The sequence below is a fragment of the Sphingobium sp. 3R8 genome (genome assembly GCF_020166615.1).
GTDB lineage: Bacteria > Pseudomonadota > Alphaproteobacteria > Sphingomonadales > Sphingomonadaceae > Sphingobium > Sphingobium bisphenolicum.
This window is the reverse complement of record NZ_JAIQXR010000031.1, coordinates 1-40,696: the sequence shown is the minus strand read 5'-3', so window position 1 is coordinate 40,696 and position 40,696 is coordinate 1. Positions and strand designations below refer to the sequence as shown.

Sequence of the window (40,696 nt, the reverse complement as noted above, 5' to 3'; positions counted from 1 at the left end):
TTCACGGCAGCCAGCCGCTGCGCCCGCCCGTGCAACTGCGAGCACATCCTCGCGCGACATGTAGGCCGGTTTCGATTTCGAAGGCGTAGAGGCGAAAGTGCAATAGTGGCAGACATCGCGGCAAAGCACCGTCAGTGGAATGAAAACCTTGCGCGAATAGGTCACGACCGGCCCGAAGCCAGCAAGCGTCAGGCGCTCCGATCGGGCGATCAGTTCCGACAGCGGACCTTGCGCCAGCGCGCGCACATCCTGTTCGGGCAGAGTATCAAACACGCTTGGCATTCCACTATCCTTAAGATCAGCGCACGCTCAGCTAGCGAGGAGCGTCTTTGCAATCAGAGTCCGCTGGATCTCGTTCGTGCCGCCAAAAATAGACCAGCATCGACCGTAAAGATACTGATGACCCATGAAACTGGCGCGCTGGGCCGCACTAAACTGTCCAAGGGGTGCCAGGTGCAGATCGTGGGGATCATGGGCACCGCCCAATGGCCCTTCGATCTCCAGCGCCAGTTCAGACAGCTGCTGGAGGATCTCCGTGCTGCGGATTTTCAGGACCGACGCTTCGGGTCCGTCGCGCGACGCGCCTTGCGCCCATTTGGAGATATAGTCCTGCTCCATGGCGCACAGCGTCAACAAAGCAATCTCCGCTCCGGCCAGCTTTTCGGCCAGACGATCCCGCGACGGCGATGGCGGCACATCGGACAGCATCGCCTTGATATTCTTCATCAGGCGCAATTTGGGTCCGGTATCGGCAATCGCGACGCGCTCATGCGACAGCAGGAACTTGGCGATGGTCCACCCCTGCCCTTCGTCGCCCACGAGATTGTCGACCGGAACCCTGACATTATCGAGGAATAGCTGGTTCGTATGATGCTGACCGTCGATGGTGACGATCGGCCTGACCTCAATGCCCGGACTGTTCATGTCGATCAGCAGCATGGAAATCCCGCGCTGGGCCTTGACTTCACGATCCGTGCGCACAAGGCAGTGCATCATGTCGGCCCAGTGCGCCTCGGTCGTCCACATCTTCGTGCCATTGACGATATAATGGTCCCCGTCGCGCACCGCGCTGGTTTTCAAGGAGGCAAGGTCGGACCCGGAATTGGGTTCCGAATAGCCCTGGCACCACCAGGTATCGCTCGACAAGATGCCGGGCAGATATTTTTCGCACTGTTCTTGCGTGCCAAATTCCTGCAACACCGGGCCGATCATGTTAACGCCATAGGGAATGATCATCGGTGCATTGTTGAGCGAGGATTCCTGAAGAAAGATCAGCTGCTGGTCAATCGTCCAGCCTGCCCCGCCATGTTCGACCGGCCAGCCGGCAGCGAACCAGCCCATATCATGCAGGATTTTCTGCCAACGGACATAATCCTCCTTGTGGATTTCAAGACCGAGTGCGCCCTTGTTGGCGATATCCGCAGGAAGGTGGGCGCGAACGAACGCGCGAACTTCGGCGCGGAACGGGGTTTCCTGGACGACATTGACGCCCAGACCGGCATAGCGCGCACGGTGCAGGTCCGCGCTTCCCAGTTCGGCCCGGATGGCGGCCAGACGGCGCATATAATGGCTGACGTCGAGTTCATCACTGACACCCATGCCGCCATGCATCTGCACGGCTTCGTGCCCGATCTTGCGCCCGGCCTCATCGACCAGGGCCTTAGCCGCAGATGCCAGCGCAGACCTGTCCGATCGCCCGGCGTCGAACGCGTCGATCGCCAGTTCGGTCAGGACCCGCGCTTCCTCGGCGGTTGCATGCATGTCCGCCGCACGATGCTGCAATGCCTGAAAGGTGCCGAGGGGAACCCCGAATTGCTTTCGCGTCCCCAGATAAGTGTAGGTCGCAGCGTTGAGCGCGACAATAATCCCAGTCGCTTCGGCGGCAAGCGCAATCACGCCCCGCTCGACCGCTTCGACAATCCCGTCGGGACCGCACAGGCGGCGGGCGGCGACATTCGTGAGTTCGATGGTGCCCGCCGATGCGCCGTCGATCATGCGGAAGCTGTCGATGACCATCCCCTCCGCCTTGGCATCGACGAGGAAAGCACCCGCCTCACCGTCCAGCGTCGCGGTGACGACGAACTGATGGGCCAGATCGGCATGGCGGACGGCCAGCTTGCGTCCGGTCAGGCGAATGCCATCAGCGACCGCCACGGCCTTGCTGCCGGGAAGCGCGAAGGGGTCATACCCTTCCTCATGCGCGAAGGCCGTGATCGCTTCACCCGCGATCAGCCCCGACAAATCCTCGCCCGCGCCGTGCAGGATCGCGCCGCACAGCGCGCTGGCCAGCACCGGCTCGACGACCAGCTTGCGTCCGACTTCCTCCATGACCACGGCAATGTCGCGCATACTGCCGCCAAAGCCGCCCGCCTCTTCGGCAACGGTCGCGCCAAGAATACCCTGCTCGGCAAGGTGCGGCCAGAGTGCCAGCCGATCCGGCTCCTCTGCCGAAAGCCGCCGCCGCCGCTCCTCGAAATCATTTTCGACATCGAGAAGCTTGCCCAGCATGTCGCCGAACATCTGCTGCGTTTCTGTTCTAGCGAACGTCATCTCAATCCTTTTCGTCAGGCTTTGTACGCCCGCGCCTCACCCGTCACTCGAACAGCGTTCCATCGGCGAATATGCCGCCGATCGCCCGGACAAACCGCGCAGCATCCGCGCCGTTGATGACGCGATGATCGTAACTCAGCGAAAGCGGCAGGCATTTCCGCCAGATAATAGCGCCGTCATCGCCAGGGGCTGGCCGAAGCTGAATAGCGGTCGCACCCAGGATCGCGACGTCGGGCGCATTGATGATGGGGGTGAACGCCGTACCTCCGATATGTCCGAGCGAGGTCAGCGACATCGAACTGCCCGACATCTCCGCCATCGACAGGCCCTTGGTCCGCGCCTTTTCCGCGATCGCCGCTATGGCGGCGGCGATATCAGCGAGGGTCATCGTGTCGACGCCCCTCAACACCGGCACGAACAAACCGCCCTGCGTATCGACCGCCACGCCGATGTTCACATATTTCTTGAGAATGATCGACTGGCCATCATCGCTCAACGATGCGTTGAACTGCGGGAAATCAGCCAGCACCCGGCCAAGCGCCCTGACCAGCAGGGCAACCGGGCTGACTTTTGCGCCCGGATTTGCCCTGTTCCAGTCTGCACGCCTGGTTTCGGCCTCGGTCACATCCACTTCATCATGATGCGTGACATGCGGTATAGCCAACCAGTTGCGGCCAAGGAACCTCCCCGTCAGTTTCTGAACGGGGGTGAGTTTCTTGACCTCCACTTCCCCGAATTCGGAGAAATCGGCAACCGGCCAGGCCGGGAGCGACGTGATCAGGCTTTCAAGGCTCATGGCTATTCGATTATACCCAGCACTGTCCCAACGTCATAGGTCTCGCCGGGCTGCATGATGATGCGCAAAGTCCCCGACGCGGGTGCCTCGACCTCATTGGTCGACTTGTCGCTCTCCAACGAAAAGAGCGGCTCACCCTCGACGGCCTGGCCGCCATCGGGTACCAGCCATTCGGACAATTGGCCCTCGCTCATCGAAAAACCCAGTTTGGGAAGCAGAATCTCGGTAGCCATTTAACTATCCTTTCCAGTCACGAGTGCGCGAACCGCAGCTTCGATGCCCGCTGCAGAAGGAACGAAGGCGGTTTCGAGCGGCTTAGAATAGGGCACCGGAGCAAATGCGCCGCCAAGACGTCGGACCGGTGCTTTCAACGTGCCGAAGAAACGATCGCTCAGATCCGCAGCGATCTCGGCACCAACGCCAAACTCCTTCACGGCCTCATGGACGATCAGCGCGCGGCCGGTCTTTTCCACCGAAGCGTAAACCGTTTCCTTGTCCCATGGCGCGATCGTCCGCAAATCGACGACCTCGACCGAGACGCCGCTTTCAGCGAGTGCCGCGGCGGCGGCCATCGCCGGTGCAACCATGGTCGCATAGGTGACGATCGTCAGATCGCTGCCCTCCTGCACGACCTTGGCCTTCCCCAGCGGGATGACTTCCTTGGTAAAAGGGCTGCTGTTCCAGTAGGTCGGCAGATTTTCGATGAAGATGACCGGATCCTCATCCTCGATCGCACTGCGTAACAAACCGTATGCGTCGGTCGGATTGGATGGCGCCACCACCTTTATGCCGGGCGTATGGGCGAACCAGGCTTCCAGATAATCGCTGTGCTGACCGCCGTTCGACATGCCAGCGCCCGTCATCGTGCGGATGACGATGGGAACATGCGTCTGTCCGCCTGACATGAAGCGCAATTTGGCAGCATGATTGATGATCATGTCCATTGCAATGGTTGTGAAGTTCATCAGCATGATTTCGGCGACGACGCGATGTCCCCGCAGGGATGCGCCGATTGCCGTGCCGATGATCGCCTGCTCCGAAATCGGGGTGGATTTGACACGATCGTCGCCGAACGCGGTCGACAGGCCCTTGGTCGCACCGGCCACGCCGCCTTCTTCTCGATCGGCGACATCCTCGCCAAGCACTAGCAGCGTCGGATCGGCGGCGAGCGCATCGTAGAGCGCCAGATTGACGGCCGAAATATTGTTCATGTTCTGCGTTGTCATTATCTTGATCCCTCAGGCCAGTTCGTGGGCGAAGACATCGCGCTTCAATTCAGAAACGTCGGGCCATTCGGCCTCGAATGCCGCCTTTACCGCCTCTTCGATGCGGGCCTTGATATCCGCATCGATCGCGTCGAGTGCTTCCTCACTCGCCGCCTCGTCAGTCAGAACTCGCTTGCGCAAGGTGACGAACGGATCATTCTGCTTCGCCGTTGCTATTTCCTCTTTGGGAATATAGCCCGCAGCGTCGCCGATCAGATGGCCGTTGAAGCGGAAGGTCAGCGCCTCGATCAGCGTAGGCCCCTCGCCCACCCGCGCACGATCGACCGCGATCTTCGCCGCGCGATACATCTCGTCCACGTCGTTGCCGTTGACCGTCACGCCCGCCATGCCATAGCCGGCGGCGCGCTTCGACAATTGATCGACAGCCGTCGAATTGGCGAAGCTGGTATGTTCGGCATAGCGATTATTCTGGCAGATGAAGATGACCGGCAGCTTCCATAAGGAGGCCAGGTTCAGCGATTCATGGAACGCGCCGATATTGGCGGCACCATCGCCGAAATTGGCGACGGCCACATGGCCCTTACCCTCAAGCTTGGCGGACCAGCCAAGGCCGGTCGCGATCGGCATCGATGATCCAACGACGCCCGTTGTCACCATGCAGCCACTCTCCGGGTGGGTCAGGTGCATCGTCCCGCCCTTGCCCTTGCAACTGCCGGTGATGCGGCCTGCAAGTTCCGCCCACAGCGGGCCAAGCGGAAAGCCTTTGGCGAGCATGTCATGCGTCCCGCGATAGATTGTGCAAATCGTATCACCGTCGTTGAGATTGACCGAAAGCGCCGAAGGAATGATTTCCTGCCCGGCGGGAGAATAATAGGGCGTCATCAGCAAGCCCGCTTTCATCGCCTTGATGACACGCATGTCATTATAGCGAATGAGCGCGGCCTTCTTGTAGATTTCAAGGAGCGTGCCGGCGTCCAATATTGGTAGGTTTGACATCCTGTCCTCCTGGATTATCGTTTGTTCGCAAACAGATCACGGCCGATTATCTGCTTCATCACTTCAGCAGCGCCGCCGGCGATCCGTGCGATCCGCGCATCGATGAATGCGCGCGCGATGGGATATTCGGTCATATAGCCATAGCCGCCAAAAAATTGCAGGCATTCATTGACCACCTTGTTGTGGAGATCGGTGACAAGCAATTTGGCCTTGGCCGCATCGACCGGGCTGAGTTCGCCCTTGAGATGCGTTTCGATGCACCAATCTGTGAACACGCGCAAGGCAGTGGTTTCCGCCGACAATTGCGCGAGCACGAATTGGGTATTCTGGAAATCGGCGATCGTGTGCCCGAACGCCTTGCGTTCGGCGGTATAGTCGACCGTCCACTGGATCGCTGCCTCGCAGACGCAAATGCTGCGGATGGCCTGGGTCAGCCGCTCCTGCGACAATTTCGTCATCAGCATCGCAAAGCCGCGCCCCTCGTCGCCCAGGCGGTTGGCGACAGGCACGCGCATGTCGGCGAAGAACAGCTCGGACGTGTCCTGCGCTTTCAGACCGATCTTCTCCAGATTGCGCCCGCGTTCAAAACCCGCATTGTCGGCCGGAGACAGGATGATGCTGACGCCTTTTGCGCCCGCTTCGGGATCGGTCTTGCACGCAACCAGCGCAAAATCGCAGTTCTGGCCGTTGGAAATATAGGTCTTCTGTCCATTGATCAGATAGTCATCGCCATCGCGAACGGCGCGGGTGCGGATGGCTTTCAGGTCGCTCCCGGCATTGGGTTCGGTCATGGCCACCGCACCGATCGCCTTGCCCGTCACCATCTTAGGCAACCAGGTCTGCTTCAGCTCTTCCGAGCCCCAGGCCAGAATATAGGGCGCGACCATTTCGGAATGGACCATGAAGCCTGGACCGGACATGCCAGCCTTTGCCAACTCTTCGATCACGACGACATTATAGAGCCAGTCCGCGCCGATCCCGCCATAATTTTCGGGAATGTCGCAACAGAGCATGCCGGCCTCGCCAGCCTTGAGCCAGACGTCGCGCGGGACGCGCTGCTGCTTTTCCCACGCATCGTGGAAGGGCACCATTTCGGTTTCGACGAAGCTCCGCACGGTATCACGGAACATCTCATGGTCGGACGAAAATAATGTGCGCTTCATCAGGCGAGCCCCAGAATGGAAATACAGGCGATGCCCTGATAAGGTACGCCGCCCAGATTATGCGTCAGGCCCATGGAGGGCGATGACAGTTGCCTCTCCCCGGTGCGGCCCAGAAGCTGGCTGTAGACCTCATAGGTCATCCGCAGGCCGGTGGCGCCGATCGGATGGCCGAAGCATTTAAGACCGCCGTCGATCTGACACGGCACCTGGCCGGCGGCGTCGTAGAAGCCATCAAGGATGTCGTTGACCGCCTTGCCTTCCTCCGAAATGAACAGATCCTCCATCGTCACCAGTTCGGTGATCGAAAAACAGTCATGCACCTCGATCAGGTTCAACTGGGTGCGCGGATCGGTGATCCCCGCTTCCTTGTAGGCGCGGGTCGCGGCGCTGCGCGTGTTGCGCACATGGCTGCCGTCCCACGTGTTCATCTGGGATTCGACGCCGGAACTGATCGCCAGCTGGATCGCCTTGATCGTCACCAGATCCTTCTTGCCCAGCGCGCGTGCGATCTCCGGCGTCGTCACGATCGCGCAGGCCGCGCCATCGGACACGCCGCAACAATCGAACAGCCCCAGCGGATCGGAAATCATCGGCGCGTTGATGATCGTTTCCATCGGCACCGCCTTGCGCAGATGCGCCTTGGGGCTGTGCACACCATTCTGGTGGCTCTTCCACGACACATGCGCCATACCGCGCTTCAAATCTTCTTTCGACATGCCATGTTTGGCGCGATAGCCCGCTGCCAACTGGGCGAACCCGGCCGGTGACGATCCCATCGGCATCCACATATCGTTGAAGGTGCCCTTGAAGGGTATGGGTAGTCCGCCATAGCCCGTGTCCTTGAGCTTTTCCGCTCCAATGGCGACGGCGATGTCGACCGCACCCGATGCGACCGCGTAGGCCGCGCCACGCAAAGCCTCCGTCCCGGTCGCGCACATATTCTCAACGCGCGTGAAGGGAATGCCATCAAGGCGCAGTGCCGTGGAGGCGGGAATGGGCGAATTGCCGACATTCACATTGTCCAGTGCGCTACCATACCAGCCTGCCTCGATCTGCGACCGCTCGATCCCGGCGTCGGCCAGCGCCTCGTCGAACGCTTCGCGCATCAAGGCAGATGAATCGGTATCCCAACGCTCGCCGAATTGCGCACAACCCATGCCCAGGATCGCTACTTTGTCCTTGATGCCTGTCGCCATGATTATGCTCCCGCCGCGCCAGTGGGCGCAGCTTTCCAGAAATAGCGGTTGTAGCCGCGAGCGCGGTCACGCTCCTTGATCCGATACGTCAGCTTGAGCGGCGTCCCGACTTCCAGCCCTTCCGGCCCGACATCGACCACCTCCATCAGGATGCGCGCGCCGTTGTTGAACTGCACGAAGCCGACATAGAGTGGCGGGGCAGGATGGAAGGACAGCCAGTCAGCAGTGTAGGTGAACACCTGCGACGGCTCATCGACCAGCGAATAATCCTCGAACTGGCTAGCTGGCGCATTACAGCCTGGATTGACGCAATATTCGAGTTGAGGAAACTGGATCGTGGCGCATTGCCCGCATTTGCCCGCCACCAGCGCGTCGATTTGCCCACCCGAACGATATTGCTCCGTCAGCGCCGTCTTGGCCACCTTTTCCGACCGCATACCCCACTCCAGATCGATGCCGTCGTAGAAGGAGAGCATACGCAAATAACTGTCTGTCGCGATGCCATTAGCGATTGCACCGCTCACGCCGGTACGCGGCTGCGCGCTGCCAATGGCCGCCGTTACCTCAAACACCAGCGCATCAGCACCCTGTCCAAAACCGACCAGGAGAATCCTGTCGCCCGTAGCCGCCGTTTCCAGCACATGGGCCAGCATGAGCAGAGCATGGGCCGCGCCCGCATATCCGACGCCATCTGACAAGCCGTCCACTGGCTTCCCCGCGAAACCGATCTTCTTGGCCACCGCATCGGCAGCACCGCGCTGTAGCGACGGCATGACGAAATGCGTAAGATCATTCGCAGCGATGCCGGCTTTCGACAATGCCTGAGCAATGGCCTGCGGCGCAAGCTTGGCATAGCCTTCGTCACGAACCCAGCGTTCTTCCCAGAAATAGTCATAACGTTCGCGCGCCGCGCGGAAGTGATCGACAAACGGGGCTGTCACGCTGGCCGCGCCCAGCAACCTTGCCACCACATCGTCGCCCGCGCCCAGCAGGAACGCTGCGGCACCCGCGCCATAGCTTAGTTCCTGCGTGCTGGCAGGCTTTGCAACCGGTGCGTCGCTGGCGATAAACAGGGCCTCTTCGCCCATCTTCAACGCTTGCAGCAGCCCGGACGTGCCGGCACGCTGCGAATAGCCTGTATCACTGCTTGCGATGGCCGTCGGCAAGCCAAGCGCGCTCGCCACAAGCGCGCCATGCTGGAGATCCGCATAAGGCAGGCTGGTCGATGCCAGATACACTGCCTCGATCGCATCGGAGGGCCGGCCGTTGAAACAGTCGCGGGCCGCTTCCACCGCCATGGTGACGGCGTCCTCGTCCCAGCTGGTGAAGGCACGCGCGCCTTTGGCCTGACCGCGCAGATTGGGCGCCATCCACTTGTGCGCGTCCGCGATGAGCGACCGGTCGATCCTTAGACGCGGCACATAGCCGCCAAACCGTTTAATGCCAAAATCTGCCATCGGAACTCCACTCGCGTGTTTGCGACCTGTCAATCTTGCGCGCCGGTCTGCACTGCACTCATGTACCCGACGCGGACGGAAATCTTGCTGGTCGCTTTTCGATGAAGGCACGGACGCCTTCTTCAAAGTCGGCGGTGCCGACCGCCTGCACGATCGCATCGCGTTCCGCTTTGAGCTGCGCGGAAACAGATTGCTGGCCGCCGGAACCGAGCAATGCCTTTGCCTGCCGAACCGCCCCAGCGGGTGCGCGTGCGAACCGTTTCGCCTGCGCCTCCCCTTCCGATGCCAGTTCGGCGGCGGCCACGATACGCGACGCCAAGCCAATCCGGAACGCTTCCTCTGCACCGACGCGCGCGGCAGTCAGGATCAGTTCGGCAGCACGCCGCTCACCGACGACACGCGGCAGAAGCAGACTAACCCCACCGTCAGGCGGCAGGCCGACCCGTTGATGCGAGAACAGGAAAGTGACCGTTTCATCGGCGATCAGATAATCCGCGCCCAGCGCAAACATTAGACCCGCGCCCGCGACTGCACCCTGGCAGACGGCAACAATGGGAACCTCGATCGACAGATAAGCCTCGACCATGCCCCGAACGGCATCAAGCCGCGAGGTAAAGTCAGCACGGCGTGCCTCCACCGGCTGCTCGATGGCGCGCGCGAAACTCCGCACGTCGCCACCGGCCGAAAAATGCGCACCCTCCCCCCGCACTAGCAACACCCGAACGGACGGGTCGCCGGAAATCGAGGAAAAGAGTTCGGTCAGGCCCGGCACAGCTTCCTGCGGTATCGCATTGCCATGCGCAGGCCGGTTGAAGCACAGCGTCAGAACGCCGCCCGCCCGCTCGACCAGATAGGGTGCGCTCTCGCTCATTGGGATCAGAAGGGGTCCCAAGTGAAGACATGCGAGGAAATGTCGAGCGGGTAGAAGCTCGGCTTCATCGCAGGCAGCGCGTGGCTGACGATCGTTTCAGGCGTCCACCCGTCGGACGTCTGCGCCGTGCGGATCGGGCGTGGCTGGCTGAACAGGATGGTCTCATTCATGCGCGAGGAGAATATCTGACCACTGACATCAGCCGCGCCGTCGCTGATCAGGCCGACCGCAAGCGGTGCGATCTTATCCGGCGTCATCCGCTTGGCGATTTCGAGGCGCTTGCGATTGGCTTCGTCGTTGGCCGGAATCGTGCCGACCATGCGCGTGAAAGCGAACGGCGCGATGCAGTTGGACCGGACATTGAAACGCTGCATGTCGATAGCGATCGACTTGGACAGACCTGCGACGCCCAGCTTGGCGGCCGAATAATTGGCCTGGCCCATGTTGCCGATGAGACCGCTGGTCGATGTCATATGGACGAACGCGCCGCTGCCCTGCTCCTTGAAATAAGGTGCCGCAGCGCGCGAGACGTAGAAATAGCCGTCGAGATTGACCGCGCGAACCAGGTCCCAATCTTCCTTGGTCATCTTGTGGAAGATGACGTCGCGCAGGATACCGGCATTGTTGACGACAGCGTCGATCTTGCCGAACGCCTTGATCGCGTCCTGGATGATCTCTTCGGCGGATTCCCATGTCGCAATCGAATGGAAGCTCGGCGCGGCGATACCGCCGGCGGCAGTGATTTCATCGACAGTGCGTTGGGCAGGGGTGGTATCCGCTCCGCCACCGGCAGCAGCGCCGCCAAGGTCGTTCACGAGCACGCTGGCACCGCAAGCGGCCGCAAGCTTGGCGATTTCAGCCCCAACGCCATTGCCGGCACCGGTTACGATGACAACCTTGCCTGCAAGAATTCCCGACTGACTCATACTTCATCCCATCTTTCTAATTTATGGTATCGACTACAGCGTTAGCAATTAGTGTCAATATACTAATTCTATGCCACGCCTCCAACCGTTGCGCTTCCGCGATCCAGCACCACCAGATCGCGTTCTACCGAACGGCACCGGAAGCGAACGGCGCCTCCTTCCAGGAAAAATTCAACGCGGATCGTTTCGCCCGGGAAAACCGGCTTGCTGAAACGCACCTCCATCGCCTTCAACCGCGCAGGATCGCCATCGCACAAGCGGCTGATGATCGCGCGCGCGGCCAGCCCCATGGTGCAGAGGCCATGAAGGATCGGTCGATCGAAACCCGCCTTGCGGGCGACCGAAGGGCTGGCATGGATCGGGTTCAGGTCGCCGCTCAAGCGATAGATCAGCGCGATTTGCGGCAAAGTGGAAATGTCCAGCACATCGTCGGGATCGCCATCAGGGATCGCCGCCAGACCGGGGCCAATGTCGCCAAATCCACCCTGCCCACCGTCGCCGCGCAGAAATAATGTCTGCGTGACGGTCGCGCACAACAACTCGCTGTCCCTGTCATAAAGGCGCTTCTGCATCTTCATGATCGCGCCCTTGTCGGCACCTTTATCTTCGATGCTCAGGATCGAATAGTCACCGCGCATGCGGCCCTCGGCGGGAATAGTGGAGTGGATTTCGAACGCCTGTTCAGCGTGCAGCACCTTGACCCAATCGATGCCCAATTCCGGTCGATCTATCCAGAAGCCGGGATGCGCAATCGTATTGCACATGGCCGGCACGGCCTTGAGGCCCTTTTCATAGACGAACGCCAATTGCGTTTCATCTGTAGGGTCGCTTCCGTAACCCAGCCCCAACGCATAGAGGATGGTTTCCGGTGCCGAATAATCGTGATGCTTATCGTCGAGCTTGAAACGTTGTAATATGTCCAAATTCACGATGCCCGGCTCCCCTGAATCGAATAGTGTTGACTCGCTTAGCCCATTTAGGATTTAGGTACAAGAAGGCTGGAAAGTTGCGATCTGTCGGGATGACGGAACGGCACCGACGTTATCATCACGGCCGGATAGGTAGGCGTTGGACATGAGCGATACGGCTTCATCGACTCGGACATAGCCCATAATGCTGGAAATGGATGACCCATGAGCGACGTTATCGACGATAGAAGGATCGAGGAGCGCGCTGCGCAGCATGGGCTGACGTCGCGCGTGGAGTGCGCGCAGGCGATCCGGTCATTGCTCGATAATTTTTCTTGTTCGATGGCTGACGATGCGCAGCTGGATGAGGCGGCCGCACGCATTCGCATGGTATCGGAACTGCTGGCTGGACAACCCAGCCGACCGGCCCATGTGCGCTTCATCGAAGGCATGTTGACCGGCTTGGGCGAACTGAGCGAGCTTGGCCCATTCACCGGCAGGCTTCATCCTCTGCCTCCACCTTTCAAACTAGTCCTCAATGGCGACCGGGCGGAAGCCTATGCCACTTACAGCCACCCGCACCAGGGGCCGCCCGGACTTCTCCAAGGGGGGTTCATTGCGGCCACGTTCGACGAATTGCTGGGTATCGTTCAGGCAGGCGTCCTGAGGATGACGGTCGACCTTCAGATCGCCTATCGAGCGCCAACGCCGCTTTATAAAGAGCTTCGCTATACGACATGGCTAGACCGGATCGACGGACGCAAAGCCTATGCGAAGGGGACATTGCATGATGGTGATCGGCTGTGCGCCGAGGCCAGCGGCGTGTTCGTGGAGCCACGGCAACGACCCTTTTGATAAAAAGAATAGAGATTCAGTCACCAAAGCATGTGACGGTGAGAGGATAAGAGAATGTCGACGCACACAACCTATTGTCGCAACTGTGCCGCTGCTTGCGGCCTGAAGGTCACGCACGAGGACGGCGTCATTCAGGACATCAGGGGTGATCGCGATCATCCGGTCTCGCAAGGCTATTTCTGCATCAAAGGTGCAGCGACCAAGGACTTTCACAATGGCGAAGACCGGTTGCTGGGCAGTCGGCGACGCAATGCGGATGGAACGTTCGAAGACATCGACGCCGAAACGGCGATGGATGAGATTCACGAAAAGTTAAGCGCGATTATTGCCCAATACGGAATTGAGTCCGTCGCGCTTTACTACGGTACCGGGTCCAACTGCAATGTGCTCAGTGTGCCTGCGGCGAAGGCGTGGATGGATGCCATCGGTTCGCCCTATCTTTTCTCCAGCATGACCGTGGACCAGTCAGCCAAATGGGTTACCGCCGGTCGCATGGGGGTGTATCTGGCTGGCAAACATAAATTGCCTGAAGCCGATGTGCTGATGATCGTTGGCACCAATCCGGCAGCGTCGCACGCCTGCTACGGCATGCCTTCGCCTAACCCGATCAAGCATATGCGGGACGCGCGCAAGGCAGGCACCACCTTTATCGTGGTGGACCCGCGCAAAACCGAACTGGCGCGCTCCGCCGATCTCCATCTGCCCGTGCGACCGGGCCAAGACGCAGCGCTGTTTGCCGGATTGATCCGCATCGTTCTGGACGAGGGCCTTGAGGACAAGGCCTTCTGCGCACGTTTCACGACCTCGCTTGAGCGCCTGCGCGCCGCAGTCGCGCCGTTCACGCCTGATCATGTAGCCGCGCGTACCGGCATCGACTCCGACACGCTGTACAAGGCCGCGCGGATTTTCGCTGGCGCGCGCCGCAAGTCGGCGCTGACGGGCACGGGATCGGCCATGGGACTCAACTCCAACCTGGCCGAGCAAATGATAGAGGCGCTCACCGCGATCTGCGGCGGCTATCGTCGGGCGGGAGATATTATCCACAACACCGGCTATTACGGCGGAACGCCAGCGCAGGAAGCAGTGCTGCCGCCGAACCGGACCTGGGAAAATGGCCCCAAGCTGCGTACCGTCGATATCGGTCCGATCGGCGGCGAATATCCGACCTCACGTCTGCCCCAGGAGATAGTGGGCAATGAGAAAGGACGGATTCGTGCGCTGATTCATTTGGGTGGCAATCTGGTCAAGGCGCTGCCAGAGCCGGATCGGACGATCCCGATGATCGAGCAGCTCGATTTGCTCGTCTCGATCGATGTGCGGGACAATGTGACGAGCCGCATGGCGGATTATCTGATCGCGACCAGCGGCCATTATGAACATCATGATTTCAACCTGGCGCTGGAATACATGCTGCCAACTACCTTTGCGCAAATTGCCGAGCCATTCCTGACGAAACCCGCAGGCGTGATTGAAGACTGGGAGTTTTTTCGAGGCATGGCCCATCGCATGGGCAAGACATTGCACATGCGTCGACCATTTTATGGAATGGCACATCGCGACATACCTGGGCCAGAACTGGAAATTACGGACCAGACCACTGGCGAGGACCTCATACGCTGGCTCGCCGACGGCGGTCGCAGCAATTATGATGAACTCAGGGCCAATCCGGGCGGGGTCCATTTCCCGGAGGCTGAGGCGGTTGTCCAAGTCGCGAACGACGACGATAGCGCCCGGCTCGACCTGTGCCCATCCGATGTAGAAGATGAGCTTCGGGGCGTGTATGAGGCGCAGGACGATCTGGCCGACTATCCGTTTCGGGTCATATCGCGTCGGCTTATCGAGGTGATGAACAGCGCCTACACGCAAGCGAGCCAGACCCGTCGCCGCTTCCCGACCAACCCGATCTACATGAATGTGGAGGACATGACCCGACTCGACGTGGCAGAAGGTGGCACAGTCAGGCTAACAGGCCGAACGGGCGGGGTCGTTATAGGTCGCGTTCGCAAGGATACGGGTCTACAACCGGGCGTTATCGCCATGTGTCATGGTTGGGGGAACCCGGAACTGCCTGGTGAGCGGGATCCTGACGTATTTTCCGGTCGGCTCGTGTCACTCGACCAAGATCTTGAATCCATCAATTTCATGCCCAGACAAAGTTCGGTGCCCGTGCAAGCGCAACGGCACGATGCCTAACAAGACCGCAGCAGACACTATTAAGGAGTATTTATGAAGATCGGAATTATCGGCGCCGGCAATATCGGCGCCACCCTTGCCCGCAAACTCGTCGATGCGGGCCATGACGTCAAGATCGCCAATTCCAAGGGGCCGGATACGTTGGCTGACATCGCCAAGGACACTGGCGCTCAGGCGGTGACGAAAGAAGATGCGGTCAAGAATGTCGATACGGTCATCCTGTCCATACCATTTCTCAGCTATCAGACGCTGACCAGCCTGCTCAGCGGCGTCCCGTCCGATGTCATCGTGATCGACACATCCAATTACTATCCTTTCCGCGACGGCGTTCTCGACGGCCTCGATAATGGCACGCCCGAAAGCGTCTGGGTCGGCGAACATATCGGTCGGCCGGTCGTCAAAGCGTGGAATGCCGTCTTGGCGGCCACACTTGCGGAACGGGGCAAGCCGAAAGGTACGGAAGGTCGGATCGCTCTGCCGGTCGCCGGCGACGATGACCGCGCAAAGGCTGTAGCGATGGAATTGGTCGAGGCGACGGGTTTCGATGCCCTGGATGCTGGCTCCCTGGCCGATTCATGGCGGCAGCAACCCGGCACGCCAGCCTATTGCACCGAACTGGCGATCGACGAACTGAAGCCCGCGCTTCTCGCCGCCGACAGGCAGCGAGCGCCTGTAAATCGCGAAACGCTGATAAAGGGCTTTATGGAGAATTACGGTAAACTTTCGCACGATGATACGGTCGCGATGAATCGCGCCGGTACTGCCTGAGAAAAGGCTGCGGATCGACCGGCAAGCCGATCCGCAGCACATGTTCAGCGTGCGTTGCAGTTCCCGGAGGTAGCGGATGAAGTTCGGAATTAGCTGCAGCCAGATTCTTGGCCACACTCCGACTGCCGGTGACATCCTGTCGATGGCCAGAGAAGCCGAAAAGATCGGATATCACTCGATCATGTTGGGCGATCATATCCTGACGCCGAACTGTTTCGATGACTCGAACTATCCGGCCGGCACATTCGACGCCGCAACACCCTGGTATGAACCGTTCGTCCTGCTCTCTGCGCTCGCGGGCGCGACGACAACGATCCGACTGGGCACGGGCATCGCGGTGATCCCTTATCGTCCCCCCATTCAACAGGCACAGGCGATCGCGACGCTCGACTTCATAAGCGAAGGGCGTTTTTACTATGGCGCAGGGATCGGATGGATGCGCGAGGAGTTTGATGCGCTCGGGGTTTCCTTCGACGAACGCGGTCGGCGCAGCGACGAATATCTCGAACTCATCACGCTGCTGCTCTCGGGACGACCCGAAGGATATAAGGGCCAGTTTGTCGATTTTCCCGGAGGGCGTCTCAATCCGCTTCCCCATCAAAAGCCCTACCCGCCCATCATCATCGGCGGAGAATCGCCGCCCGCTATCCGGCGTATCGCGGGATATGGCGACGGATTTTATATCAACTGGAAAAGCCTGCCCGAACTCGACTTGTTCATCACTGCTCTGACCGATCAAATGGAGCGCAACGGGCGCGCCGTTTCAAGCCTCTACAAACAGATCGCGACCACCGATGTCGCCTTCATCCGCGCAGCAAAGGATATGCTGCCCGACTATGCGGCGCGGGGCGTGAACGAGATCATCTTCAGCCCCGTGTGCGATTCTCCCGCTGAAGGGATGGAGGCGATCAAGGCATTCGCCGACGAGTTTTTCTGACCCTAAGGCAAGACATCCACAAGCCTGTCACACACGCAGATGAACGCTCGATCAATATGTGGCGTTCGTGACGCCGCCATCGATCACCAAGCTCTGCCCGGTGATATAGTTCGACTGCTGGCTACAGAACATCGCCGCGATGGCGCCGAAGTCGATCTCCGACCCGAAGCGCCCAACCGGAATGCCGATCGTCTTAATCGCCTCCTCCAACTCTGCCTCCAGGCTGATCCCCTTTTCCGCCGCGCGTTTGCCATAGATTTCGCGGATCCCGTCTGTGTCGTGCATCGCAGGCAGAAGAGAATTGATCGTCACGCCATGCGGGGCGATCACCTTGGCGACCGCCACGGTATAGTTGACCAGCGCGGCCCGCGGCGCGCCGGACAAGATGCGCCAGGGATGAGGAAATTTCACCGCAGCGGTGGCGATATTGACAATGCGGCCCCATCCCCGATCGCACATGCCATCGACGATGGTGCGGATAAACTCAACGGGTGAGATGAAGGTCATGTCCAGGTTCGCACGCCAGTCCGCGTCCGAAATCTGTCGGAAATCCTCGATATAGGGCGGTGGCGAACAGGTGCCGACGAAAATGTCCGGCTCAGGGCAGCGCTCCAATACACGCTCGCGTCCTTACACTGTCGCGTGATCCGCAACGATAGCCCGCACCTGCGCGCCGGTAGTGCTGCGAATTTTCTCGCAGGCTGTTTGCAGCCGTGCCTCATTACGTGCAGAAATGAAAAGGTTAACCCCCTCGCCACCCAAGGCCATGGCGGTGCCAAATCCGAGTCCCGCGCTACCGCCATTGATGATGGCGTTACGCCCCCTGATCCCAAGGTCCATCGTTCCTGATCCTTTCCGCCTGCTAGATTATCTCTGCATCTGCACCCGCTTCCAGTATGACGCCGGTTTGTTCGGTCAGGCCATTTGTAGATGCGTTAGAGTTGCAAGCCACCATCGACGGCCAGCGACTGCCCCGTGATATATTTCCCCTTCTCAGACAGCAGGAAGGTGACGGCGTCCGCGACATCCTGCGCCGTACCGAATGCCTTCATCGGCAGCATCCTGCGAATACCGTCCACCCATTCCTCGATCCCCGGCTTTGAAATCAACTCGCCGCCCAGGCCCGCATTGATGAACCCCGGCGCGACACAGTTGGAGCGGATGCCGAAACGCCCTTCTTCCAAAGCGATGCCCCGGAACAGCATTTCGATAGCCGCCTTGGGCGCTGCCGAACAAATGTCGCGCAGTGGCACTTTTTCAACGGCGGCCGTGATGACGGCCACCAGGGCACCGCCACCACCCGCCTTCAGATGTGGCAGCGTCGCCCAGACGAGATTGAAGGCGGCCTGGACGTCATTGTCGAAAACCTGCTTCCATTCGGCTGGCGCGATCGTGTTCAGGAACTTCATCGGAATGTGCGGGCCGGCGGCGTAGACGACCGAATGCACACGGCCAAATTGCTCGGCGGCGGCGTCGACAAAAGCCTTCATGGCGTCAGCGTCGGTATGATCCACAGACATGGCCATTGCCTGACGCCCCGCAGCCTCAACCTTGGAGACGACTGCATCAGACGCTTCCTTTCGCGACCGATACGTGAAGGCGACATTCGCGCCGGCAATGGCCAGTCCTTCGCAGATCGCAGAGCCAATGCCCCCACTGCCGCCAGCGACGATCGCCACGCCGTCTGTAAACATCCTCTCCATCTACGTTCCTTCTTTTCCTCTTGTAGGCGCAACCCATATGGTGCACCCCTCCAAAATCAGAATTAGTTCGTGCATACTATACTGAGGAAATCAAATGCCCAACCCCGAAATTATCATCACCGAAAGCGAAAGTGTGATTCACGTCGCTTTCAACCGGCCGGAAAAATACAACGCCATCAGCATGGACATGCTCGACGGCCTGCGCGACGCGACGGCGCGGCTGCGCGATCGCGATGACCTACGCGCGATGCTGTTAACGGCCAACGGCAAATATTTCTCTGCCGGCATCGACCTCAACGGCGGCCTCGCGCCCGATGCGTCGATCAAGAGTCCCAAGGCGTTTCGTAGTTGGTATCGGCAGGGTGCCGGCAGCCTGCATGGCCTTGGCGACGAATGGGAAGCGATTGAAAAGCCGATCGTCGTCGCCTTTCAGGGACCGTGCCTCGGCGGCGCGCTGGAATTGTCGCTCTGCGCCGATTTCCGCCTCGCCAGCACCGGCGCTCGCTTCGGCCTACCGGAAATCAGCTTTGGCGCATTGCCCGGATCGGGCGGCACCAGCCGCCTCGTCCGGCTGGCGGGGCCGCATTGGGCGCGCTGGCTGGTACTCGCCAATCGGCAGGTCGATGCGGATCGGGCGCTGGCCATCGGTCTGGTTCACGATGTCATCCCGCAGGAAGAGTTGACCGACAACGCCCTCGCCTTCTGCTGCTCGCTGGCGGCCCTCCCGCCCGAAGCATTCGGCGCGGGCAAGCTGGCGATCGAACTAGCGACCGATCTGGATCGCGCCCAGGCACGCAATGTCGAACGCCTGGCCGTCAGTGGACTGTTCCAGGGGGCCGAACTGCATGATCTGATGCGGGCCATGCAGGAAAAGCTGGCTTCCAAAAGGAGCTGAGGCAGGAACCTCAGAGCTTTTCGATAAAGCTTCGCCACTGCGCGGTCAGGTCAGCGCGGTGGTCGGGCGCAGCAATGGCGATCAACGCGGCGGCACGCTCTGAATGGGTGCCGCCGCGCAGGTCTGCCAGTCCAAATTCGGTCACTACGATATCGACATCCATCCGGCCCAGCGACACCGGCCCCGCCCCGGCATTGGGCGCGACGATCCGGCTGATGGTGCCCTTGGCGGCGGTGGCTGCCAGCGCAACGATCCGCAGCCCGTCGGCCAGTTTAGCACCCCGCGCGAAATCGCTCGCGCCGCCCGGACCCGACATGAAACCCTTCGGCCCGACTTCGGCGTATACCTGGCCGAACAGGTCCACTTCAGTCGCCGAATTGATGGCAATGAAATCGCGAATGGCCCTGATGGCCAAGCCATCATGCGTGAGTGCTACAGGTGCGAACCGGTAAGCCGGACCGGTGATCGCCTGATAGAGCCGCTCTGAACCGATTGCGACGCCGGCCATCACCGCCGCGCCGGGCGCAAGCGCCCCCGCCTCCTCCAGATCGACCACGGCATCGCCGATCAAACCGGAATGCACGCGCAGATTGCGCCGCCCCGTCAAGGCGCGAAATACAGCGCCCGGCACCTTTCCCAACCCGGTCTGCAACGTCGCACCATCGGGAACCAGCGGCGCTATATATCCTGCAATCGCGTCGGAAACGGCATCGCTGCCGCTGTCGGGCATACCCAGAAGCGGCTGTGGCGACTCGACCATCGCCGTGATGCTCGTCAGCGGAATGCGCGCCTCGCCGCGCGTGCGCGGCATCAGTGGATTGATATGCGCCAGACGCACGGGGATCGATGGCCAGAGTTCCGCCAGGAAATCAACGGTCGAGCCGAAGCTGCAGATCCCGTCCTCGTCAGGCGGCGAGAGCATCATCAAAGCCGCGTCGGGGGGAGCATATCGCAACCGCTGCCGAATATCGGCATAGCAAAGCGGGAGAAATGTTACCGCGTCCCTCGCCGCCTTGAGTTCCGGCGTGAGGAAAAACGTCTCCGTCTTACAGGACAGATTGGCCAGATAGGTTCGGCGATTGAGGGCGGGAACGAAGATGCCGGTGAACGTCATGGCACCCAGCGCTTCGCCGGCGCGATCCAGCGCATCTGCGAACAGCAACGACTCGGCCGAGCAGCCTGACACAATCGTTCGTCCGCCGACGGGAAGGCGCGCTACGAGAGCATCGGCATCTGCTTCGATCGACATAATTGGCAAGCCCCCTCCCCGCAGTCGCGACCGGAACTGCAATTGGAATATTTACAAGCGGGCCGGTTGCTGTCAATCAGCATCTAGTATGTAGAGCCTAGAGGATATCCGAGAGAATGGCGGGTTTGTATTTCGACCAGTTCACGGTCGGCCAGACATTTCAGCACGAGATACGTCGGACGGTGACGGACATGGACAATATGCTGTTCTCGTCACTGACCTATAATCCCGCGCCCATTCATATCGATCACGCCTATGCGGCGGGAACCGAGTTCGGCAAGCCTTTGATGAACTCCATATTCACGCTGGGCCTCGTGATCGGTCTGTCCATACAGGAAACAACGCTCGGCACGACCGTCGGCAATCTGGGCATGAGCGAAACCAAATTTCCAAATCCCGTTTTCTCCGGCGATACCATCCGCGCGGAAACGCGCGTCGATGCCCTGCGACCGAGCGCATCCCGACCCGGCCAGGGCATCGTCACGTTTGAGCATATCGGTTTCAACCAGCGCGACGAGATCGTCTGCTCGACCAAGCGCAACGCGCTCATGATGGGAAGCCCGGCATGAGGTTGCGTTCCATGCTTTTTGTGCCCGGCGACAGTGAACGAAAGTTCGCCAAGGGATCGTCTGCGGGTGCCGATGCGCTGATCCTGGATCTGGAGGACGCAGTCGCTCCGTCGATGAAGGACGCTGCGCGCGCGCATGTGGCTTCCCTGCTGGATGATCGCGCCGAACGATCCTGGCGCTTTTTCGTGCGCGTCAATCCATTCGATACCGACATGACATTTGATGACATGGCGGCAGTCGTTAAGCCTGGGCTGGACGGGTTGCTGATCCCCAAGGCAAATTCCGCGCAAGATCTCGTGCGGATCGGTACCGAGCTGGATCGGCTGGAAAGCCAGACCGGCATGGCAGCAGGAACGGTCAAACTGGCCGTCGTCGCAACGGAAACCGCGCAGGCCATGTTCAATCTTGGCAGCTATGCGCCCGCTCATCCGCGCCTGGTCGCCATGACATGGGGGGCGGAAGATCTGGCGGCGGCCATCGGCGCGACTGACAATAAGGAAGAGGATGGCAGCTGGACCTTCCCGTACCAGGTTGCGCGCGCCCAATGCCTGTTCGCGGCCACCGCAGCGGAGGTGCTGCCCCTCGACACGCTCTATGCTGGTTTTCGCGATCCGCAGGGGCTGGAAAAAGACTGTCGCCGCGCCCGCCGCGACGGTTTCGTCGGGCGTATAGCCATCCATCCTGATCAGGTGGACGTCATCAACCGGGCCTTTTCGCCCTCGCCTGAACAGATCGCCGAAGCGCAGGCGATCGTCGATGCCTTTGCTGCGTCTCCGGACGCTGGCACGCTAGGCATCAACGGAAAAATGTACGACATCCCTCATCTCAAGGCCGCACGCCGAACGCTGGCAGGAGTAAAATAATGTCCTCACCCCGCCCCCTCCCCACCCAGGAAGAACGCGATGTCATCCGCGAAGGCGTGCGCGCCGTCGTGACGCGGTTTGACGATGAATATTGGCTCGCCCGCGACGAGGACGGTGTCTTTCCGTTCGAGTTCCACAAGGCGATGGCCGATGGCGGATGGCTGGGCATAACCATGCCCGAAGAATTTGGCGGGGCGGGGCTGGGCGTTACCGAAGCAGCCGTGATGATGAACGAAGTGGCCAATCATGGCGGCGGGATGACCGCGGCATCGGCCATCCATGTCAATCTGTTCGGTCCCCATCCCATTGTCGTGAAGGGGACACCGGAACAGAAAGCCCGTTGGGTCCCGCGTTTGATTTCGGGTGAGGATCAGGTCGCGTTCGGCGTGACCGAGCCGGACGCGGGCCTCAACACGACGCGGATCAAGACGTTCGCCGAAAAGGTGCCGGGCGGCTATGTCGTGCACGGGCAAAAGGTCTGGACATCGACCGCACAGGTGGCCAGCAAGATATTGTTGCTGACGCGCACCACCAAGTTTGAGGATTGCGCACGGCCCACGGACGGCATCACGATCTTCTACACCGATCTGGACAGGACCAAGGTCGACGTTCACAAAATCCCAAAGATGGGCCGCAAGGCGGTGGATTCCAACGCGATCTTCATCGATGGCCTGTTCATTCCCGAGGAAGACAGGATCGGCGAGGAAGGCAAGGGCTTTTCCTATCTGCTCCACAGTCTGAACCCTGAACGAATCTTGCTGGCGGCAGAAGCGATTGGCCTGGGGCAGGACGCTCTGCGCCGCGCGTCGAAATATGCCCGTGAACGCATCGTGTTCGATCGCCCGATCGGGCAGAATCAGGGGATACAACATCCGCTGGCGGAGCGCTGGATGTACCTCGAAAGCGCATGGCAGATGACGATGAAGGGCGCTGAACTATATGACAGCGGCCTGCCATGTGGTGCAGAGGCCAATAGTGCCAAATTCCTGGGCGCACGCGCCGGCCATGACGCCTGTTGGCAAGCGGTGGCGACGCATGGCGGGTTCGGCTATGCGAAGGAATATCATGTCGAACGGCTCTATCGCGAAGTCGCCATTACGCGCATTGCGCCAATCACCGAGCAGTTGATCATGTGCTTCATCGCGGAGAAGGTGCTGGATCTCCCGAAAAGCTACTGAATCCGCTATTGGATCGAGCGACAAGCAAAAGAGCGCGCGTGGCACGCGGCCCCGGCGCTCTTTTGTTTACCCCGCTACCGTCAGGATTATGAAATTATCTGGGGCGGAAACATGGGAAGAATGGTGCGCTTTTCAAACTGCCAGCCATCCGACGTCCTGACATAGCTGTCTTCATAGCGGATATAATGGCGGACATGGCCACCGCTGCGTGTATTGGCTTCGACCAGCGCGAACACGCCCCCAGTCGCCCGGCTTTCATCCCAATTGAGGATCACGTGGTTCATCATCAGATGCACCACATGCAGCACATCGGCCTTTAGTTCCGCGCCATAGACCGCGATCGCCTCGCGACCGGCGTAGGTGCCCATGCCCGCGGGGCTTTCGTCGAGCACCCCATCCGGGGTGAACAGACCGGCCCATGCGTCGATCTGCCAGAGGTCGATATAATAGGCATATCGGTTGACCAATTCCTGCAAGGCAAACCTGTCATCTGCATTCAGCATATTTGCTCCTCTCGGCATGACGGCATCGTCGATGATGATTCGCCCCCGATGCCTGACTACCCGCGCGTACACTTGACACCACGGAGGAGCATAATATGTAGTATGTCAGTACTAGACCTGTCAAATGGCCATTCCAATGCCGGGAGATATGCGCGATATAGCCAGGTGTTCCGCCAAGCGTTGCCCAGTGAACAGAGATATTCGTTCATGGCGAGCAAGCGGCAGACGAACGGCCGGCGGGTCCGATCAACAGACCGGTTTCTAAGGAGCAGTAGATGCAGAAGTTTAAGAGAGGTCATGCGGAATATCGTGGGATCGTCGATGCGCCAATCGACGACGTCTGGGAACTGCTGACCGACTGGGCCAATTTTGAACGCTGGTGGATAAAGCCCGAAGATGGCGGTCGCCCCGGTCCAAATATCGCCAGCGTCGAACTGCTAGGCGCGCCTGATGAAGTACCCCGGACCCGCATCGTGCGCCACGTCACCGGCTCGGCTGTCGATGAAAAGCTCTGGATGCAGGACGATGCCACCAAGCGTATCGTTTATGACATGGTTTTTCGCCCGAACCCCGGCGGCGCAGAATTGCGCAACGAGTTCAGAAACTATCTGGCCACGACCATGCTCGACAGCCTGCCCACCGGCGAAACCTTGATGACGTTCAAGTCGGAATTCGACGTGATCGAGGAAGCCGACCTGAACCTTATGATCTCGCTGATCGAAAGAACCTATTCGGACGCAATCCTGAACGGGTTCAGGCAATATTTCGCGAGGCAAAAGGCACAGACCGTCCCGGCCTGATTGCGCCGAAACAACGATATGACGCTGCTTGCTGGAAGGCGCGAAAGGCAACGTCCAATAGCGCATGACCTAACATGCAACGGCCCTGACTTTGTCGTCGAAAGCCTGCGCAGCTACTTGGCTCCGTTGGCTTTCGCCTCCCCTCGCCTCCGCCGGACGGGAAGGCAAAGATGCACATTTTTTCGGCATTTGACCGTCAAACCTGTCGATGTGGTCTGCGTCATCGGGGAGGCCGGGTTTGAAACGATCATCAACGGATGTTTCGGCTCCCGCAAGCCGACGGCCGCGACGTTGGCCTGATAGACGTAAGGATTATTCGCATGTCGGTAGATTATGACATTGTCGTCGTTGGGGGAGGTGGCGCAGGTTTGTCGGCCGCCTACCACGCCGCCAGGAACGGTGCCTCTGTGATGCTGGTAGAGGCCGGCCCGACGCTAGGTGGCGCTACCGCACTTGCCGGCGGCGTCGTCTATGCGGCAGGAACGAGCGTCCAGCGGGCGGCTGGCATCGTCGATTCCGCTGAAGATATGTTCCAGTATATGATGACTCTCAACCAATGGTCGATCAAGCCCGCCTTGGCGAAGAGGCTCTGTGACAACGGTACCCATATTATCGATTGGCTGATCGAACTGGGCAATGAATTTCCTCCTGATCTGGTGATTGAATCGGGTGTTGGCGGGCGCCCGCGGGGTCATCAGTCGGTCGATGCAGGGTTCGGCATCGCAAGATCGCTGATAAACGCGATCGGCGCGCAGGGGGTCGAGGTCGCGCTTGGCTCGCGTGTATCCGACCTGTTGGTCGAGGATGGCAGGGTGGTGGGAATCCGGTGCGGCGATATCGACTTACGCGCCCATGCGGTCATCGTCACGACTGGTGGATTTGCCAATAATCCCCAGATGGTCAAGCGGCTCTGGCCGACGGCGGCAGCGCATGGCGGTCGGCTGACCTCCTTCTATGCCGAAGCGCCCTACAATGTTGGCGACGGCATCCTTCTTGCCGAGCGGGCGGGTGCCAACATAATGGGGATCGATAACGGACTGTTGGTCATGTCGCCCAATTTCAAGCCGGACATGTCCTATGCTCTTCCTGAGTGGGCGATGGTGGTTAACCGGGACGGCAAGCGTTTCGTTCCTGAAGATGCCTCATACGCCGTATGCGGCTATCTGGTAAACGAGCAGCCGGAAATGCGCTGCTTTGCCATTTTCGATGAAGAGGCCTTGCTGGACGCCTGTGCCGACGACAGCGTTTTCAAAGTCTATATCAACGATCCGGGTAACGACAGCTGGCGTGTCGACGTGATCCGCGATCAGGTTGCAAAAGGCCGGGTCAAGGTCGCGGACACGATCACCGAACTGGCGAAGATATCCGACATAGATCCGATCACTCTTGAACTGACCGTCAATCGCTACAACGATCTTATGGACCGGGGCAAAGACGTGGATTTCTTCAAGGAGACCGCCAAATATCTGCCCATCCGCACCGGCCCCTTCTATGCTGTCGAAATCCGCGCGACTGCCATGGTTTCGTGCCATGCTGGGATTGAAATAGACGCCGATGGACATGTGCTGGACGGCCATGGCCGCGTGATTCAGGGGCTTTACGCGGGCGGAGAGGTGCTGGGCTGTACGCTGGGTCGTCGCTATATTGGCGGTGGCATCGGCATTGCGAACGCGCTGATTTTCGGTCGCATCGCGGGAGAGACAGCTGCCGCAGAATGCGCGCAGATGCACCAGAACATAAGCTGACGCCTATCTGTTTCACTGGAATGCCCGTCCATCGACCAACCCATGCCGCTTGCCCGTCAGGGCAAGCGGCATAAATGTTACATGAAAAGCACGCGGTTGAGGCTCACCAGGAATTCCGCGCTGGGATCGCGAGCGCCAGTTCCCGTCATGCGCTCGACGACGGCTTCGTAGCCAAGATCGCGGCGCTTGGGCAAACGTTCCTTTACCGCTGAGGCTAGTGCGGCTGGCATTTCCTGCCGCGTCAGATCCGTGCAATAGCAGGGCGACCCCGGCTGCTGCCGCCAGGAGTCGGCCAGTGTGCCAGCATATACCGCGTCAAAACCGCTATCCTCGACCAGCGCCATTCCCACCGTACGGCTGCGATCATCATCGGCAGACACGGGAATGGCAAGACGATCGGGATCGCCCGCGGGCTTGGCTTTGTTGGCGAATGAATCCGACCCTATCGCATTCCACGCCTTCGCGACGGGGCGGCCCAGCTGCTCGACGACCCACAAGCTCTCCACCTGGCCCGCCTCGATAGCATTCATACCGCTGTCGCGAGCCGGATAATAGTTTGACGTGTCGATGACGACCGTTTCAGCGGGCAGCGCCGCGATAAGTGGCGCTACGTCGGCAATCCGCAGCAGCGGGATCGACAGGATCACGACATCGACATCCACCACAGCCTCGGCGGCCTCGACTGCGCGCGCGCCATTGGCCAACATCTCGGCGTCGATCGACTTGGGACCACGCGAGTTCGCTACCTTCACCTCATGTCCCGCCGCGCTGAGTACCAGCACGAGGGTCTTGCCTATGTGGCCGGTGCCAAGAATACCAATTTTCATGAATCATCTCCCAGTTTTGATAAGTGTCCCGGATGTTGACGGACCGGCTACTCTGCGGGAATTGCCAAGGCATCCAGAGTTTGCCGAAGCTCCTCCAAGGCGTCATCACTCAGGTCGCAAGCCGACCTGATCTTGTCGGTGACGCCAATGATTTCGCTATCAAGCGACCGGGCATAGGGCGTCAGGTCCACCAGAACGCGACGCTCATCCTCTGGATCACGCGTACGTGTAACAATGCCCGCCGCACCCAGCCGCTTGAGGATAGGCGTAATCGTCCCCGCATCCATGTCCAGCCGATCGCCGAGCGTTCCCACAGAAGCCGGCGAAGCCTCCAGCAAGGACAACACCACCAGATATTGGGGGAATGTGAGCCCAAGCGGCGTCAGAAAGGGCGTATGCATGCGCACCATTCTGTTGGCCGCCCGATAGAGCGAAAAAGACAATTGCGTACCAAGCGACATAAGATAAACCATTTCTCTTGCCCGCTATTATATAGTGCACTATGTAATATGAGTTTATATGTCAAGCCGTCGGTCTTGAGATTGTGGCGACGATGGCTCACCGGTTGTCGATCGAAAAAATATCGTATATGGGTCCTATAATCTATATGAGAGGAACATCATGCCTGCCATCGGTCTCACCCTTGATCGCACCACACATATGTTGTCCGCTGAAGAGCTTGCAGATTTGGCGTTGAAGATCGAACGGCTCGGCTTCGACAGCGTCTGGCTGCTCGATTCGTTCGGCCGTGATCCTTACATGGCGTGCGCCTATATGTTGTCGAAGACATCGACCCTAAAAGTGGCTACTGGCGTTGCGACTGCCTATAGTCGCGATGCAATGGGCGCCCAGCAGACGCGAGAAGCCTTATCCGAATTCTATCCTGGCCGATTTCTCATGGGTATCGGTGCATCCAATCCAATCGTGATTGCCAAACGCAAGGGCGAGTGGGTTGCCCCACTGCCGAAAATGACGTCCTATCTGGAAGATATGGCAGAAGTCCAGTTGATCAGCCCGAAGCCGGAACAGCTGGCCCCTGTCATTCTTGCAGCCCACGCGCCCGGCCTGCAAAAGCTGGCGGTCAAACATGCGCAAGGCATGGTAACGTGGATGATGCCTGCCGGCATCATCACTGAAGCGAGAGAGCGCGTAGGCCCCAACTTCAATATCACCGCGCAGATATTATGTGTGCTGACCACCGATGCTGAAAAGGCGCGCGCCGTCGCCCGCGCCTATCTGGCCATGTATATCGCCCTGCCCTATTACCAAGCGGCCTTCGCCAAATGCGGATTCGAGGAATCCGACTGGAGCAACGGCAACAGCGACCGGTTGATCGACGCCCTGACTGCTTGGGGTAGCAATGACCAAATCCTCGCCCGCGTTGAGGAATTTGCCGGCGCGGGTGCCGACCGTGTCGTGCTCAATGTGATACGTGAAGACGAAACCCAGCGCGCCGACGGAAAGCCACCGGTCATTATCGGTGACTGGGTGGGTATTGAAGACCTGGCCGCCATTCTTGCCACCAACTAGGGCTTTTGCAGCCTAGACGGAGGCCATGCTGGCAGCAACGTAATGACCTGTGAGAAAGGAGGCGCAGCAAAGCCGCCGCTGCAGCCTTCGATTGGGAGAAATAATGCCGCATTCCCGTCTCTTCGACACGCTTCCTATGGCGCGTGGCCCGGCCCTGAAGAACCGCCTGATGCTGGCTCCGCTCACCAACCAGCAGAGCCACATCGACGGCAGTCTGTCCGAGGAAGAGGTCCGCTGGCTCGCGATGCGTGCAAAGGGCGGCTTCGCGCTGGTAATGACTGCTGCCGCCCCGGTTCAGCCTGTCGGACAGGGCTATCCCGGCCAACTTGGCGTCTTCGCTGACGGACATATCGAAGGGCTGACCCGCTTTGCGGCCTCCGTCAGAGACAATGGAGCCGTTTCGGCCGTACAATTATACCATGGAGGCGAACGCGCTGATCCTGACTTGGTGGGAACGCCTGTTGCTGCGTCCGACAGCAAGCGCAACGGGGCCAGGGGTCTTAGCCTTGTCGAAGTCGAAGCCTTGCGGGACGACTTCATAAGTGCGGCCTTACGCGCCGACGCTGCCGGCTGTGACGGCGTACAGATACACGGAGCGCATGGTTATATTCTCGCGCAGTTCTTTTCACCTACGATCAATCAAAGGGACGATCGCTATGGTGGTAGCTTCGAAAACCGCGCCCGTCTCCTCCTGGAAGTCATAGACGGGATCCGCCGCCAGTGCCGTCCCGACTTCCAGATCGGACTTCGCCTTTCACCCGAACGTTTCGGGATGAGGCTCGCCGAAGTCCGTGAACTTGCAACGAGCATCATGCAGGCGGGACAGATCGATTATCTCGACATGTCACTATGGGATGTTGCGAAGGAGCCTCATGAGGAGGAATTTCAGGGCCGCAGCCTGCTGAGCTATTTCACCGAGTTGCCGCGTGGAAATGTACGCCTCGGCGCGGCCGGCAAGATCATGGATGCAGCGACCGCTGTGAACCTGATCGATGCCGGTTGCGATTTCGTGACGATCGGCCGTGCGGGCATACTGCGCCACGACTTCCCCATGCGCGTACATCAGGATTCGGCATTTCTGTCACCGCCGCAACCCGTCGACGTCGAGCATCTGCGAACGGAAGGGGCGACCGACCCATTCATCGCCTATCTGCGCACGTTCCCGGGATTTGTTGCCGAACAGGAACAGGCGAGCACCTGAACTGCGCTCGTGAACCGGTGCAGCGCCGTTTCGATCACGATAGTAGCCTCATCAAGCAGGAGAGTTAACATGACACAAGAATCGCCATTTACCCGTGACCGCAATCTGTTCGCGGTCCGCTGGACGGTGGATCCGGCGCGCCGCGAGGAGTTTCTTCAGACTTTTGAAAATGTATGCGAACAGGCTAAGCCCTATTATTATCGTGGCTGTGTTTTCGCATTTCAGGGTTGGGCGCGCGATCCGAACGAATTCGTCGTGTTCGCATCGTGGGACGATGACGTCGCGGCGGAATTGCGCCTAGTTCCGGAGTTTCAGGAATTTAACCGCCAGCTTTTGGATTGCTGCAGCGGACCTGTGCTGATGGAACAGTTCAGCGGAATGGACATCGATCGTCATATCTTCGACGATTTCCCGGCCGGAAAATCAACGGCGCACAAATTCGGCGACAAGAACGCTTTCATCGTCCGTTAAATCGGCGCTCGGTGCCGCCGCTTGCGGCGGCACCGATATTATCTCCGCCCTGCGCGCCCGCAAAGAGCGCAACCACCAGCCTTGTTCAGCCCTGCGCGCCCCCATCGGGCGAAGCAAACAGGCTGATCAGTTCGAATTTTTGAATTTTTCCCGATGCCGTGCGTGGAAACTCGCTCACGATCTGCCACAGCTTGGGAACCTTATGTCGCGCGATCCGATCGAGCAGGAACGCGCGAATATCCTCGACCTCGACTGTCACCCCCGGATCGCATCTGATCGCAACCGCGACCTCTTCACCCCAGCGCTCGTGCGGTACGCCGACGACCGCGCATTCGGCGATCCCCGGATAGTCGCCCAGCCGATCTTCGATTTCGCGGGGGTAGATGTTCTCGCCACCGCGAATGATCATCTCCTTGAGCCGCCCGGTTACGCGAACATAGCCCAGATCGTCCAGCGTGCCGAGATCGCCCGTCCGCAGAAAGCCGTCATCGTCGAACGCAGCGGCGGTAGCGGAAGGATTGTCGAAATAGCCGCGCGTCATATAAGGGCTGCGTATCCGGATTTCGCCGATCTCGCCAAGTCCCAGCGTTGCGCCGGTGGCAACATCGGAAATTTTCAGTTCGGTGTAAGGATAAGGCTTTCCAACCGTGCCAGCGATGACTTCGACCGGATCTCCGCGCAAGGATTTGCACATGACGCCGCCCGCTTCGGTCTGGCCGAACATGATCTGGACATCGGCATTGAAGCGCGCGCCCAAACGGCGAACGAATTCGGGTGATATCGTTGTCGCACCCGTCTGGATGACTTCAAGGGATGACAGGTCGGTCTTGTCGAAATCCGGATGCTCCATGATAGCGAGTGCCATAGTTGGAACGCAAGGAAACCAGACAATCCGCTCCTGTTCGATCAGCCGCAACACGTCTCCGGCGTCGAAGGCGCGCAATATGATATGGGTGCTGAGCCGCGATATGCACCCCAGGACAGTGCTCACCGATCCCCCGATGTGGAAGAAAGGCATGACCCCCAACCACGGCAGGCCGTCGTCCAGCAGGTAGAGTTCCGATCCCAGCAACGCATTGTTCACGATACCGCGGTGATGCAACTTCACCGCCTTGGGTAGGCCGGTTGTACCCGACGTATAGAGGATAAGCGCCGTGTCATCAGGCGTGACCTCAACATCGACGCGGACTTCCGGCGCGTCCGCAATCTGGTCCTCCCAGTCGCGCGTTAGCAATATGGTACGCAAATGCGGCAGCGACGATCGAATCCCCTCGATGGCATCGACCAGGGAAAAGCCACGATATTCCGTATCCGCGATCAGACCGACAGCCTGACTCTGTCGAAGCAACGCCTCGACTTCGCCCAGACGCAACGCCGGATTGAGGGTAACGAGCACAAGGCCCGCCTGCGCCGCCGCCATCTGATACACTATCCATGGCCCGCTGTTGGAGCCCCAGATGGCGACATGCTCACGCGGCTTGAAATGGGTGAGGAGCGTTCGCGCTAGCCGCTCGGCATCGGTTTGCAGTTGCTGATATGTCCATGCGCGGTCCCCATCCTTTATGGCAATTCGATCAGGCGCGCTATCGGCCGCGCGCTTTAGAAGTTGCCCAACCGTCCAATCCTGGACCCTCGATCCCTCCTCGACCAGAGAATGTACGTCAGCCATCTGATTTCCTCATCTCACATTCGGCTATCATGCCAATATGCGCCCATCTATGGATACTATATCCTATCACAATCGCCCTTTCAGGCAACCACAAGCTGAAGCTCGCATCCTGCGATCCCTCGCCGTATTGCAATCAGGTGAAAGGTTCGACACCCATTGACACGCCATCAGTAGGTCCTATAACCTATAGCCAGATTTGTGGGGAGGGCCAGAGGCTTTTACGTACGGCTGATCATGCATGGTTCAGCGGGCTGCGTACAGTGCGTTGATCTTCCTCTCGAGCGGCCCCATAAGCTGGACGATGCGATTGGCCGTCGAGTTGATGCACCTTACTCCAAAAGTCTGACACGATAAAATAGGGCATCCGTTCTTGCGGTACGCCGAAACCCGCAACGGAGTTTGATGATGGATTTCGCTTTGAGTGAGCGCGGACAGGAGTGGCTGCTCCGGGTCCAGAATTTTTTGGGGGAGCATGTCTATCCCAACGAGGCTGTCTACGAAGAACAGCTGGGTGACGACACCAATGATCCATGGCGCGTTCCGCCGCTGATGCTGGAATTGCAGCAAAAGGCCCGCGATGCCGGCCTTTGGAACATGCATATGCACGATACGCGCCACGGGCCGGGCCTGAGCAACCTCGACTATGCGCCGATCGCAGAGGCGCTGGGCCGGGTCCACTGGGCATCGGAAGTGTTCAATTGCAACGCGCCAGACAGCGGCAATATGGACGTGCTCTCGCTCTATGGCAGTCCCGAGCAGCAGGAAAAATGGCTAAAGCCCATGCTGGCGGGCGAGATCAAGTCAAGTTTCGCCATGACCGAGCCGGCGGTTGCCTCTTCCGATGCGACGAATGTGGAGACCCGGATCGAGCGCGACGGTGACCATTATGTCATCAACGGTCGCAAATGGTGGATCACCAACGCCTATAATCCGCGCACCAAGATCTTCATCGTCATGGGCAAGACCGATCCCACAGCGCCCCGTCATCTGCAACAGACGCAAATACTTGTCGAGCCAACCACCCCCGGCGTGACGCTCGTCCGGTCGCTGCCCATCTTTGGCTATCACGACCGTCCGCACGGTCACGCCGAAATCCTTTTTGAAAATGTCCGTGTCCCGGCGGAAAATGTGATCTTGGGCGAGGGACGCGGGTTCGAGATCGCACAGGGACGGCTGGGGCCGGGTCGCATTCACCATGCCATGCGCATCATCGGCGTGTCCGAACGCCTGCTGGAAAAATTATGTTTGCGCCTCACCTCGCGCGTCGCCTTCGGCAAGCGCCTGTCGGACGAAAGCGTGTGGAAGGAGCGGATCGCCCGCGCCCGCATCAATATCGAAATGAGCCGCCTGCTCGTTTACAAGACCGCATGGCTGATGGACACGGTCGGCGTGCAGCAGGCCAGGAACGAGATTTCCCAGATCAAGGTGATCGTGCCTGAACTCGCGCAACATTTGTGCGACGTCGTCCAGCAAGCTCATGGCGCGGCGGGCATGTGCGACGATTTCGGCCTGGCTTATACCTTCGCGCGACTGCGCGTCATGCGTATCGGCGATGGCCCCGACGAGGTGCACAACCGCGTCATCGCGCGCAACGAACTAGCAAAATACAAGACCGCCAAACCCAGCGAGGTAGCACATCATGGCTGACCGGCAGGAACTGCTCACCGGAACCGAAGCGCCACCCGAGCATCTGGCGCTCGATCGGCTGAAGCTTGCTGCTCACCTCGCGCCGCGCGTGGATGGGCTGGGTGGCGATTTTGCGATCGAGAAATTCAAGGGCGGTCAGTCGAATCCGACCTACAAGCTGGTGGGGCAGGACAAAAGCTATGTCCTGCGTCGCAAACCGCCCGGCCAGCTATTGGCATCGGCGCACGCGATCGACCGTGAATATCAGGTCACAAAGGCGCTGGCCGACGCGGGCTTTCCCGTCCCTCGCCCTGCGCTCTATTGCGAGGATGAGTCCGTCATCGGTTCGGCCTTCTACATTACCGAATTTATCGACGGACGCGTATTCTGGAACGCTGATTTGCCAGGCGTGGCGAAAGCGGATCGCACCGCCATCTACGATTCGATGAACGCCTATATCGCCGACCTTCACGCGCTCGACTATAAGGCGCTCGGCCTTGAGACGTTCGGCAAGACAACCGGGTTTACCGCCCGCAACCTCAAACGCTGGTGCACAATCTACGAACAGTCCAAACTGGTCGAGGTGCCGGACATAGACTGGCTGATGCAGGCGCTGCACTATCGCCTTCCCGAGCAGGAGCCGACTACGATCCTGCATGGCGACTTCGGCCTGTATAACGCCATGGTGCACCCGACCGAACCGAAGATCTTGTCGGCGCTGGATTGGGAAATGTCGACGCTCGGCAATCCCTATATAGACTTGGCGCACAGCAGCCGCGCCTGGTGGGAACCGCTCGGCTTTGCCGAAGGTAGCGCGACGTCGCTTGTGGGAAAAGATCTCGATGCTTTGGGCATCCCTACGCTGGACGCCTATATCGAAAGCTATTGTCGACGCGTCGGTATCGCCGCGATCCCGCATCTCAGCTTCTATCTGGCGTTCGTGCAATTCCGTTATGCCGTGATGATTCAGGGCATATTGAAACGCGCCAGCACGGGCACGAGCATAAATCAGCGGGTCAGCCACACGCAGGATCGTGTCGCCACGATTGCCGCACTTGCCCGCAAAACCCTCACTGAATCGCTATAGGTCCGGTCATGAAACAATATTTCGATCTCAGCGGCAAGGTCGCGCTGGTGACCGGCGGAAGCCGCGGTCTGGGGGCGGCGATATCGCGCGCCTTTGCCGAACAGGGTGCCGACGTGATCATCGCCAGCCGCAACGCAGAAAATTGCGAACAACTGGCAGCTGAAATTGCAGCCGAGTTCGGCGTCCGCGCCCTTGGCATCGGCGCGCATCTGGGCCGGTGGGACGATATCGACCGGCTGGCCGAGACCGCCTATGCCCATTTCGGCAAGATAGACATATTGGTCAACAATGCCGGCATGTCGCCGCTGTCCGATGGGTCGATCGGTACGCCCGAAGCCTTGTTCGACAAGGTCGTCGGCGTCAATTTCAAGGGACCATTTCGCATGACAGCGCTCGTCGCAAGCCGGATGGTGGAAGGCGATGGCGGCAGCATCATCAATATTTCCTCGATCGGGTCGATACGGCCTCAACCCGAATATGCGCCCTATTCCGGCGCCAAGGCCGCTTTGAACGCCATCACGACCGCGCACGCATTTGAATATGCGCCCAAGGTCCGGGTCAACGCGATCCTGCCGGGCAGCTTCCGCACCGACATTGCCAAGGCCTGGTCGCCCGACAAGGAAAAGAACATCAAGTCGGCGATCAAACGCTATGGCGAACCTGAGGAAATCATATCGACGGTACTCTACCTCGCGTCCGATCATTCAAGCTTCACGACCGGCGCGCTCATTCAGGTCGACGGAGGCCGCCCCTGAGCTGATCGGAGGCTGACCTGACCGAAGGCAGAGGCACATGGCCGCGCGCCATGATCCTCTGCCGGTCATCTATCGGTCTCTGGCCTGGATGTCCGCTTCCGCGCGCGCCTTTGCCGTCTCCAGATAGGCCATGACCTTTTCCCGCGGTACGGAAGGTCGGAATATCGACAGGCCCCCATCCACTGCCAAATGGGTGCCGGTCACAAAGGCGGATTCATCGGACCCCAGATAGGTCGATGCGTAAGCGATATCGACCGGCTTGCCCGCCCTTGGCAGTGGCTGGGATCCCGACGCCATTTCGTCCAGATAGGCTGGCATCAGATCCGCGACATCCTTGCTGGCACCGATCAACTGGCCCCACATAGGCGTGGCGTAAAATCCCGGAACGATGGCATTCACCCGTATATTGTCGGCGGCGAGTTCAAAAGCCGCCCAACGTGTCAGGTAGAGCACGGCCCCTTTGCACACAACATAGACCATGCTGGCGGCCGGCGAAAAATTTTCAGACGCCGCTGAAGCAAGCAGGACGATGGAGCCGCCGCCGCGCCTGTTCATGGGACCTATGGCATGTTTGATGCCCAGGACATGGCTGCGCAGCAAAGTCGATTGACCGTCATCCCAGGCTTCGCTCGTAAGATCGACGAATTTCGCCTTATGATCCACCGACGCGGCTGCATGGACGAGGATGTCGAGACCGCCGAACCTTTCTTCGGCCATAGCCATCGTTGCGGCAATGGCATCCTCGCTGCGAATGTCGCACCGGCTGAACGCGACCGATTCGGGGAACTGCGCCTCCAGAACAGCCCCTTTATCCACCTGGATGTCCGCGACGACGACCTTTGCCCCCTCGGCAACATAAAAGTCGACGATTCCGCGTGCGATGCCCGATACGCCGCCCGTGATGACAGCCACTTTCCCAGATAGTCGTCCCATCCCACACCCCTTCCCTTCTCGCATACTCATCTTTAGGCGGTAGTCACTTGGACCGCCAGCCACCATCTACCCGCAGGGTGGTTCCCGTAATGAAACTGGCCGCGTCGGACGCAAGGAAGAGGACCGGCCCGGCGATCTCCTCCGGTTCTGCAAACCGCCCCATCGGGGTTACGGACCGCACGAAGTCGTCAACCTCCGAGGCACCACCCATCACATCGAAGATGTTGGTCCGAACGCCGCCCGGTGCCACCGCATTGACGCGAATGCCGCGCTGTGCGACTTCGCAGGCGAGCTGGTTGACCAGTCCGGCCACCCCATATTTCGATGCGGTATAGGCAACGCCCCCCGCCAGGCCGCCCATGCTGGCGACCGAGGACGTCAGGACAATATTGCCCCGAGTCCGGGCAAGATGGGGGATGGCAGCGCGCGCGCCAAAGAAGCTGCCCGACAGATTGACCTCGATATTGCGGTGCCACAAGCTGTCGGACATTTCGTCGCAGGCTGTACCCGCATCGATGACGGCGGCGTTCCCGAAATAGACGTCTAGCCGACCGAACAAGGATATCGCCTGGTCGACCATGGTATCGACTTCCGCCCGGACACTCACATCAACTTGCCAGGCCTCCGCCGTCGCCCCCGATGCACGGATGAGATCGACCGTCTCCTGCGCTTTATCGCCGACGACGTCGGCAACCAGAACCGCAGCGCCCTCGCGGGCGAAGGCCGATGCTGTGGCCCGTCCGATGCCCGATCCCGCGCCGGTGACAATGACGACCTTATCGATGAAACGACGATCCGACATGGCTTGGCACTCCTTCACATTGGCCCCAAAACAATAAACTGATATGGTCTGTTTGCGTCTCAACGCTGGCTAGTGCGCCAGAGGGATGCCACACCACAACTGGCTGCTTCAGGGCATAGCATCGATGGAACGCCAGACCATGGCTAAGGCGATAGGTGCACCTATCTTGGCCAAACCTGCGATCTCAAATCCTCTCGTATTCATTTTAGTATACAGTATCTATCGACTACACTTTGCTCAGCGGGTTCGCAAGGACAGGATGGGCAGCGTAGGGAGATGAGGCATGTTGCAGGCAGCCGACATTTCGGACCGCACCCGCCAGCTTGCTCACTCCGGGCGTGCGGCATTCATCGACATAAATCAGTATATAGTGCCTAAGGATTTGAAGTTGTCTCTGTCACCATGTATGAGATGGAATATGGCCCGCCGCGATGCCGTTGCCCTGGCCGAACGGATAAGCTGGGCGGTCGTGGGATCGGATTCGCCCGTCTGGGCGATGGAACATGCATTGGCGACGATCTCTCGTCCGGTTGCGCGCGCGTTATGATGGTGAAGGAATAAATATGAACGCATATATAGTTTCAGCCGTGCGAACCGCAGGTGGCAGGCGTAATGGGCGCTTGTCGGGGCGTCACCCTGTCGAACTGGCAGCAGAGGTCCTGAACGCCGCCGTTGAACAGGCCGGCGTTCCTCCCGAAGCAATTGAGGACGTCATATTGGGGTGCGTCACACAATATGGCGAGCAGTCGCGGCAGATCGCGCGCTTTGCCGTGCTGGCGTCCAACCTACCCCAGTCCGTGCCTTCGATCACCATCGATCGACAATGCGGATCATCGCAACAAGCGATGCAGTTCGCGGCGCAAGCGATCATGTCCGGCACGCAGGATATCGTCATCGCGGCGGGCGTCGAGAGCATGAGCCGTGTCCCTCTCGGCTCAGCGACCAACAGCGTGCAGGGGGCTACTCCCATGGTGCAGTCGATCCGCGATCGCTTTTCAGTCAATGATTTTAGCCAATTCGCAGGCGCGGAAATGATCGCGAAAAAATGGGGCTTCACGCGCGAGGATCTCGATACGTTCGGCCTTGAAAGCCATCGCCGGGCGATGGCCGCGACCAATTCCGGCGCGTTCGATGCTGAAATTGTACCTATCGCGATCACGCTCGCGGATGGGACGACAGACTTGCACTTCAAAGACGAAGGCATCCGCTGGGATGTGTCTGCGGAAGGTATGTCGAGCGTCAAGTCCGTAGTCGACGGCGGCCTTATAACGGCGGCCACATCGTCCCAGATCACTGACGGCGCCGCCGCTGTCGTCATCGTGTCGGAAAAGGCTCTGAAGGAATATGGACTGACCCCTATTGCGCGGATCGCCAGTTTCATCGTGACCGCAGGAGACCCGGTCATCATGCTGGAGGAACCCCTCTATGCAACGGATAAGGCGCTAAAGCGCGCAGGCATGGCAATCAGCGATATCGATCTATTCGAAGTGAACGAGGCGTTCGCGCCCGTGCCACTTGCTTGGCTGAAGCATACCGGCGTCGACCCTCTGAAAATGAACGTCAATGGCGGCGCGATCGCGCTGGGGCATCCGGTTGGGGCGTCAGGCGCAAAATTGATGGCAACACTGGTACATGGTCTTCGGGCAAAGGGCCTTAAATATGGGCTTCAGACCATGTGCGAAGGCGGCGGGCAAGCTAATGTAACGATTGTGGAGGCGCTGTAGCCTATGATTGCTGGCTTCACCAAATATAAGAACCCGCAGACGAGGCGAGTGATCGATCCGGAAGTTTCTCGGTCAGCTTATGAGACCTGTGCGCGGATGGGTGTAGACATCGACTTCGAACGCTGATTCTATGGGTTTTCCGAGGGGGAGGCCGGACATGGCGCATCGTTCGATTGGTCAGGAGCGGTTCGGTTTCGCGGGGCGCACACAGTCCGCATCGTCGCTCGACGAGCTTGGCAAGCTGATCGATTGGGAACCGGCATCGGTCCTTCTTGCTTCGCTGTATTCGGCTAACAAAGGCGAGCCGGCCTGGCCGCCGCTGGCGATGTTCAAGGCACTGCTGCTGTCGATCTGGTACGACCTGTCGGACGTGAAGCTAGCCGAAGCGCTCGACGATCGAGCCTCCTTCCGTCGTTTCTGTGGATTTTCCGGAACCGAGGCGACACCCGAGCGGACGGCATTTGTGCGCTTTCGCAAGGAACTGGTGGCCCATCAACTGGATCGACAGCTGTTCACGACCGTAACAGCGCAACTCACATCCAAGGCAGTGACGGTCAAGACCGGTACGTTGGTCGATGCGACCATTATTATCTCCGCCAGCGAAGACGACGATGATGCGCGCTGGGTCAAGCACAAGGGAAAGCGAGCTGTCCACGGCTTCAAAGCCCATGTTGGGGCAGATGCCGATACGGCGCTGGTCGAGGAAGTATCGGTCACATCTGCCAATATCAATGATGGCAAAGCAGGCCCCGAAGCGCTGCCCGACAATCCCGGCGAGGTATTTGCCGACAGCGCCTATCGCGGCAATCACTTCTGTGATGCTGTGCGTGCAAAGGGCGGCATACCGCGGATCGTAGCCACCAGCATGTGGGGCCGTGACGAACAGGAAACGCTGGGCAGGCTCAAAGAATGGAATCAACCGATCCATCGGGTGCGGGGCCGGATCGAGAAGGTCTTCGGGACATGGAAGCGCTGTTATGGCCTGCGCCGAATGCGATGGCGAGGCCTCGCCAAAGCCGCCGTCCAGGTCCACCTCATCGCCATCGCCTACAACCTCAAGCGCACCATGAACATTCTCGCGGTCCAGGCATGAAGAGCGCCACTGCTGCGACCAGAGCGGTGGCGAGGTAGCTCCATCGCTACCCCCAAACGATAAAAACAACGCGTTTCAGGGATCTACTCCCATCCGCGCACAGGTCTCCTACATACCAACGTGCGATGATTGTGACTCATCTCGGTCGTGTCCCACGGGGTGGTGTAAGAAGGTTTCCCTGACTGGGTGGCCACCGTCGATCTTCTGGTAGGGTTCGGATGCGAACTCGAACCTGGAGAAGATGACGATGACCGATGATAGAATGGCCCTTGTAGAGCTGATCGAGCAAGGGGCTGATAGCGATTTGGTGCGCGAGATGCTGGCATTTGCCGCCGAGCGCATGATGGATATGGAGATTGAGGCCCGGACTGGGGCGCCTTCTGGCACTCGGAGCCCGGCGCGGCTTACCCACCGCAATGGCTATCGTGAACGTGGCTGGGACACCCGTGCCGGACGGATCGACCTAGCGATCCCGAAGCTGCGCAAGGGCAGCTACTTCCCAAGCTTTCTGGAACCGCGCCGCACTGCCGAGAAGGCTTTGGCAGCGGTGATTCAGGAAGCCTACGTCCATGGTGTTTCGACCCGCTCGGTTGATGATTTGGCGAAGGCCATGGGTGCCAGCGGGGTTTCG

39 protein-coding genes and 2 pseudogenes are annotated in these 40,696 nt (G+C 59.6%); 20 read left to right on the top strand and 21 right to left on the bottom strand.

Features of this window, described 5'->3' with window-relative positions; translation table 11 throughout:
- From K9B33_RS21425 to K9B33_RS21370, 12 genes and pseudogenes are all read right to left on the bottom strand, one after another.
- Positions 1-282, bottom strand: a pseudogene (locus tag K9B33_RS21425) (hypothetical protein); the annotation flags it as partial.
- Positions 283-309: 27 nt separating this feature from the next.
- Positions 310-2,550 (bottom strand): acyl-CoA dehydrogenase family protein, encoded by a 2,241-nt coding sequence (locus K9B33_RS21420; RefSeq protein WP_224551143.1) that lies wholly within the window; start codon positions 2,548-2,550, stop codon positions 310-312.
- A 43-nt stretch (positions 2,551-2,593) separates the two neighbouring features.
- On the bottom strand, positions 2,594-3,346 hold the full coding sequence (locus K9B33_RS21415) for a 2-oxo acid dehydrogenase subunit E2 (protein ID WP_224551142.1): 753 nt from the start codon (positions 3,344-3,346) through the stop codon (positions 2,594-2,596).
- 2 nt (positions 3,347-3,348) lie between these two features.
- Positions 3,349-3,579, bottom strand: coding sequence for a biotin/lipoyl-containing protein (locus tag K9B33_RS21410; protein ID WP_224551141.1), 231 nt, complete (start codon positions 3,577-3,579; stop codon positions 3,349-3,351).
- The gene (locus tag K9B33_RS21405; RefSeq protein ID WP_224551140.1) at positions 3,580-4,572 is read right to left on the bottom strand and encodes an alpha-ketoacid dehydrogenase subunit beta; all 993 of its coding nucleotides are present in this window, start codon (positions 4,570-4,572) and stop codon (positions 3,580-3,582) included.
- 12 nt (positions 4,573-4,584) lie between these two features.
- Positions 4,585-5,568 (bottom strand): thiamine pyrophosphate-dependent dehydrogenase E1 component subunit alpha, encoded by a 984-nt coding sequence (locus tag K9B33_RS21400; protein ID WP_224551139.1) that lies wholly within the window; start codon positions 5,566-5,568, stop codon positions 4,585-4,587.
- A 14-nt stretch (positions 5,569-5,582) separates the two neighbouring features.
- Positions 5,583-6,731, bottom strand: coding sequence for an acyl-CoA dehydrogenase family protein (locus tag K9B33_RS21395; protein ID WP_224551138.1), 1,149 nt, complete (start codon positions 6,729-6,731; stop codon positions 5,583-5,585).
- On the bottom strand, positions 6,731-7,927 hold the full coding sequence (locus K9B33_RS21390) for an acetyl-CoA acetyltransferase (RefSeq protein WP_224551137.1): 1,197 nt from the start codon (positions 7,925-7,927) through the stop codon (positions 6,731-6,733). The genes K9B33_RS21395 and K9B33_RS21390 overlap by 1 nt, the downstream gene beginning before the upstream one ends.
- Positions 7,928-7,929: 2 nt before the next feature.
- Complete coding sequence (locus K9B33_RS21385) at positions 7,930-9,384, bottom strand: 3-oxoacyl-[acyl-carrier-protein] synthase III C-terminal domain-containing protein (protein ID WP_224551136.1); 1,455 nt, start codon at positions 9,382-9,384, stop codon at positions 7,930-7,932.
- 58 nt (positions 9,385-9,442) lie between these two features.
- Positions 9,443-10,255, bottom strand: a complete 813-nt coding sequence (locus tag K9B33_RS21380; RefSeq protein WP_224551135.1) for an enoyl-CoA hydratase/isomerase family protein — start codon at positions 10,253-10,255, stop codon at positions 9,443-9,445.
- Between the two features lie 5 nt (positions 10,256-10,260).
- On the bottom strand, positions 10,261-11,181 hold the full coding sequence (locus tag K9B33_RS21375) for an SDR family NAD(P)-dependent oxidoreductase (RefSeq protein WP_224551134.1): 921 nt from the start codon (positions 11,179-11,181) through the stop codon (positions 10,261-10,263).
- Positions 11,182-11,249: 68 nt separating this feature from the next.
- Complete coding sequence (locus tag K9B33_RS21370) at positions 11,250-12,110, bottom strand: MaoC/PaaZ C-terminal domain-containing protein (RefSeq protein WP_224551133.1); 861 nt, start codon at positions 12,108-12,110, stop codon at positions 11,250-11,252.
- 204 nt (positions 12,111-12,314) lie between these two features.
- Here K9B33_RS21370 and K9B33_RS21365 point away from each other — a divergent pair, with 204 nt between their 5' ends.
- The 4 genes from K9B33_RS21365 to K9B33_RS21350 all read left to right on the top strand — a co-directional run bounded on the left by K9B33_RS21365 (position 12,315) and on the right by K9B33_RS21350 (position 16,842).
- Positions 12,315-12,944 (top strand): PaaI family thioesterase, encoded by a 630-nt coding sequence (locus tag K9B33_RS21365; RefSeq protein ID WP_224551132.1) that lies wholly within the window; start codon positions 12,315-12,317, stop codon positions 12,942-12,944.
- 54 nt (positions 12,945-12,998) lie between these two features.
- Positions 12,999-15,137 carry a molybdopterin-dependent oxidoreductase gene (locus K9B33_RS21360; protein WP_224551131.1) on the top strand — a complete coding sequence of 713 codons (2,139 nt, stop codon included), beginning with the start codon at positions 12,999-13,001 and terminating at the stop codon, positions 15,135-15,137.
- A gap of 33 nt (positions 15,138-15,170) precedes the next feature.
- Positions 15,171-15,905, top strand: coding sequence for an NADPH-dependent F420 reductase (locus K9B33_RS21355; protein ID WP_224551130.1), 735 nt, complete (start codon positions 15,171-15,173; stop codon positions 15,903-15,905).
- Between the two features lie 76 nt (positions 15,906-15,981).
- The gene (locus K9B33_RS21350; protein ID WP_224551129.1) at positions 15,982-16,842 is read left to right on the top strand and encodes a TIGR03619 family F420-dependent LLM class oxidoreductase; all 861 of its coding nucleotides are present in this window, start codon (positions 15,982-15,984) and stop codon (positions 16,840-16,842) included.
- A 51-nt stretch (positions 16,843-16,893) separates the two neighbouring features.
- Here the strand turns inward: K9B33_RS21350 and K9B33_RS21345 are convergent.
- Together K9B33_RS21345 and K9B33_RS21340 are read right to left on the bottom strand one after the other, a co-directional pair.
- Positions 16,894-17,682 (bottom strand): annotated as a pseudogene (locus K9B33_RS21345) (SDR family oxidoreductase).
- 95 nt (positions 17,683-17,777) lie between these two features.
- Positions 17,778-18,536, bottom strand: a complete 759-nt coding sequence (locus K9B33_RS21340) for an SDR family NAD(P)-dependent oxidoreductase (protein WP_224551128.1) — start codon at positions 18,534-18,536, stop codon at positions 17,778-17,780.
- 103 nt (positions 18,537-18,639) lie between these two features.
- Here K9B33_RS21340 and K9B33_RS21335 point away from each other — a divergent pair, with 103 nt between their 5' ends.
- Positions 18,640-19,440, top strand: a complete 801-nt coding sequence (locus K9B33_RS21335) for an enoyl-CoA hydratase/isomerase family protein (RefSeq protein ID WP_224551127.1) — start codon at positions 18,640-18,642, stop codon at positions 19,438-19,440.
- 10 nt (positions 19,441-19,450) lie between these two features.
- Here the strand turns inward: K9B33_RS21335 and K9B33_RS21330 are convergent, their stop codons facing one another.
- A complete protein-coding gene (locus tag K9B33_RS21330; RefSeq protein WP_224551126.1) occupies positions 19,451-20,689 on the bottom strand; it encodes an acetyl-CoA hydrolase/transferase family protein in 1,239 nt (412 codons plus the stop codon).
- 116 nt (positions 20,690-20,805) lie between these two features.
- Between K9B33_RS21330 and K9B33_RS21325 the strand changes: the two genes are divergently transcribed.
- The 3 genes from K9B33_RS21325 to K9B33_RS21315 are packed head-to-tail and all read left to right on the top strand — an operon-like array spanning position 20,806 to position 23,299.
- The gene (locus K9B33_RS21325) at positions 20,806-21,258 is read left to right on the top strand and encodes a MaoC family dehydratase (protein ID WP_224551125.1); all 453 of its coding nucleotides are present in this window, start codon (positions 20,806-20,808) and stop codon (positions 21,256-21,258) included.
- Positions 21,255-22,121 carry an HpcH/HpaI aldolase/citrate lyase family protein gene (locus K9B33_RS21320; protein ID WP_224551124.1) on the top strand — a complete coding sequence of 289 codons (867 nt, stop codon included), beginning with the start codon at positions 21,255-21,257 and terminating at the stop codon, positions 22,119-22,121. The genes K9B33_RS21325 and K9B33_RS21320 overlap by 4 nt, the downstream gene beginning before the upstream one ends.
- Positions 22,121-23,299, top strand: coding sequence for an acyl-CoA dehydrogenase family protein (locus tag K9B33_RS21315; protein WP_224551123.1), 1,179 nt, complete (start codon positions 22,121-22,123; stop codon positions 23,297-23,299). Before K9B33_RS21320 ends, K9B33_RS21315 begins: the two co-directional genes overlap by 1 nt.
- Before the next feature lie 86 nt (positions 23,300-23,385).
- Here K9B33_RS21315 and K9B33_RS21310 read toward each other — a convergent pair whose 3' ends face one another.
- The gene (locus K9B33_RS21310) at positions 23,386-23,802 is read right to left on the bottom strand and encodes a nuclear transport factor 2 family protein (protein WP_224551122.1); all 417 of its coding nucleotides are present in this window, start codon (positions 23,800-23,802) and stop codon (positions 23,386-23,388) included.
- A 275-nt stretch (positions 23,803-24,077) separates the two neighbouring features.
- On the opposite strand from K9B33_RS21310, the gene K9B33_RS21305 reads away from it, so the two are divergent.
- Both K9B33_RS21305 and K9B33_RS21300 read left to right on the top strand, forming a co-directional pair.
- The gene (locus K9B33_RS21305; RefSeq protein WP_224551121.1) at positions 24,078-24,602 is read left to right on the top strand and encodes an SRPBCC family protein; all 525 of its coding nucleotides are present in this window, start codon (positions 24,078-24,080) and stop codon (positions 24,600-24,602) included.
- A 320-nt stretch (positions 24,603-24,922) separates the two neighbouring features.
- Positions 24,923-26,347, top strand: coding sequence for an FAD-dependent oxidoreductase (locus K9B33_RS21300; protein WP_224551120.1), 1,425 nt, complete (start codon positions 24,923-24,925; stop codon positions 26,345-26,347).
- Between the two features lie 77 nt (positions 26,348-26,424).
- On the opposite strand, the gene K9B33_RS21295 is transcribed toward K9B33_RS21300, so the two are convergent.
- Together K9B33_RS21295 and K9B33_RS21290 are read right to left on the bottom strand one after the other, a co-directional pair.
- Positions 26,425-27,174: an NADPH-dependent F420 reductase gene (locus K9B33_RS21295; protein ID WP_224551119.1), complete on the bottom strand. Its 750-nt coding sequence runs from the start codon at positions 27,172-27,174 to the stop codon at positions 26,425-26,427.
- A 47-nt stretch (positions 27,175-27,221) separates the two neighbouring features.
- Positions 27,222-27,635 (bottom strand): MarR family winged helix-turn-helix transcriptional regulator, encoded by a 414-nt coding sequence (locus tag K9B33_RS21290; protein WP_224551118.1) that lies wholly within the window; start codon positions 27,633-27,635, stop codon positions 27,222-27,224.
- Positions 27,636-27,795: 160 nt separating this feature from the next.
- Between K9B33_RS21290 and K9B33_RS21285 the strand changes: the two genes are divergently transcribed.
- From K9B33_RS21285 to K9B33_RS21275, 3 genes are all read left to right on the top strand, one after another.
- Entirely contained in the window at positions 27,796-28,704 is a 909-nt protein-coding gene (locus tag K9B33_RS21285) for an LLM class flavin-dependent oxidoreductase (RefSeq protein WP_224551117.1), read from the top strand.
- Positions 28,705-28,807: 103 nt separating this feature from the next.
- On the top strand, positions 28,808-29,905 hold the full coding sequence (locus K9B33_RS21280; protein ID WP_224551116.1) for an NADH:flavin oxidoreductase: 1,098 nt from the start codon (positions 28,808-28,810) through the stop codon (positions 29,903-29,905).
- 69 nt (positions 29,906-29,974) lie between these two features.
- Complete coding sequence (locus tag K9B33_RS21275) at positions 29,975-30,376, top strand: putative quinol monooxygenase (protein ID WP_224551115.1); 402 nt, start codon at positions 29,975-29,977, stop codon at positions 30,374-30,376.
- Positions 30,377-30,461: 85 nt separating this feature from the next.
- Here the strand turns inward: K9B33_RS21275 and K9B33_RS21270 are convergent, their stop codons facing one another.
- Positions 30,462-32,045 (bottom strand): class I adenylate-forming enzyme family protein, encoded by a 1,584-nt coding sequence (locus K9B33_RS21270; protein ID WP_224551114.1) that lies wholly within the window; start codon positions 32,043-32,045, stop codon positions 30,462-30,464.
- 402 nt (positions 32,046-32,447) lie between these two features.
- Between K9B33_RS21270 and K9B33_RS21265 the strand changes: the two genes are divergently transcribed.
- From K9B33_RS21265 to K9B33_RS21255, 3 genes are read left to right on the top strand one after another with little or no spacing between them, the layout of a single operon-like run.
- Complete coding sequence (locus tag K9B33_RS21265; RefSeq protein WP_318011162.1) at positions 32,448-33,692, top strand: acyl-CoA dehydrogenase family protein; 1,245 nt, start codon at positions 32,448-32,450, stop codon at positions 33,690-33,692.
- Positions 33,685-34,758 carry a phosphotransferase family protein gene (locus tag K9B33_RS21260; RefSeq protein WP_224551113.1) on the top strand — a complete coding sequence of 358 codons (1,074 nt, stop codon included), beginning with the start codon at positions 33,685-33,687 and terminating at the stop codon, positions 34,756-34,758. Before K9B33_RS21265 ends, K9B33_RS21260 begins: the two co-directional genes overlap by 8 nt.
- A gap of 8 nt (positions 34,759-34,766) precedes the next feature.
- Positions 34,767-35,513: an SDR family NAD(P)-dependent oxidoreductase gene (locus tag K9B33_RS21255; RefSeq protein WP_224551112.1), complete on the top strand. Its 747-nt coding sequence runs from the start codon at positions 34,767-34,769 to the stop codon at positions 35,511-35,513.
- A 69-nt stretch (positions 35,514-35,582) separates the two neighbouring features.
- Here the strand turns inward: K9B33_RS21255 and K9B33_RS21250 are convergent, their stop codons facing one another.
- The gene (locus tag K9B33_RS21250) at positions 35,583-36,512 is read right to left on the bottom strand and encodes an SDR family NAD(P)-dependent oxidoreductase (protein WP_224551111.1); all 930 of its coding nucleotides are present in this window, start codon (positions 36,510-36,512) and stop codon (positions 35,583-35,585) included.
- Positions 36,490-37,248 (bottom strand): SDR family NAD(P)-dependent oxidoreductase, encoded by a 759-nt coding sequence (locus tag K9B33_RS21245; protein ID WP_224551110.1) that lies wholly within the window; start codon positions 37,246-37,248, stop codon positions 36,490-36,492. The genes K9B33_RS21250 and K9B33_RS21245 overlap by 23 nt, the downstream gene beginning before the upstream one ends.
- Before the next feature lie 283 nt (positions 37,249-37,531).
- On the opposite strand from K9B33_RS21245, the gene K9B33_RS21240 reads away from it, so the two are divergent.
- From K9B33_RS21240 to K9B33_RS21225, 4 genes are all read left to right on the top strand, one after another.
- On the top strand, positions 37,532-37,795 hold the full coding sequence (locus K9B33_RS21240; protein WP_224551109.1) for a hypothetical protein: 264 nt from the start codon (positions 37,532-37,534) through the stop codon (positions 37,793-37,795).
- A 16-nt stretch (positions 37,796-37,811) separates the two neighbouring features.
- Positions 37,812-38,972 carry an acetyl-CoA C-acetyltransferase gene (locus K9B33_RS21235; RefSeq protein WP_224551108.1) on the top strand — a complete coding sequence of 387 codons (1,161 nt, stop codon included), beginning with the start codon at positions 37,812-37,814 and terminating at the stop codon, positions 38,970-38,972.
- 157 nt (positions 38,973-39,129) lie between these two features.
- The gene (locus K9B33_RS21230; protein WP_224551107.1) at positions 39,130-40,065 is read left to right on the top strand and encodes an IS5 family transposase; all 936 of its coding nucleotides are present in this window, start codon (positions 39,130-39,132) and stop codon (positions 40,063-40,065) included.
- 247 nt (positions 40,066-40,312) lie between these two features.
- Positions 40,313-40,696: transposase (locus K9B33_RS21225; protein ID WP_224551144.1), on the top strand; the 384-nt coding region annotated here is incomplete at its 3' end.

What these genes read in the sequence shown, in the direction of transcription:
- K9B33_RS21420 (WP_224551143.1), bottom strand. Translation starts at nt 2,550, where the DNA reads ATGACGTTCGCTAGAACAGAAACGCAGCAGATGTTCGGCGACATGCTG.
- K9B33_RS21415 (WP_224551142.1), bottom strand. Translation starts at nt 3,346, where the DNA reads ATGAGCCTTGAAAGCCTGATCACGTCGCTCCCGGCCTGGCCGGTTGCC.
- K9B33_RS21410 (WP_224551141.1), bottom strand. Translation starts at nt 3,579, where the DNA reads ATGGCTACCGAGATTCTGCTTCCCAAACTGGGTTTTTCGATGAGCGAG.
- K9B33_RS21405 (WP_224551140.1), bottom strand. Translation starts at nt 4,572, where the DNA reads ATGACAACGCAGAACATGAACAATATTTCGGCCGTCAATCTGGCGCTC.
- K9B33_RS21400 (WP_224551139.1), bottom strand. Translation starts at nt 5,568, where the DNA reads ATGTCAAACCTACCAATATTGGACGCCGGCACGCTCCTTGAAATCTAC.
- K9B33_RS21395 (WP_224551138.1), bottom strand. Translation starts at nt 6,731, where the DNA reads ATGAAGCGCACATTATTTTCGTCCGACCATGAGATGTTCCGTGATACC.
- K9B33_RS21390 (WP_224551137.1), bottom strand. Translation starts at nt 7,927, where the DNA reads ATGGCGACAGGCATCAAGGACAAAGTAGCGATCCTGGGCATGGGTTGT.
- K9B33_RS21385 (WP_224551136.1), bottom strand. Translation starts at nt 9,384, where the DNA reads ATGGCAGATTTTGGCATTAAACGGTTTGGCGGCTATGTGCCGCGTCTA.
- K9B33_RS21380 (WP_224551135.1), bottom strand. Translation starts at nt 10,255, where the DNA reads ATGAGCGAGAGCGCACCCTATCTGGTCGAGCGGGCGGGCGGCGTTCTG.
- K9B33_RS21375 (WP_224551134.1), bottom strand. Translation starts at nt 11,181, where the DNA reads ATGAGTCAGTCGGGAATTCTTGCAGGCAAGGTTGTCATCGTAACCGGT.
- K9B33_RS21365 (WP_224551132.1), top strand. Translation starts at nt 12,315, where the DNA reads ATGAGCGACGTTATCGACGATAGAAGGATCGAGGAGCGCGCTGCGCAG.
- K9B33_RS21360 (WP_224551131.1), top strand. Translation starts at nt 12,999, where the DNA reads ATGTCGACGCACACAACCTATTGTCGCAACTGTGCCGCTGCTTGCGGC.
- K9B33_RS21355 (WP_224551130.1), top strand. Translation starts at nt 15,171, where the DNA reads ATGAAGATCGGAATTATCGGCGCCGGCAATATCGGCGCCACCCTTGCC.
- K9B33_RS21350 (WP_224551129.1), top strand. Translation starts at nt 15,982, where the DNA reads ATGAAGTTCGGAATTAGCTGCAGCCAGATTCTTGGCCACACTCCGACT.
- K9B33_RS21340 (WP_224551128.1), bottom strand. Translation starts at nt 18,536, where the DNA reads ATGTTTACAGACGGCGTGGCGATCGTCGCTGGCGGCAGTGGGGGCATT.
- K9B33_RS21335 (WP_224551127.1), top strand. Translation starts at nt 18,640, where the DNA reads ATGCCCAACCCCGAAATTATCATCACCGAAAGCGAAAGTGTGATTCAC.
- K9B33_RS21330 (WP_224551126.1), bottom strand. Translation starts at nt 20,689, where the DNA reads ATGTCGATCGAAGCAGATGCCGATGCTCTCGTAGCGCGCCTTCCCGTC.
- K9B33_RS21325 (WP_224551125.1), top strand. Translation starts at nt 20,806, where the DNA reads ATGGCGGGTTTGTATTTCGACCAGTTCACGGTCGGCCAGACATTTCAG.
- K9B33_RS21320 (WP_224551124.1), top strand. Translation starts at nt 21,255, where the DNA reads ATGAGGTTGCGTTCCATGCTTTTTGTGCCCGGCGACAGTGAACGAAAG.
- K9B33_RS21315 (WP_224551123.1), top strand. Translation starts at nt 22,121, where the DNA reads ATGTCCTCACCCCGCCCCCTCCCCACCCAGGAAGAACGCGATGTCATC.
- K9B33_RS21310 (WP_224551122.1), bottom strand. Translation starts at nt 23,802, where the DNA reads ATGCTGAATGCAGATGACAGGTTTGCCTTGCAGGAATTGGTCAACCGA.
- K9B33_RS21305 (WP_224551121.1), top strand. Translation starts at nt 24,078, where the DNA reads ATGCAGAAGTTTAAGAGAGGTCATGCGGAATATCGTGGGATCGTCGAT.
- K9B33_RS21300 (WP_224551120.1), top strand. Translation starts at nt 24,923, where the DNA reads ATGTCGGTAGATTATGACATTGTCGTCGTTGGGGGAGGTGGCGCAGGT.
- K9B33_RS21295 (WP_224551119.1), bottom strand. Translation starts at nt 27,174, where the DNA reads ATGAAAATTGGTATTCTTGGCACCGGCCACATAGGCAAGACCCTCGTG.
- K9B33_RS21290 (WP_224551118.1), bottom strand. Translation starts at nt 27,635, where the DNA reads ATGTCGCTTGGTACGCAATTGTCTTTTTCGCTCTATCGGGCGGCCAAC.
- K9B33_RS21285 (WP_224551117.1), top strand. Translation starts at nt 27,796, where the DNA reads ATGCCTGCCATCGGTCTCACCCTTGATCGCACCACACATATGTTGTCC.
- K9B33_RS21280 (WP_224551116.1), top strand. Translation starts at nt 28,808, where the DNA reads ATGCCGCATTCCCGTCTCTTCGACACGCTTCCTATGGCGCGTGGCCCG.
- K9B33_RS21275 (WP_224551115.1), top strand. Translation starts at nt 29,975, where the DNA reads ATGACACAAGAATCGCCATTTACCCGTGACCGCAATCTGTTCGCGGTC.
- K9B33_RS21270 (WP_224551114.1), bottom strand. Translation starts at nt 32,045, where the DNA reads ATGGCTGACGTACATTCTCTGGTCGAGGAGGGATCGAGGGTCCAGGAT.
- K9B33_RS21265 (WP_318011162.1), top strand. Translation starts at nt 32,448, where the DNA reads ATGATGGATTTCGCTTTGAGTGAGCGCGGACAGGAGTGGCTGCTCCGG.
- K9B33_RS21260 (WP_224551113.1), top strand. Translation starts at nt 33,685, where the DNA reads ATGGCTGACCGGCAGGAACTGCTCACCGGAACCGAAGCGCCACCCGAG.
- K9B33_RS21255 (WP_224551112.1), top strand. Translation starts at nt 34,767, where the DNA reads ATGAAACAATATTTCGATCTCAGCGGCAAGGTCGCGCTGGTGACCGGC.
- K9B33_RS21250 (WP_224551111.1), bottom strand. Translation starts at nt 36,512, where the DNA reads ATGGTGGCTGGCGGTCCAAGTGACTACCGCCTAAAGATGAGTATGCGA.
- K9B33_RS21245 (WP_224551110.1), bottom strand. Translation starts at nt 37,248, where the DNA reads ATGTCGGATCGTCGTTTCATCGATAAGGTCGTCATTGTCACCGGCGCG.
- K9B33_RS21240 (WP_224551109.1), top strand. Translation starts at nt 37,532, where the DNA reads ATGTTGCAGGCAGCCGACATTTCGGACCGCACCCGCCAGCTTGCTCAC.
- K9B33_RS21235 (WP_224551108.1), top strand. Translation starts at nt 37,812, where the DNA reads ATGAACGCATATATAGTTTCAGCCGTGCGAACCGCAGGTGGCAGGCGT.
- K9B33_RS21230 (WP_224551107.1), top strand. Translation starts at nt 39,130, where the DNA reads ATGGCGCATCGTTCGATTGGTCAGGAGCGGTTCGGTTTCGCGGGGCGC.